Origin of the sequence: Streptomyces sp. NPDC048606 (assembly GCF_040650855.1) — a bacterium.
Taxonomy (GTDB): Bacteria; Actinomycetota; Actinomycetes; order Streptomycetales; family Streptomycetaceae; genus Streptomyces.
Genome location: NZ_JBEZIB010000006.1, coordinates 114188 through 170194, shown reverse-complemented (window position 1 = coordinate 170194; position 56007 = coordinate 114188). Strand labels below are relative to the sequence as shown.

Annotated in this window: 49 protein-coding genes and 1 tRNA gene (2 of these 50 only partly in view); 18 read left to right on the top strand and 32 right to left on the bottom strand. The window is 73.6% G+C overall.

All coding sequences use genetic code 11. The features are described from left to right. From AB0D01_RS09120 to AB0D01_RS09105, 4 genes are all read right to left on the bottom strand, one after another. Positions 1–157, bottom strand: the 5' end (the start) of a protein-coding gene (locus AB0D01_RS09120; RefSeq protein WP_363054435.1) for a DoxX family protein. Its footprint begins 392 nt before the window's first position; 157 of the gene's 549 nt are visible here — the first part of the coding sequence; its start codon is at positions 155–157; its stop codon lies beyond the left edge, outside the window. Positions 158–278: 121 nt separating this feature from the next. After that, positions 279–1658: an AAA domain-containing protein gene (locus AB0D01_RS09115; RefSeq protein WP_363054434.1), complete on the bottom strand. Its 1380-nt coding sequence runs from the start codon at positions 1656–1658 to the stop codon at positions 279–281. Continuing rightward, positions 1655–3238 (bottom strand): hypothetical protein, encoded by a 1584-nt coding sequence (locus tag AB0D01_RS09110; RefSeq protein WP_363054433.1) that lies wholly within the window; start codon positions 3236–3238, stop codon positions 1655–1657. The genes AB0D01_RS09115 and AB0D01_RS09110 overlap by 4 nt, the downstream gene beginning before the upstream one ends. Next, positions 3229–4428 carry a hypothetical protein gene (locus AB0D01_RS09105; RefSeq protein ID WP_363054432.1) on the bottom strand — a complete coding sequence of 400 codons (1200 nt, stop codon included), beginning with the start codon at positions 4426–4428 and terminating at the stop codon, positions 3229–3231. Before AB0D01_RS09105 ends, AB0D01_RS09110 begins: the two co-directional genes overlap by 10 nt. A gap of 445 nt (positions 4429–4873) precedes the next feature. Here AB0D01_RS09105 and AB0D01_RS09100 point away from each other — a divergent pair, with 445 nt between their 5' ends. Then, a complete protein-coding gene (locus AB0D01_RS09100) occupies positions 4874–5470 on the top strand; it encodes a histidine phosphatase family protein (RefSeq protein ID WP_363054430.1) in 597 nt (198 codons plus the stop codon). Between the two features lie 57 nt (positions 5471–5527). Here AB0D01_RS09100 and AB0D01_RS09095 read toward each other — a convergent pair whose 3' ends face one another. Then, the gene (locus AB0D01_RS09095; protein ID WP_363054429.1) at positions 5528–6877 is read right to left on the bottom strand and encodes a tetratricopeptide repeat protein; all 1350 of its coding nucleotides are present in this window, start codon (positions 6875–6877) and stop codon (positions 5528–5530) included. Between the two features lie 272 nt (positions 6878–7149). Between AB0D01_RS09095 and AB0D01_RS09090 the strand changes: the two genes are divergently transcribed. Together AB0D01_RS09090 and AB0D01_RS09085 are read left to right on the top strand one after the other, a co-directional pair. After that, positions 7150–7566 (top strand): hypothetical protein, encoded by a 417-nt coding sequence (locus AB0D01_RS09090; protein ID WP_363054428.1) that lies wholly within the window; start codon positions 7150–7152, stop codon positions 7564–7566. 105 nt (positions 7567–7671) lie between these two features. Next, on the top strand, positions 7672–8481 hold the full coding sequence (locus AB0D01_RS09085; protein WP_363054538.1) for a fused MFS/spermidine synthase: 810 nt from the start codon (positions 7672–7674) through the stop codon (positions 8479–8481). A gap of 45 nt (positions 8482–8526) precedes the next feature. Here AB0D01_RS09085 and AB0D01_RS09080 read toward each other — a convergent pair whose 3' ends face one another. After that, a complete protein-coding gene (locus AB0D01_RS09080; RefSeq protein WP_363054427.1) occupies positions 8527–9102 on the bottom strand; it encodes a hypothetical protein in 576 nt (191 codons plus the stop codon). Positions 9103–9180: 78 nt separating this feature from the next. Between AB0D01_RS09080 and AB0D01_RS09075 the strand changes: the two genes are divergently transcribed. The 4 genes from AB0D01_RS09075 (at position 9181) to AB0D01_RS09060 (ending at position 12342) form a co-directional block, all read left to right on the top strand. After that, positions 9181–9867, top strand: a complete 687-nt coding sequence (locus tag AB0D01_RS09075) for a response regulator transcription factor (protein ID WP_363054426.1) — start codon at positions 9181–9183, stop codon at positions 9865–9867. A 37-nt stretch (positions 9868–9904) separates the two neighbouring features. Then, positions 9905–11305: a HAMP domain-containing sensor histidine kinase gene (locus AB0D01_RS09070; RefSeq protein WP_363054425.1), complete on the top strand. Its 1401-nt coding sequence runs from the start codon at positions 9905–9907 to the stop codon at positions 11303–11305. 177 nt (positions 11306–11482) lie between these two features. Further along, positions 11483–11647, top strand: coding sequence for a DUF5993 family protein (locus AB0D01_RS09065; protein WP_363054424.1), 165 nt, complete (start codon positions 11483–11485; stop codon positions 11645–11647). A gap of 11 nt (positions 11648–11658) precedes the next feature. Continuing rightward, positions 11659–12342, top strand: a complete 684-nt coding sequence (locus tag AB0D01_RS09060) for a disulfide bond formation protein B (RefSeq protein ID WP_363054423.1) — start codon at positions 11659–11661, stop codon at positions 12340–12342. Between the two features lie 22 nt (positions 12343–12364). Here the strand turns inward: AB0D01_RS09060 and AB0D01_RS09055 are convergent, their stop codons facing one another. Together AB0D01_RS09055 and AB0D01_RS09050 are read right to left on the bottom strand one after the other, a co-directional pair. Next, entirely contained in the window at positions 12365–13618 is a 1254-nt protein-coding gene (locus AB0D01_RS09055; RefSeq protein ID WP_363054422.1) for an MFS transporter, read from the bottom strand. Between the two features lie 101 nt (positions 13619–13719). Continuing rightward, positions 13720–14217 (bottom strand): MarR family transcriptional regulator, encoded by a 498-nt coding sequence (locus AB0D01_RS09050; protein ID WP_363054421.1) that lies wholly within the window; start codon positions 14215–14217, stop codon positions 13720–13722. A gap of 137 nt (positions 14218–14354) precedes the next feature. Here AB0D01_RS09050 and AB0D01_RS09045 point away from each other — a divergent pair, with 137 nt between their 5' ends. Then, positions 14355–15416 carry a LacI family DNA-binding transcriptional regulator gene (locus tag AB0D01_RS09045; protein ID WP_363054420.1) on the top strand — a complete coding sequence of 354 codons (1062 nt, stop codon included), beginning with the start codon at positions 14355–14357 and terminating at the stop codon, positions 15414–15416. Between the two features lie 104 nt (positions 15417–15520). Here the strand turns inward: AB0D01_RS09045 and AB0D01_RS09040 are convergent. The 4 genes from AB0D01_RS09040 to AB0D01_RS09025 all read right to left on the bottom strand — a co-directional run bounded on the left by AB0D01_RS09040 (position 15521) and on the right by AB0D01_RS09025 (position 18203). Continuing rightward, a tRNA-His gene (locus AB0D01_RS09040) sits at positions 15521–15593 on the bottom strand. Between the two features lie 95 nt (positions 15594–15688). After that, the gene (gene orn / locus AB0D01_RS09035; RefSeq protein ID WP_363054419.1) at positions 15689–16291 is read right to left on the bottom strand and encodes an oligoribonuclease; all 603 of its coding nucleotides are present in this window, start codon (positions 16289–16291) and stop codon (positions 15689–15691) included. 84 nt (positions 16292–16375) lie between these two features. After that, positions 16376–17548 (bottom strand): helix-turn-helix domain-containing protein, encoded by a 1173-nt coding sequence (locus tag AB0D01_RS09030; protein WP_363054418.1) that lies wholly within the window; start codon positions 17546–17548, stop codon positions 16376–16378. 376 nt (positions 17549–17924) lie between these two features. Then, positions 17925–18203, bottom strand: a complete 279-nt coding sequence (locus tag AB0D01_RS09025; RefSeq protein WP_363054417.1) for a hypothetical protein — start codon at positions 18201–18203, stop codon at positions 17925–17927. Between the two features lie 555 nt (positions 18204–18758). Here AB0D01_RS09025 and AB0D01_RS09020 point away from each other — a divergent pair. Together AB0D01_RS09020 and AB0D01_RS09015 are read left to right on the top strand one after the other, a co-directional pair. Beyond that, the gene (locus AB0D01_RS09020) at positions 18759–19289 is read left to right on the top strand and encodes a universal stress protein (protein WP_363054416.1); all 531 of its coding nucleotides are present in this window, start codon (positions 18759–18761) and stop codon (positions 19287–19289) included. Between the two features lie 97 nt (positions 19290–19386). After that, complete coding sequence (locus AB0D01_RS09015) at positions 19387–19956, top strand: acetate uptake transporter (protein ID WP_363054415.1); 570 nt, start codon at positions 19387–19389, stop codon at positions 19954–19956. Between the two features lie 123 nt (positions 19957–20079). Here the strand turns inward: AB0D01_RS09015 and glmS are convergent, their stop codons facing one another. The 3 genes from glmS to AB0D01_RS09000 all read right to left on the bottom strand — a co-directional run bounded on the left by glmS (position 20080) and on the right by AB0D01_RS09000 (position 23242). Beyond that, positions 20080–21897 (bottom strand): glutamine--fructose-6-phosphate transaminase (isomerizing), encoded by a 1818-nt coding sequence (glmS, locus tag AB0D01_RS09010; protein ID WP_363054414.1) that lies wholly within the window; start codon positions 21895–21897, stop codon positions 20080–20082. A gap of 53 nt (positions 21898–21950) precedes the next feature. Then, positions 21951–22226, bottom strand: a complete 276-nt coding sequence (locus tag AB0D01_RS09005; RefSeq protein WP_030008735.1) for a hypothetical protein — start codon at positions 22224–22226, stop codon at positions 21951–21953. Between the two features lie 107 nt (positions 22227–22333). Next, positions 22334–23242, bottom strand: coding sequence for a DUF4429 domain-containing protein (locus AB0D01_RS09000; protein ID WP_363054413.1), 909 nt, complete (start codon positions 23240–23242; stop codon positions 22334–22336). Between the two features lie 64 nt (positions 23243–23306). On the opposite strand from AB0D01_RS09000, the gene AB0D01_RS08995 reads away from it, so the two are divergent. Further along, on the top strand, positions 23307–24896 hold the full coding sequence (locus AB0D01_RS08995; protein WP_363054412.1) for a beta-N-acetylhexosaminidase: 1590 nt from the start codon (positions 23307–23309) through the stop codon (positions 24894–24896). A 147-nt stretch (positions 24897–25043) separates the two neighbouring features. Here the strand turns inward: AB0D01_RS08995 and AB0D01_RS08990 are convergent, their stop codons facing one another. The 10 genes from AB0D01_RS08990 to AB0D01_RS08945 all read right to left on the bottom strand — a co-directional run bounded on the left by AB0D01_RS08990 (position 25044) and on the right by AB0D01_RS08945 (position 38268). Continuing rightward, positions 25044–26825: an IucA/IucC family siderophore biosynthesis protein gene (locus AB0D01_RS08990; protein WP_363054411.1), complete on the bottom strand. Its 1782-nt coding sequence runs from the start codon at positions 26823–26825 to the stop codon at positions 25044–25046. Then, complete coding sequence (locus AB0D01_RS08985) at positions 26822–27400, bottom strand: GNAT family N-acetyltransferase (protein WP_363054409.1); 579 nt, start codon at positions 27398–27400, stop codon at positions 26822–26824. Before AB0D01_RS08985 ends, AB0D01_RS08990 begins: the two co-directional genes overlap by 4 nt. Continuing rightward, positions 27397–28698: a SidA/IucD/PvdA family monooxygenase gene (locus AB0D01_RS08980; protein WP_363054408.1), complete on the bottom strand. Its 1302-nt coding sequence runs from the start codon at positions 28696–28698 to the stop codon at positions 27397–27399. Before AB0D01_RS08980 ends, AB0D01_RS08985 begins: the two co-directional genes overlap by 4 nt. After that, positions 28682–30172: an aspartate aminotransferase family protein gene (locus AB0D01_RS08975; RefSeq protein ID WP_363054407.1), complete on the bottom strand. Its 1491-nt coding sequence runs from the start codon at positions 30170–30172 to the stop codon at positions 28682–28684. Before AB0D01_RS08975 ends, AB0D01_RS08980 begins: the two co-directional genes overlap by 17 nt. Positions 30173–30334: 162 nt before the next feature. Continuing rightward, on the bottom strand, positions 30335–31237 hold the full coding sequence (locus AB0D01_RS08970; protein WP_363054406.1) for a siderophore-interacting protein: 903 nt from the start codon (positions 31235–31237) through the stop codon (positions 30335–30337). A gap of 61 nt (positions 31238–31298) precedes the next feature. Next, positions 31299–32345, bottom strand: coding sequence for an ABC transporter substrate-binding protein (locus AB0D01_RS08965; protein WP_363054405.1), 1047 nt, complete (start codon positions 32343–32345; stop codon positions 31299–31301). Between the two features lie 148 nt (positions 32346–32493). Then, on the bottom strand, positions 32494–33654 hold the full coding sequence (locus AB0D01_RS08960; protein WP_363054404.1) for an acyl-CoA dehydrogenase family protein: 1161 nt from the start codon (positions 33652–33654) through the stop codon (positions 32494–32496). Between the two features lie 8 nt (positions 33655–33662). After that, positions 33663–34580 (bottom strand): hydroxymethylglutaryl-CoA lyase, encoded by a 918-nt coding sequence (locus AB0D01_RS08955; RefSeq protein ID WP_363054537.1) that lies wholly within the window; start codon positions 34578–34580, stop codon positions 33663–33665. Between the two features lie 11 nt (positions 34581–34591). Beyond that, on the bottom strand, positions 34592–36628 hold the full coding sequence (locus AB0D01_RS08950) for a biotin carboxylase N-terminal domain-containing protein (protein WP_363054403.1): 2037 nt from the start codon (positions 36626–36628) through the stop codon (positions 34592–34594). Positions 36629–36651: 23 nt separating this feature from the next. Further along, positions 36652–38268 carry a carboxyl transferase domain-containing protein gene (locus AB0D01_RS08945; protein WP_363054402.1) on the bottom strand — a complete coding sequence of 539 codons (1617 nt, stop codon included), beginning with the start codon at positions 38266–38268 and terminating at the stop codon, positions 36652–36654. Between the two features lie 101 nt (positions 38269–38369). Here AB0D01_RS08945 and AB0D01_RS08940 point away from each other — a divergent pair, with 101 nt between their 5' ends. Both AB0D01_RS08940 and AB0D01_RS08935 read left to right on the top strand, forming a co-directional pair. Further along, positions 38370–38948 carry a TetR/AcrR family transcriptional regulator gene (locus AB0D01_RS08940; protein ID WP_363054401.1) on the top strand — a complete coding sequence of 193 codons (579 nt, stop codon included), beginning with the start codon at positions 38370–38372 and terminating at the stop codon, positions 38946–38948. Positions 38949–39181: 233 nt separating this feature from the next. Further along, the gene (locus AB0D01_RS08935) at positions 39182–39979 is read left to right on the top strand and encodes a phosphatase (protein WP_363054400.1); all 798 of its coding nucleotides are present in this window, start codon (positions 39182–39184) and stop codon (positions 39977–39979) included. 59 nt (positions 39980–40038) lie between these two features. Here AB0D01_RS08935 and AB0D01_RS08930 read toward each other — a convergent pair whose 3' ends face one another. Continuing rightward, positions 40039–40887, bottom strand: coding sequence for an SDR family NAD(P)-dependent oxidoreductase (locus AB0D01_RS08930; RefSeq protein WP_363054399.1), 849 nt, complete (start codon positions 40885–40887; stop codon positions 40039–40041). Between the two features lie 114 nt (positions 40888–41001). Here AB0D01_RS08930 and AB0D01_RS08925 point away from each other — a divergent pair, with 114 nt between their 5' ends. Continuing rightward, complete coding sequence (locus AB0D01_RS08925) at positions 41002–41463, top strand: MarR family transcriptional regulator (RefSeq protein WP_363054398.1); 462 nt, start codon at positions 41002–41004, stop codon at positions 41461–41463. A 66-nt stretch (positions 41464–41529) separates the two neighbouring features. Then, positions 41530–42375 carry a DUF4253 domain-containing protein gene (locus AB0D01_RS08920; RefSeq protein WP_363054397.1) on the top strand — a complete coding sequence of 282 codons (846 nt, stop codon included), beginning with the start codon at positions 41530–41532 and terminating at the stop codon, positions 42373–42375. 16 nt (positions 42376–42391) lie between these two features. Here the strand turns inward: AB0D01_RS08920 and AB0D01_RS08915 are convergent, their stop codons facing one another. The 6 genes from AB0D01_RS08915 to AB0D01_RS08890 form a co-directional block, all read right to left on the bottom strand. After that, complete coding sequence (locus AB0D01_RS08915) at positions 42392–43840, bottom strand: serine hydrolase domain-containing protein (RefSeq protein WP_363054396.1); 1449 nt, start codon at positions 43838–43840, stop codon at positions 42392–42394. A gap of 149 nt (positions 43841–43989) precedes the next feature. Continuing rightward, complete coding sequence (locus tag AB0D01_RS08910; RefSeq protein ID WP_363054395.1) at positions 43990–45054, bottom strand: cation diffusion facilitator family transporter; 1065 nt, start codon at positions 45052–45054, stop codon at positions 43990–43992. A gap of 52 nt (positions 45055–45106) precedes the next feature. Further along, complete coding sequence (gene tesB, locus AB0D01_RS08905; RefSeq protein WP_363054394.1) at positions 45107–45985, bottom strand: acyl-CoA thioesterase II; 879 nt, start codon at positions 45983–45985, stop codon at positions 45107–45109. A gap of 28 nt (positions 45986–46013) precedes the next feature. Continuing rightward, positions 46014–47171 carry an acyl-CoA dehydrogenase family protein gene (locus tag AB0D01_RS08900; protein ID WP_363054393.1) on the bottom strand — a complete coding sequence of 386 codons (1158 nt, stop codon included), beginning with the start codon at positions 47169–47171 and terminating at the stop codon, positions 46014–46016. Positions 47172–47300: 129 nt separating this feature from the next. After that, positions 47301–48431 (bottom strand): FUSC family protein, encoded by a 1131-nt coding sequence (locus AB0D01_RS08895; protein WP_363054392.1) that lies wholly within the window; start codon positions 48429–48431, stop codon positions 47301–47303. A gap of 40 nt (positions 48432–48471) precedes the next feature. Beyond that, on the bottom strand, positions 48472–50163 hold the full coding sequence (locus AB0D01_RS08890; RefSeq protein WP_363054391.1) for a helix-turn-helix domain-containing protein: 1692 nt from the start codon (positions 50161–50163) through the stop codon (positions 48472–48474). 113 nt (positions 50164–50276) lie between these two features. Between AB0D01_RS08890 and speB the strand changes: the two genes are divergently transcribed. The 3 genes from speB to AB0D01_RS08875 all read left to right on the top strand — a co-directional run. Next, the gene (gene speB / locus AB0D01_RS08885) at positions 50277–51239 is read left to right on the top strand and encodes an agmatinase (protein WP_363054390.1); all 963 of its coding nucleotides are present in this window, start codon (positions 50277–50279) and stop codon (positions 51237–51239) included. A 49-nt stretch (positions 51240–51288) separates the two neighbouring features. Then, the gene (locus AB0D01_RS08880; protein WP_363054389.1) at positions 51289–52977 is read left to right on the top strand and encodes a thiamine pyrophosphate-binding protein; all 1689 of its coding nucleotides are present in this window, start codon (positions 51289–51291) and stop codon (positions 52975–52977) included. A gap of 207 nt (positions 52978–53184) precedes the next feature. After that, on the top strand, positions 53185–56007 hold the 5' portion of the coding sequence (locus tag AB0D01_RS08875; RefSeq protein ID WP_363054388.1) for an ABC transporter ATP-binding protein. Its footprint extends 963 nt past the window's final position; 2823 of the gene's 3786 nt are visible here — the first part of the coding sequence; the start codon lies at positions 53185–53187; its stop codon lies beyond the right edge, outside the window.

The following is a 56007-nucleotide window of genomic DNA, read 5'->3' as shown; positions in this document are numbered from 1 at the left end:
CGAACCAGCCGAAGAGCTTCATCGACCCGTGGCCGGCCATCGTGAGGCCGATGACGATCCGCAGCAGCAGCAGTCCGACGTCGTGCGTGACGGTGCCGGTGGGGACCGCTCCGGCGGGATACCCGTACCCCACGCGGCCTTGCCGTTCGTACGCCATGGACGTCCGTCCTTCCGTCACCGGTGAGCGACGGCCACCCTATGACGCCCGCCCGGAATGTCCGTCTCGCGACATCGCGGGACCGTGCCGTCGACCCGTTCGGCCGCAGCGGCACCACCCCTCAGGGCCGCCACGCCACACGGTGCTCGGACAGGTGTGCCAGCACGGAATGGTTCGCCTCCCAGCCGTCCGGGAACTTGACCGTCACCCCCAGCTGCACCGGGTCCGTCGAGGGGTGGTCGTCCAGGAGCTCCGCTATGCCCGCCCGGGCCACCACCACGCAGGCGTGGCGGTGCCGCGAGGCCAGGACGCACAACCGGCCCGTCTCCAGGTGGAACGCCGTCGCGTCCGGTCGCCCGGACAGGGGGTGCAGCACCACCGTGAGGTCGTACTCGCGGCCCTGGAGGCGGTTCGCGGTGTCCACGGTCACCCCCGCCACGCCCAGCGCCGCCAACGCGGCCCGGACGGCGGCGGCCTGGTCGCGGTGGGCCGTGCCGACCGCGATCCGGTCCGCCGTCAGCGGGACCGGACCCGGAGCCTGCTCGTCGGAGGTCACCGCGCCCCGGTCCAGCGCCCGCCGCACGACCAGCGCCACCGCCCGCACCGCCTCCGGATCCGTGCGCGGGGTGTGCCGGGCCGGCAGCTCCAGCAGGCCCCAACCCGACTCGGCGGCCTCGTCCAGCACCCGGTCCGGGCCCGAGCCGTCCCCCGCGACCCCGTACGAGAGCCGTCGCTCGCCCGGGCCCGTACCGCTGCGGAAACGGCTGTACGGGTAGAACGCCCGCGACACCAGCGGCGCCGCGCTGGCCGGGAGCCGCCACGACACCGGCAGCCGGTGCTGCGGCAGCTGCGGGTTGTGCGCCAGCAGGGTGGACACCGCCGACGCCGAAGGGTCGTAGGACAGCCCCGCCCACTGCTCCGCGCCGACCACGCTGAAGGGGTCCAACTGCCCCGGATCGCCCACGAACAGCGCCCGGTCGAACAGCCCGGCCACCGCCAACAGCGCGTCGGAGCGCATCTGGTACGCCTCGTCGACGATCGCGTGCTCCCAGGGCTCGACGTCCTTGACGTAGGCCCACTTCGCGGCGGTGGAGATGGTGATCGGCAGCTCCGCCAGGTCCGCGGGCTTCGCGGACAGCGTCACCGAGGGCAACTCCCGCAGCGCCGGATCGTAGGCCTCGCCGTCACTGCTGTGCAGCCGTCCGACCTTCAGCTCCGGATCCTTGTCGGCGAGCCGCAGCACCAGGTCGTCGACCTGGGCGTTCGTCTGCGCGACCACCATCAGCCGGCGCCCGGCGGCGGCCAGCTCCCGGGCCGCGCGCACCACCAGCGTGGACTTCCCGGCCCCGGGCGGGGAGTCCACGACCACACCCCGCTCGGTGCCGTGCAGGGTGTCGCGCAGGATGGCGGCGGTCGCCCGGGCGGCGGCCGCGCCCGGGTCGAAGCCGGCGTCGGGGGCGGGATCGGAACCGGGGCCCAGGGCCCGGACGGAGACGGTCACAGGAGGTCCTCGTCGGTGACGGAATCGGGCAGCGCGGCCGAGCCCGGCAGCCCGGGCGGGCCGCCGTGCGTCCAGGGGGTGTTCTCCGGGTCGGGCAGCTTCGGGCCGCCCCGCGCGTCGTGCTCGAACAGGGTCCAGCACACCCGGTCGCCCTTCTCCGGGACCGAACCCGGCACGGGCTCGCGGCCCGCGCCCATCTTGTCGAGGACGCGCAGCACCAGCCGTCCGTCCTCCTCGACGCCCACGAACGCGAACGCCTGCTGCCGGCCGTCCAGCGAGCGGTAGACCTTCCCGCCACCGCCCTCCGCGAGCTGCGGCCGGTCCTCGGTGGCCACCGTGACCAGCGGGCGCGGACGGGGCCGCTTGCCCTCGGTCCACTCCATGACCACCTCCGTCACCTCGCCGGCGAAGGCCTCGCCCGCCAGCCGCCGCCCCGCCATGACCAACGGGTCGTCCAGCGCCTCCTGGGCGTCGAGACGGACCTGTTCGGTCTCGCGGGTGGAGAGCTTCTGGGCCGCCGTCACCGCGTCGTCGCGGCGCGGCTGCGGCGGCTCGCCCGCGCGCACCCGGTCGCGGTGGCCGGTGAACGACCAGCGGTCGCGGGTCCAGCGCTCCTCGGTGCGCTCGCCGGCCGGCAGACCGCGCAGCAGCGCGACGGCCTCCCAGGTCTGCCGCCAGGTGTTCTCCATCTGGCCCCGGACCAGCTCCCGGACCTCCCGCTCGGCGGCCCCGACCGCGGCGCCCGCCTGTTCGGCGCCGCCCTGGGCCGCGGCGCGGGCCGCGTCGAAGCGGGCGATGGCCGGGGCCAGCAGCCGGTTGTCGAAGGCGGGATCGGTGGCGGGGCCGGCCGGCGGGACCAGCAGTTGGCCGTCCGGACCCCGCTCCAGTTCGGCGCGCAGCGCCCACCGCGCCCCCGACACCCCCTCGGGCGGGGCTATCCAGCCCAGCAGGGCGCCGAGGTGCTGGTCCTCCAGGTTGCTCTGGCCGGTGGCCCAGTGCCGGCCGAGGAGTTCGGTCGCGGCCACCAGCATCGAGGAGCCGGGCACGCGGGCGCGTTCGCCGAGGTGCGTGAACCAGCGCCCCAGCAGCGGGACCCGGGTCGGCACCGGGTAGGGGTTCTCCGGGTCCTCCTCGGCGGTCCGCCGGAAGCGCATCGAGCGGCCGAGGAGGCGTACGTACTCCACGCCCGCGCGGCTCGGCACGACGATCTGCGGCGCGTCCACGCACAGTTCGGCCTCGACCTTGACCTTCCGGCCGGTCTCCGGATCGGTCTCGGTGCGCTCGGCGGGCTCGACGACGTCCGCGTACGCCTCGACGTACGGCATCACGTGCTCCGCCAGGGCGGCCAGGAACTGCCAGCGCAGGTCGCGGTCGCGCGGCTGCGGGACGACCAGCACGGCGGGGTCGTGCGGATCGGTGCCCACCATCACGCCGAGCGGGGCGCCTGCCTCACCGGCCGTGGTCAGGGGCACGAGGACCAGCGGGTTCTCGCCCAGGTGGCGGTGGCGGACGGTCGCCAGCGGCCGGGCGCGCCCCGCGCGGACCGCCTCCAGCCGGGCCAGGGTGCTCATCAGGGGCATGCGGGGGGCTCCGGGACGTGCTGCGGGGACCGCGCGGCGGCCTGCTCCAGGGCCTCGGCGCGCAGCCGTGCGGCCCGGCGCAGCGCTTCGGCGGCGGGATCGTCGGGGTCGTGGACTTCGGGGGAGTGGGGGTCGTGGGCGTCGGGCGGGGTCCCGCAGGCCGCGGCGAGGGCCGCCTCGACGGTGGTCAGTCCGCCCAGCTCGCCCCGTACGGACCGGCCCAGCGCGGTCGGCTCCCCGGCGGCGCGGGCCCGTTCGCGGCAGTGGAAGGCCAGCTCGCAGGCGGCCAGGCACTCGGGGGCGTAGGAGGCGGAGACGGCGGAGACGGCCGCGGTCAGTTCCTCGGCGGGGCGGGCCGGATCGAAGGTCAGTCCGGCCGGCAGGGCGGCGGCCAGGTCCTCGACCCGGGTCAGCCGCTCCAACTGGCGCAGGGTGACGGCGCGTTCCCGGCGGATGTCGACGAGCGCGGCGGTGGGCAGGTTGGAGAAGTCCTTCGGGCACACGAGCAGCACCCGGTGGCCGACCTCCGCCCGCTCCAGCTTCGCGGCGGTCCGCTCCAGGGCCAGCGCGTACACGGCGGCCTGCCGGGCGGCGGCCCCCACCTTCGCGGCGTCGGCGGCGCCGTCGATCATCGGGAACGACTTGATCTCCACCACGGTCCAGCGGCCGTCGGGGTGCACGACGACGGCGTCCGGCTCCAGGTAGGCGGGGGTGCCCGCCACCTCCAGGGCGAGCATGGGGTGGTCGAGCAGGGTCCACGTGCCGGCGGCGGTGGCCTCCCGCAGGGCCAGGGCCGTCCGCGCGGCGCGGCCCTCGGGGCCGGCGGCGGTGAGGTCGGGCACCCGGTCCGCGGCGCCGGGCGGTTCGGCTTCCGGGTCGAGGCGGGAGTGGACCAGCCGCAGCAGTTCGGCCCCGCCGTCGGCCTTGACCTTCGCCTCGAAGGAGTTCCCGCGCACGATGGCGAACTGGGACTGTCCGAAGGAGGCGGGCGAGCCCAGGGCGGTGGCGAGCGCCGTCTTGTCCACGCCGGCGCCGTCGAGCAGGGCGCGTCTGCCGCATCCGGGGTTGGCGGCGAGCGCGGCGAGCGCCCGCGCGTCGAGGGGACGGGGCGGAACGGCGGGGCCGCGCAGGTCGGCGAGCCGCTGCCGCAGGGTCGTGTGGGGCGGGCCGCCGGTCGGGTAGGAGCTCACGGGCGGAAGTGTCCCATCCGCCACTGACAATCGTGGTCGTAAGGCCGAAACGCACGCGCTGTTCGCCCGCCGGTCCGGGTCCGGACACGTCGGGGTCCGTCCCGTCGTGGGCGCTCGCGTCCCCGCGTGGGCGGTCCGTCCCGCACAGGCGGGGCCGGTGGGGTGGGCGGGCCTGGTGGGTCCGGTGGGGCCGGTGGGTCCGGTCGTCGTCGAGCGGGCCGCTGCCGGGGCCCCGTACGGTGTGGATCTTCGTCGGGTGGTCGGGCGGTCGGGCGGTCAGGCCACCGGGCTGTCGGGTCACCGGGGTGGCGGGTCGCCGGATCGTCGGGCGTCGCCTCGTCGGGGCGTCCGTCCGACGATGGTGTCCGGCCACGTCGTGGATGATGGTCTGACGAGCCGATCGCCCGATAGTCGCGCGAACCCCTACGGACCGGGAGAAACATCCATGGCCCCCCGCATCCTCCTCGCCCGCCACGGTCAGACGGCCTGGTCGAAGCTCGGCAAGCACACCGGACGCACGGACGTGCCGCTGCTGGAGGAGGGCAGGCTCGGCGCCAAGCAGCTCGGCGAGCGCCTCGCCCGGGACCCGTGGGCGAGCCTGCGCGGCCTGGAGGTGCGCACCAGCCCCCTGGTCCGCGCGAGCGAGAGCTGCGACCTCGCCGGCTTCGGCGCCCAGGCCGACGCCTGGGACACGCTCATGGAGTGGGACTACGGCGACTACGAGGGCATGACCCCCGCCGAGATCCAGGCCGTCCGACCCGGCTGGCTGATCTGGCGCGACGGCGTCCCCGGCGGCGAGTCCGTCGCCGACGTCGCGGCGCGCGCGGACGAGGTGGTCGCCTGGGCGCGCTCGGCCGAGCGGGACGTGCTGGTCTTCGCGCACGGTCACATCCTGCGCACCCTCGCCGCGCGCTGGCTCGGCTTCGAGGCCTCCTTCGGCGCGCGCATCCGCCTCGACCCCACCTCCCTGTCGGTCCTCGGATGGGCCTACGGCGCCCCCGCGCTGGAGCGCTGGAACGACACGGGCCACCTGGAGGGCTGAACCCCGGCCGCCCGGCCGCCCGCCCCGTCGCCCGGGCCCGCGCGCCGCGGCGCCGGGTCAGGCCTGCGCGTGCCGGGTCAGGAAGGCGCCCACGCGCGGGGAACGCTGGTGCGGGACCAGGACGCGGGCCGTCTCGTTCAGCATCGACCGGATCCGCGTCGAGCGGACCTCGGTGAGCAGGTCCAGCACCCGGCCCCCCGCCCAGGCGGCCTCGTCGGGCGCCCCCGCCCGGGCCAGGTCGTCGGCCAGCTCGGCGGTGTAGAGCGCCACGTTCCGCGCGAAGTGCGGTTCCTGGAGGTCGGCCGCGCGGCGGGCGTGCCGGGCCGCGCGGGCGTGTTCCCCGAGGGCCGCCCAGCAGCGGGACTCCAGCGACTCCAGTTCGGCCTCGCCGAAGAAGGACATCCACTCCGGGTCGGCGGTCGAGGGGCCCCGCGAGAACTCGGTGTGCGCCCGCGCCAGCGCCTCCTCGCAGGCCTTGCGGTCGCCCAGCCCCGCCCAGCCGCCCGCCTCCCGCAGCGCCAGCAGCGCCAGCAGCCGGGGCGAGCCCAGCGCGCGCGCCGCCCGCCGGCCCGCCTGGGCCGCCCGTACCGACTCGCGCGGACGCCCGCAGTCCCGGGCCAGGAAGGCCATGTTGCTGAAGGCGTGCGCCTCCAGGCCCGCGTCGCCCGCCACCCGGGCGGTGGCCAGGGCCTCGGAGTAGTGGGAGCGGGCGTCCTCGTACCGGCCCGAATCGTGCGCGAGCCAGCCCACCGAGACGGCCAGCTCGCCGGCCCCCGCGTGCAGCCGGTCCTCCGTCGACTGTCGGGTGGCTCCCGCGTCGAGCAGCGCGTAGGCGGTGCGCAGCGGTTGGGCCGCCCGCCGGTAGAGGGCGTCGGCGCCGTGCCGGTCGTCCAGCAGCCGGATCTGGCGGACGGCGTCCTCGACGGCGGCGGCCTCGGCCTCGCCGGCCCGGGACGGAAGCCGGCGGGCGTCGCCGAGCAGGGTGAGGCTGAGCGTCGCGGCCGCCACGGTCGCGGATCCGCCCGCCATGAACGCGCGACGCAGCACGTCGCTCTCCTTGGAACGGTGGGGGGAGGGGAGGGAGCGGACGTACGGGGCGGGGGCGTCGGCCGCGGGCGGCGCGGACACCGCCCGCCGGCCGGAGCGGCCGCGTACGGCCTCGCGCGGGGCGAAGCCGAGGTCGGTCAGGGTGCGGCCGGGGAACATGTGGAGGAAGACCCGCTCGTAGGCGTAGTTGGGGCAGCGGATCTCGCCCGACTCGACCCGGCCGATGTAGCGGGCGTCGCAGGAAACCGTTTCGCCGATCTCCCGGGCCGCCCTGCGCACCAGGGCCGCGAACTCGGCCGGCGAGTGCCGACCGCGCAGTCGCCGGAAGGAGGAGTTGGGTGAGTGGGGGGACGCCGCCATGGACGTGGCCTCTCTGGGCGATCTCTGGGCGATCTCGGGTTGCCCCGGCCGTACTCGGCTTCGCTTCCGGCGCGGGGCGCCGGCGCGCACGAAACGTACCGCCGCCGGAGAGGGCTCCACACGGTGTTTGGCTACAAAACGGATATCTCACCCGCGATCCGCCATGAACTGCCATCCTTTGCGGCGTCTTGCCGCCGCACCTGTTGACGCCCCCGTGCGTTGAACCCATGCGGATACGGATCGAGGAGGGGTTCCCCTTGGTGGAGGCCGGCATGGACAGCATTGGAACGAACACCGCGCCCGAGCCCGGCGTGACCCCGGTCCCGGCTCAGGCCCCCGACCTGGTCACCGTCCCCGCCCGGCAGGGGCTGGAGGCCGTCGACATCATCCGGCGGGGCGCCGGCCACACCGCCCCCGGCGTCGGCCCGGTGCTCCACGACGGTTCCGGCGCCACCCTCGGCTTCCTCGTCCCGCCCGGCACCGCCGACGCCTGGGACCTGCCCGGCAGTGCCTGTACGCAGACCAACGGACGCGGCATGCGCTTCGGCGACCTCGCCTCCCCCACCGCCGGCTGTACGGGCTGGCTGCTGCCGCCCGAGGCGGTGGGACCGGTCACCGATCCGGAGGTGCTGCGCGCGGCGCTCGGCGAGGCGGCCCGCCTGATCGAGGCGGCCGACAACTGCCGCTGAGGGGCGCCGGCCGATAATGGGGGCGTGGCAGGGAAGAACAAGGGCGGCAGAGTCGGCGGCGAGGGGCGGGGGGCGCGCGGTGGCGCGGAACCCGTCGGCGGGCAGGTGGGCGGTGGTCTGGCGGAGTTGACCCCGGACCGCGAGCGGCCCCGGGCCTGGACCCTGTCGATCGACGGGGCCCCGCAGTCGCACGTGGACCTCGACGACCCCGGCCGGCTGGACTTCGCCTACCAGCGGCGCATCGGCCACCTCATCGACCTCGTCGCACCCGCCCGGCAGCCCCTGAACGTGGTGCACCTCGGCGGCGGCGCCTTCACCCTGGCCCGCTACACGGCCGCCGCACGGCCCCGCTCCACGCAGCAGGTCGTGGAGATCGACGGCGCCCTGGTGGCCTTCGTGCGCGAGCACCTGCCGCTGGACCCCCAGGCGCGGATCCGGGTCCGGGCCGTGGACGCGCGGGCCGGGCTGGCCAAGGTGCCCGACGGCTGGGCCGACCTGATCATCGCCGACGTGTTCAGCGGGGCCCGTACGCCCGCCCACCTGACCAGCGCCGAGTTCCTGGACGACGTACGCCGGGCCCTGGCGCCCACCGGCTGGTACGTCGCGAACCTCGCGGACGGTCCGCCGCTGGCGCACCTGCGCGGCCAGATCGCCACCGCCGCCTCCCGCTTCGCCGAACTGGCCGTCGCCGCCGACCCGGTGGTGTGGCGGGGCAAACGTTTCGGCAACGCGGTGCTGGTCGCCGCCGACCGGGAGCTCCCGGTGGCGGAGTTCACCCGCCGCGTGGCGAGCGACCCGCACCCGGGCCGGGTGGAACACGGCCGGGCGCTGGCGGACTTCACGGGCGGGGCGACCCCCGTCGCGGACGCCTCCGCCGTGGCCTCCCCGGAGCCGCCGCCGTCGGTGTTCCGCTGACGGTGTTCCGCTGACGGTGCTCCGCCGGCGCTCGGGGTGCGGGTTTCAGCCCTCGTAGGTCTCCACCAGCGGCGGGTGGCCGTTCCAGGTGCAGAAGACCGACATCTCCCGGCCCGCCCTGGAGAAGGTCACCCGGATCCAGTACGGCTGTTTCCACACCTGCATCTGCCAGCCGGCGTCCGGCGTCGCCGACACCAGCTCGGCCGAGGAGGCCCCCAGGTCGAAGACCACCCGGCCGCCCGTGACCGGGTAGGCCTTCACCTCCCCCTGGGCGCCGCCCTCCGGCCGCGACCCGGGGCCCGGACCCGGCGGGGCCTGCTTCGGGGACGGCTTCGCGGCGGAGGCGCCGGCGGACGGCGCCGCCTGCGACGGGCCGGACGCGGAAGCGGAGGGGGAACCGGACGGGGAGGCGGACGCGGACGGCGGGGCGGGGGAAGGCACGGGCGACGGAGCCCGCGAGCCCAGCGTCGAGGAGGACAGCGGCGGGTTCGCGAGCGGAACCGCGAGCGGAGGATCGTAGGCCGTTCCCGACATGACGGTGTGCACGCCCCACCAGGACAGGGCCATGGCGGCACCGGTCGCCAGCACCCAGGCCGTGGCATGTACAAGTCCTCGTCGCATCAGGGGACATACTGCACCACCCGGAACGGACCCGGCCCGACACCCCGCCCGGTCGCCCGAATGGACTACCGTGCGGCCATGCCCAGTGTGCTCGTGGTCGAGGACGACCAGTTCGTACGTTCCGCCCTGATCCGGCACCTGACCGAGGCCTCCCACACCGTGCGGAGCGTCGGCACGGCCCTGGAGGCCCTGCGCGAGGTCGCCCACCACCGCTTCGACGTGGTCATCCTGGACCTCGGCCTGCCCGACCTCGACGGCTCCGAGGCGCTCAAGATGCTGCGCGGCATCACCGACGTGCCCGTCATCATCGCGACCGCGCGCGACGACGAGGCCGAGATCGTCCGCCTCCTCAACGACGGCGCCGACGACTACCTGACCAAACCCTTCTCCGTGGAGCACCTCTCCGCCCGCATGGCCGCCGTACTGCGCCGCTCCCAGGCGGCTGCCGCCGAACCCCCCTCGCGGGTGCTGCGCGTCGGCGGGCTCGCCATCGACCCCCTGCGCCGGCAGGCCGAGCTGGACGGGGCCGTCCTCGACCTGACCCGCCGGGAGTTCGACCTGCTGACCTTCCTCGCCGGCCGGCCCGGGGTGGTCGTCGCCCGGCGCGAACTGCTCGCCGAGGTCTGGCAGCAGTCGTACGGGGACGACCAGACCATCGACGTGCACCTGTCCTGGCTGCGCCGCAAGCTCGGCGAGACCGCCGCCAACCCCCGCTACCTGCACACCCTGCGCGGGGTCGGGGTCAAGCTGGAGCCGCCGCTGTGACGCGCGGCCCGGGGAGGGGGACGGGGAGGGGGACGCCGTGAGGTGGGCGCTGGTCAAGGTGTGCCTGGCGGTCACGACCATGGTGGTCCTGGCGTTCGCGGTACCACTGGGGCTGGTGGTGCAGGAGATGGCCCGGGACCGGGCCTTCTCCAACGCCGAACGACAGGCCGCCACCATGAGCCCGACGCTCTCCATCACCACCGACCCGGTCCAACTGCGCAAGGCCGTGGAATCCACGCAGACGGGCGCCGCCCGCCGGATGGCCGTCCACGTACCGGCCATCGGCGACGCCCCGCCCGTGGACATCGGCGGCGGCTGGGCCGGCGCGCACGCGGTGCAGGAGACCCGCCGCCTGGGCCGGGCCGGCACCGCGAAGGTGGCCGGCGGGGGATCGGCCCTGCTCCAACCCACCGCCCTCGGCTCCGGGGACATCGCCGTGATCGAGATCCTGGTCCCGGAGAGCGAGGTGAGCAACGGCGTCACCACCGCCTGGCTGGTCCTGGCCGGGGTCGGGATCGCCCTCGTCGTCGGCTCCGTCGCCGTCGCCGACCGGCTCGGTGCCCGCCTGGTGCGGCCCGCCGAACGGCTCGCGGACGCCGCGCACCAGCTGGGGGAGGGCCGGCTCGGCGCACGGGTGCCGGAGGCCGGGCCGAAGGAACTCCGCTCGGCGGCCGTCGCGTTCAACTCCATGGCCGACCAGGTCGTGGAACTCCTCGCCAACGAGCGGGAACTCGCCGCCGACCTCTCGCACCGCCTCCGCACGCCCCTGACCGTGCTCCGGCTCAACGCCGCCTCCCTCGGGGACGGCCCGGCCGCCGAACACACCCGGGCGGCGGTCGAACAACTGGAGCGGGAGGTCGACACGATCATCCGCACCGCCCGGGAACAGCGCGCCCCCGCCGCCACGGCGGCCGGCGCGGGCTGCGACGCCTCCGAGGTGATCCGCGACCGGATGGGCTTCTGGTCCGCGCTGGCGGAGGACGAGGGCCGCGAGGTGCGCCTGGCCGGCGTGGACCGCACCGTACGCGTCCCCGTGGCCCGCCCCGAGCTGGCCGCCGCCCTCGACGCGCTCCTCGGCAACGTCTTCCGGCACACTCCCGAGGCCACGCCCTTCGCGGTGGACGTGCACGACGCCGGGGACGCCGTCATCGTCCTGGTCTCCGACGCGGGTCCGGGCATCGCCGACCCCGACGCGGCCCTGCGGCGCGGCAACGACGGGGCCCGGGACGGCTCCACGGGGCTCGGCCTGGACATCGTCCGGCGGGTCGCTGAGTCCACGGGCGGCGACGTCCGCCTGGGGCGCTCCGTACTCGGCGGCACCGAGGTGCGGCTGTGGATCGCCCTCGACGACCGGGCCCGCACCGGCGGCCGGGGCGCGGCCGGGCGGCGGACCCGGCGCGGGCGGCGGCGTACGGACCGGGCCGCGTCCGAGGGATGAGGGCAGGTCGGCGGGGCGAACGGCGCGCGGCGACGGGGGCTCGGCAGGCGCGCGGCGGGCGCTCGACGGGCCGGCGGCGCGTGGGCGGCATGTGGGCGGCGCGTGGGCGGCGCAACCGACGTACCCGTGGGGCGTGCCGCGCGGGGTGGGGGAGCGCGGGTCGGTACGGTCCGCCTCATGGACACCCTGATCTTCGGCGGGCTCCTCGCCACGCTGATCGCCATGTACCGGGAGACCTCCCGGACGGTGGTGCTCGGCGCGTGGTGGGCCGTGCTGATCGCCGTCATCCTGCTGATGGCGCACCACATCACCGGCGGCCTCGCCCTGACCCTGAGCTACTGACCGTGGCGGCGATGAGCACCCTCGTCCCCGAGACCCCGCTGGAGGGCGGGCTGTCGGGGCGGGTCCAGTACTGGTTCGCGTGCCTGTTCGTCATCGGCTGGACGGGCGTCGTCTGCGGCGGCCTGTACTACCAGTTCGGCCTGGGGGAGTACCCCTGCCCGCTGTGCGTCGTGCAGCGCATGTTCATGCTGCTGGCGGCGATCGGGGCGGCCCACGTCATCCGCTCCGCGCTCGTCGTGGGCGTGGTGACGGGCCGGGACTACATGATGGGCTGGGGCCTGGCCCTGGTCGCCGTGACGGCGGGCTCCTTCGCGGCGTGGCGGCAGACGACGCTGCACGTCCTGCCCGGGAGCAAGGGGTACGGCAGCGAGGTGTTCGGCCTGCACCTGTACGTGTGGGCGTGGATCCTCTTCACCGCCTCGGTCGTCGCGATCGGGATCGCCCTGGCCTTCGCCCACACGACCGCCGACCGGGTCGTCCCGGCCCGTACCCCGGGCCCGCACCGGGCGGTCGGGACCTTCGCCCTCGGCTTCCTCGGGCTGGTCATCGCCGTCAACCTGGTGGCCGTCTTCCTCCAGGAGGGCTTCCACTGGTTCCTGCCCGACGATCCCACGCGCTATCGGTTCTTCTACGACGTCGGGATCCTCGACGAGCCCCCGGCCCCCCGCCCGGGCGGCGGCGCTCCGCGCGGCTGACGCGGACGGTCGCGCGGCGCCGTCACTTCGACGACGGGACCCGGTCCCGCAGGGGCTCGAAGCGGCCCTCTCGGGCCGCCACCGCGGCCGTCACCGCCGACGCCACGGCCGCGGCGCAGGCGAGGGCGAACGCGGCCCGGTGGCCGTGGGCGGCCGCGAGCGGCCCGGCGACGGCCGCCGCCAGCGCCTGGCCGATGATCAGCCCGCTGCCCACGACGGTCATGGCCTCCGCCACCCGCTCGGCCGGACCGGTGCGTTCCACCAGGGCGAACAGGGCGATCAGGTGCGGGGCCACGGCCAGTCCGATCGCGGCGACGGCGGCGGCCGCCCCCCACAGCCCGCCCACGGCGAGCAGCGACAACGCCAGCAGCGCCTGGATCCCGATGCTCAGGCGCAACCGTACGACCGGACCCGCGCGACCCGGCCGGGCCACCGTCACGAGCCCGGCGACCGAGCTGGTCACCGCCATGGCCGCCCACACCGGTCCGGCCGCGCCGGGCTCGCCCACGGACTCCGCCAGCGCGTTGACCCCCGTGTTGGCGCCGCTCCACGCCGCGCCCTGGAGCACGGCCAGCGCGCACAGCAGGGCCAGCCCCGGAGACCACAGCCGTACGCCGCCCCGCGCACCCCCGCGCGCGAGCGGCCCGGGCGCGCTCGGGTGGAGGGCGAACAGGGTGCCCGCCACCAGGATCAGCACCGCCGCCAGCACCAGCGCCGAGGCGGGGTGGACGGTCACGGCGAGGATCCCGGCCAGCGCGGGCCCCACCACGAACCCGACCTCGTCGAGGGTGGTGTCCAGGGAGAGCGCCGAGCCCAGCAGGGCCTTGTCCTCCCCGGCCAACCGCGCCCAGCGGGCCCGCGCCAGCGGTCCCACCTGCGGCACGGTCAGCCCGGCCACCACGGCGAGCCCGACCGGGGCGGCGGGCTCCAGCCCGGCCAGGATCACGGCGAGGAGGCCGGCCAGGGCGGCGGCGTTCGCCCCGCAGGCGGTCAGGAGCACGGGCCGGTGTCCGCGCCGGTCCGCGAGCCGGCCGATGACCGGGCCGCCGAGGGCCTGGCCGAGCCAGAGGGCGGCGGCTACGGCTCCCGCCCGGCCGATGCCCTCGCGGGAGTTGACGAGCAGCAGGGTGCCGATGGGGCACAGGGCGGCGGGCAGGCGCGCGAGGAACCCGAGCAGGGGCAGCGAGGGGCCGCCGAGCGCGAGGACGCCGCGCAGGCCCGCGGGGGCGGGAGCGGTACGGGAGCCCGCGGCGGCGCGGGCGGTGGGTCGGGGCATGGGGGCAACCTCCAGCCGCACGCCGACCCTCCCGTGTCTCCGGCGCGCGTCGTTGCCCGTTGCCCGGGAGGGTAGTGGCGGAACCCCTCCCTCGGCAGTGCTCAGGCGTCCTCGCCGGCGCGGAGTCGTCGCGCCTGCTCCCGGCCGACCTCGGCGCTGCGGTGGAGGTAGTCGGCGATGACGGCGAGTTCCGCGTCGCCGTAGCGCTCCAGCACGGCCCCGAAGGCCCGGCCGGGGGCCTCCCAGGCGGCGGTGAACCGCTCGCGCGCGGCGGGCGCGAGGACGACGAGGGAACGGCGCCGGTCGTCGGGGTCGGCCTGCCGCGTGACGACGCCGGCCTTGACGAGCCGGTCCACGAGGCGGGTGGCGGAGCCGGACGTCAGGCCGGTCAGGCGGGCGACGTCACCGGTGGAGACCGGGCCGGGCTCCAGGTCGAGGAGGGCCACGCACTGGAGGTCGGTGGGGTGCAGCCCGACGTGGTCGGCCATGGCCTCGTCGAGACGCCCCTGGTCGGCGTGGCGGCGGCGGTCCTCGATGAGGATGCGCGCGAGGAGTTCGGCGCGGCTCCATTCACCCGCACGGGTGGAATCCTTTGACATCGGCTTCTCCCTGCCAGAGATTTGTCTGTGTGGCGCAGAGGTTGCGTGGAGCGGAATCTGCGTCGTGGAGTCGCTCGGCACTGTAGCCGAGGGGCCCGGTCGATCCAGGAGTAGATTCACAGCCACGGGAGGAAGCCATGAAGGGTCAGGAGCGGGTTCGCACGCACGGCGGTAAGGCGCCGACCCTGGAAGAGGTCGCGCGACGGGCCGGGGTCGGGCGCGGCACCGTCTCCCGGGTGGTCAACGGCTCGGGCAAGGTCAGCTCCGGCACCCGCGCCGCCGTCGAGGCCGCGGTCGCCGAGTTGGGATACGTGCCCCATCGGGCGGCCCGTGCGCTGGCCGGTGGCCGGGCGGACGCGATAGCGCTGGTCGTCCCCCGCTCCGCGCCCCACCTGGACCCGGACGTCGACCTCGCCCTCTCCGCCCTCGTGCACGGGGTCGGTGCGACCCTCGCCGAGCGGGACCTCCAGCTCGTGCTGACCTTCGCGGGCGAGGAGCGGGAGCGCGCCCGGCTGCTGCGGTACCTGTCCGCGCGCCGGGTCGACGGGGTGTTGCTGCTGTCGGCGCGCGCGGGCGACCCGTTGCCGGAGCTGGTGGCGGAGCTGGGGGTGCCGGTGGTGTTGGCCGGGCGCCGCCAGGAGCGGGAGACCCTGCCGAGCGTGGGGTTTGACGAGCGCGGGGGCGCGGCCGCGGCGGTGGGCCACCTCCTGCGGCGGGGCCGGCGGGCGATAGCCGCGCTGACGGGGGCGCCCGAGGCGTACGCCCCCCGGTGCCGGCTCGGAGGCTACCGGCAGGCCCTGGAGGGCGCGGGGCGCGGAGTGGACGAGCGGTTGATCGCCGTCGCGGAGTGTTCCGAGGCGGGGGGCCGCCGGGCCATGCGCGAGCTGTTGGAGCGCAGACCCGGGCTGGACGCCGTCTTCGCCGCGTCCGACCTGATGGCGGCCGGCGCCGGGCGGGAGCTGCGCGCGGCCGGTCGTCGAATACCGGGTGACGTGGCACTCGTCGGCTTCGGGGATTCGCCCGTGGCTCCCTTCCTGGAGCCCCCGCTGACCAGCGTCCGGCGTCCCGCGGCGGAGCTGGGCCGGGCCGTGACGCGGATGCTGCTGGAGCTGATCTCCGCCGAGCCGGCGGGGGAGGACCGCCGCCCGGAGCGGACACTGCTCCTGCCGACGCGACTGATCGTTCGGGAGTCCTCGTAGCCCGAGGCGGTCGCGGGTGGGCACGGTGCGGGTGCGGTGCGGGAAGGGACGCACGAAACGCGGAAGGCCCCGATCCGCCTTCGCGTATCGGGGCCTTCCCACAGGGTGAGTGACGGGACTTGAACCCGCGGCCACCTGGACCACAACCAGGTGCTCTACCAGCTGAGCTACACCCACCATGTCCGGTCGCTGAACGACCGGCCGAAGAAAAGGGTACAGGGTCCGGAGGGGTGCTCGCTCCCTCCTTTTCCGGCACCCCTCTCCGGTGGGTGCTACTCGCCGGCCACGACGTGCTTGGCGGCGATGGCGCGCGCGGTGTCCGAGTCCGGTCCGGGCTGCGGGACGAAGACCGCCTCGCGGTAGTAGCGCAGCTCGGCGATGGACTCCTTGATGTCCGCGAGCGCCCGGTGGTTGCCGTTCTTGGGCGGGCTGTTGAAGTACGCGCGGGGGTACCAGCGGCGCGCGAGCTCCTTCACCGAGGACACGTCCACGATCCGGTAGTGCAGGTAGCTCTCCAGCGCGCCCATGTCCCGCAGCAGGAAGCCGCGATCGGTGCCGACGGAGTTGCCGCACAGCGGCGCCTTCCGGGGCTCCTTCACGTGCTCCCGCACGTACGCCAGGACCTGCGCCTCGGCGTCGGCCAGGGTGGTGCCGCCAGCCAGTTCGTCCAGCAGCCCGGAGGAGGTGTGCATCTCGCGCACCACGTCCGGCATGTTCTCCAGGGCCGCGTCCGGCGGGCGGATCACGATGTCCACGCCTTCGCCGAGCACGTTGAGCTCCGAGTCGGTGACCAGTGCGGCCACCTCGATAAGTGCGTCGTCCGTCAACGAGAGCCCGGTCATCTCGCAGTCGATCCACACCATGCGATCGTTCATGCGCCCCACCTTATGCCGAAGGTCCCCCACATCGGTGCTCGGCCGATGTGGGGGACCCGGTCGGGACAGTGCCCGCGGGGGTGGCTACGCGTGCTCGCGCAGCACCCGGTTGGGGGCGTACAGCTCCGTCACGCTCGGACCGGAGGCGGCCAGGGCCGCCGCCGCGCGCTGGGGCTGCGGGGTGCGCTGGTGCGGAAGCGGCGTACCCGAGAGCTCCGACACCGGGGAGACGTCGGCCTGCGGCCGGCGCGCCCGGTAGGCGGAGCGGTAGGCGGCCGGGGAGGACCCCAGCTGCCGCCGGAAGTGTCCGCGCAGTGCGACGGGCGAACGGAACCCGCAGCGCCCGGCGACCTCGTCGACCGAGTAGTCGGAGGTCTCCAGCAGCCGCTGCGCCTGGAGCACCCGCTGGGTGATCAGCCACTGGAGCGGCGCGCTGCCGGTGAGCGAGCGGAACCTCCGGTCGAAGGTGCGTCGGCTCATGTAGGCGCGGGCGGCCAGCGTCTCCACGTCGAACTGCTCGTGGAGGTGCTCCAGCGCCCAGGCGACGACCTCGGCCAGCGGGTCGGCGCCGATCTCCTCGGGCAGCGACCGGTCGAGGTAGCGTTCCTGGCCACCCGTGCGGCGCGGCGGGACGACGAGTCGGCGGGCCAGTGCCCCTGCCGCCTCGCTGCCGTGGTCCGTGCGCACGATGTGCAGGCACAGGTCGATTCCGGCCGCGGTGCCCGCGGACGTCAGGACGTCACCGTCGTCGACGAACAGCTCGCGCGGGTCGACGTGGACGGACGGGTACCGCTTGGCCAGCGTCGGCGCGTACATCCAGTGCGTCGTCGCGGGCCGGCCGTCGAGCAGCCCGGCGGCGGCGAGCACGAAGGCTCCCGTGCACAGGCCGACGATCCGGGCCCCCTCCTCGTGCGCCAGACGCAGTGCGTCGAGCGCCTCCGGCGGCGGCGGTGAAGTGATGGAGCGCCAGGCCGGCACGACGACCGTGCCTGCCCGGGCGATCGCCTCCAACCCGTATGGCGCGGTCAGTTCGAGTCCGCCGGTGGTCCGCAGCGGACCGTCCTCCCCGGCGCACACGAGCAGTCGATAGCGCGGAACGCCCGCGTCCTGCCGGTCGATGCCGAACACGGACAACGGAATGGAACTCTCGAAGATCGGCCCGCCGCTGAACAGCAGCACGGCGACGATCTCCCTGCGGCGACGCCCCGCGAGCTTCCGGCCCGCGTCCGCGACGACGGCGGTGGAATCCTGGCTCATGGCGCTAAGCCCCCCTTGGGTGTCGCGACTCCTTGGTCTGGTCGCACCTGCACGTTTCCCCTCGGCCTTGCACGTGGATCCCCCGCCGTAAATACATGATCGAATCTACTGCGTCCCGTGGTGTCGGCGTGACAAGTTCAGCACGCAGCGCTATGTCGACTTGGCAACTTGGCGAAAAGCATTCGATCAGGAAGCGTTCCACTCCGCTACCCGAGTGGGAAGCGTGCGCTCCGGCCATGGCCTGTACCCATGGGGTCGCGGCACCCCCCTGACCCTGTCGTCGCTGATGGTAGGGGGGTTGGGGGGACATTCCGGCAAGGGGGGCACCCGGTCCGGAAGTTGGCTGAAAACAACCGGGTGTGTACGTGCGAACCGGTCAGTCGTGCGGGGAGAGCCCGCCGGGGCCGTGGCAGCCGCGGTGCGAACCGGAACCGCTGCGCGAGTGTCGGCCACGGTGTCCGGTCGGCGGGGAGTCCTCCGCGAACACCCGGGCCGCGGCCCGCTGCGTCTTCTCGGAGTGGCGCAGCAGGATCCGGCAGGCGGCCGTCACGGCGGCGAGCCCGAGGGTGGCGACGGCGGCGCCGCCGTAGGAGGTCCCGTAGACGACCAGGACCACCGGGACCAGCAGGCAGCTGAAGGCGGCCCAACGGACCACGTCATCCGCGGCGTCGTCCTGGGGGCGTCCCGGGTGCTGCCCGGACGGGTGAACCGATGGGTGGCGCGAGGAGGTGAAGGAGGAGGGGAAAGCGGAGGGGTGGGGAGGGCGGGGGGAGGGGCGGGACTGCGTCGGCGGAACGGGCTGGACGGGTTGGACGGGGTGAACCGGATGGCCGGGCACGGCGTACTCCCTGCGGGCTCTTCCTGGACGGTCGGACGCATGTCCAACGCCCCGGCGCGGGGCTCGGTCACTGCGCGCACGGGTGGCGCCGGGTCCTCTCGTCACTGGCTGTAGGGGACAGTCGTCATTGCCAAGGAGCCCTCGCTCCGGCATGCTCCCTGGGACGCTCTCCTAGGGCGACATGCCCTGTGCAGGACAGGAGTGTCGCCGTACCCTGGTGGGTAAAGGCTTGGGAAGATGTTTCCCGGACAGAGCTTGGTCACGCTGCGTCGCCAAAGTCGGCGTCGTCGCCCACCCGCAGCACCCGCCCGCACCGCCCCGCACCGCCGAAATCGCCCGTCGCTTCCCCGAGGATCCTTCGCCGAGACACCCATGGCCGGTCACGAATTCTCCGAACCCGCGGACCGCAAGCGCAAACCCCTCGCCGATTCCGCATCGAGCGACCTGCGCGCGGTGGAACAGACACGCCTCCCCTGCGACCCGGCCTTCCGGCACGGTGTGGTGGTGGGCTTCGACGGCTCCACGTCCAGTGAGAGAGCCCTCGCGTATGCCATCGGGATGGCCCGGCGCTCCGGTTCCGGTCTGATCATCGTGCATGTCGCCAACCGGCTCCCCACCACGGTCTGGGCCGGCTGCGAGCCGCCCGTCTTCGTCGACGTCCCCGACCACCGCACCGAGGTGCTGGGGCTGGAGCTGGCGTGCGCGGACTACCTCTCCGAGGTGCCGTGGATCCTCGTCGAGCGGGGCGGGGACATCTGCCACGAGCTGGAGGAGGTCGGCCGGGAGTATTCGGCGGACGCCATCGTGGTCGGTTCCACGCACGGGATCGTGGGCCGGATCTTCGGGTCGGTCGCGGGTCGGCTCGCCAAGCGGGCGCAGCGACCCGTTGTTGTCATTCCGTGACCCTCTGTAGGTCGGTTGTGCGGTTGTGAACCCATGTAAAGGGTAAATAAGTGCTGCTGGGACGCAGCAAACAACTGCAGATCGAAGGGAGCCCGCCGTGGACAATGGTGTCTCTGCGGGAAGCACGGCCTCGACTTCGACCCTCGGGAACATCGCCCTGGGTCTCACCCTTCTCGCGTTCGGTATCGGCCACACCGGCATCCTGAACGGTGTCACCGCCGCCGACTCCGTGTCACTCGCCATGTACGTCGGCGGCGCGGCCCTCTTCCTCCTCGGACTCGTCGAGTACCGCGGCGGCAACGGATTCAACGGCACCGCCTTCGCGGGCCTGGGCGTCTTCTGGTTCACCTGGGCCAAGGGCGCGGGCGGGGCGGCCTCCGCTGACGCCGCCGGAACGTTTCTGGTCCTCTTCGCGATGCTCGCGCTGACCCTCACGGTCGCCGCCGCGAGCGGTCTGTTCGGCCAGGGCGTCTACGCCCTGCTCACCCTCTCCCTGGTGCTGCTGGCGATAGCCGCGTTCGCGGACAGCTCCGCGCTGGCCAAGGTCGGCGGCTGGGTCGCGGCCGTGTCCGGCCTGCTCGCCTGGTACGGGGCCACCGCGGCCCTGGCCCACTGGCCGATGGCGCTCGGCAAGGCCTCGGGTCGCGGCGCGGTCGCCGCGGGGTGAGGCGTCACGGCGAAGGCCCCCGGGGAATCCTCCCCGGGGGCCTTCGTCACGTTCGGGTGCGCGTACCGGCGTCGGAGCGCGAGACGCGCTCGAACCGTGCGACCCGCTCGGCGGTGACGCGACCTACTCGACGGTCACGGACTTCGCCAGGTTGCGCGGCTTGTCGATGTCCCGGCCCAGGGCCAGGGCGGTGTGGTAGGCCAGCAGCTGGAGCGGGATGCCCATCAGGATCGGGTCCAGCTCGTCCTCGTTCTTGGGCACGAGGATGGTGTGGTCGGCCTTCTCCTGCTCCCGGTGGGCGACGGCGAGGATCCGGCCGCTGCGGGCCTTGATCTCCTCCAGCGCGGCGCGGTTCTTCTCCAGCAGGTCGTCGTCCGGGACGATCGCGACCGTCGGCATCGCCGGCTCGATGAGGGCCAGCGGGCCGTGCTTGAGCTCGGAGGCCGGGTAGGCCTCGGCGTGGATGTAGGAGATCTCCTTCAGCTTGAGGGAGGCCTCCAGGGCCACGGGGTAGCCGCGCACCCGGCCGATGAACATCATCGACTTGGCCTCGGCGTACTCGGCCGCGAGCCGCTTGATCTCGTCCTCGCCCTCCAGGATCTCCTGGATCTGCGACGGCAGTCGGCGCAGGCCCTCGATGATCCGCTTGCCGTCGGTGACCGACAGGTCGCGGATGCGGCCGAGGTGTACGGCGAGGAGGGCGAAGGCCACCACCGTGTTGGTGAAGCACTTGGTGGACACGACGCAGACCTCGGGGCCGGCGTGCACGTACACGCCGCCGTCGGCCTCGCGGGCGATGGCGGAGCCGACCACGTTGACCACGCCGAGGACGCGGGCGCCCTTGCGCTTGAGCTCCTGGACCGCCGCGAGCACGTCGTAGGTCTCACCGGACTGGGAGACCGCGATGTAGAGGGTGTCCGGGTCCACGACCGGGTTGCGGTAGCGGAACTCGGAGGCCGGCTCGGCGTCGGCGGGGATGCGGGCCATGCTCTCGATGAGCCCGGCGCCGATCAGGCCCGCGTGGTAGGAGGTGCCGCAGCCCAGGATCTTGACCCGGCGGATGCCGCGGGCCTCGCGCGGGTCGAGGTTCAGGCCGCCCAGGTGGACGGTGTTGAAGCGGTCGTCGATCCGGCCGCGCAGCACGCGGTCGACCGCGTCGGGCTGCTCGGAGATCTCCTTGTGCATGTACGTGTCGTGACCGCCCATGTCGTAGGAGGCGGCCTCCCACTCCACGGTCTCCGGGGTGGCGGTGGTCGTCGTACCGCTGGTGGTGTAGGTGCGGAAGTCGTCGGCCTTGAGGGTGGCCATCTCGCCGTCGTTGAGGGTCACGACCTGGCGGGTGTGGGCGATCAGCGCGGCGACGTCGGAGGCGACGAGCATCTCCTTCTCGCCGATGCCGAGGATGACCGGGGAGCCGTTGCGGGCGACGACGATGCGGTCGGCGAAGTCGGCGTGCATGACGGCGATGCCGTAGGTGCCCTCGATGACCTTGAGCGCCTCGCGGACCTTCTCCTCCAGGCTGTCGGCCTGCGAGCGGGCGATCAGGTGGGTGATCACCTCGGTGTCGGTCTCGGACGCGAAGACGACGCCCTCGGCCTCCAGCTTGGCGCGCAGCTCGGAGGCGTTGTCGACGATGCCGTTGTGGACGACGGCGACCTTGTTGTCGGGGTCCAGGTGCGGGTGCGAGTTGACGTCGCTCGGGGCGCCGTGGGTGGCCCAGCGGGTGTGGGCGATGCCGGTGGTGCCGGCGAAGCGCTTGGGGACGCGGGCCTCCAGGTCGCGGACGCGACCCTTCGCCTTGACCATCTTCAGCGCGGCGGCCTTCGGGCTGTTGACGACGATGCCCGCGGAGTCGTAGCCGCGGTATTCCAGTCGTGCCAGGCCTTCGAGCAGCAGCGGTGCCACGTCACGCTTGCCGATGTAACCGACGATTCCGCACATACGGTTGAGCCCCTCCTGAAGTTCGGTTCGTGTGCCCGGTTCCCGCGACCGGCTCAGCCGTAGACGATGCGGCGCAGCTGGCGGAGCGAGAGTTCCGGGGGTGCCACGGCGCGGTGCGGCAGTTCGGCCGCGATCCGTTCGAAGATCTCCGCGTTGACGGCGCCACCGGACTGGAGCTCGCGGTGGCGACGGCGGACGAACTCCTCGGTCGTCTCGTCGAAGTACGCCAGCACGTCGAGCACCACCCGGGCGGCCTCCCCGCGCTGGAGCGCGGTGCTGCGCACCAGGTGGTCGACGAGGTCGTCATGCGACGGGCGGCGATCGAGCACCTGTAGATAGTGACGGCCGAAGGGGAGGAACGCAAAGATCCTGCCCGATTTCGGGCAGGATCTCGCTGGTCTGGACCAGAGGAATGGGAAATTCCGGACGGGGAGGGTCAGAAACGACCCAGAATCGCCGCCTTCGCCGCGCTGAACTCCGCCTCGGTGAGGATGCCGCCCTGACGCAGCTCGCCCAGCTCCCGCAGCCGCCGCAGCAGCGTGTCGTGGTCCGCCGCCTCGCCGGCGAGGGCCGGACCCGACCGCTCCAGGGGGGTCGGGGCGGACGCGGGGAGGGGCGCGGCGGGCGTCGGGTGGGGCGTGGCGGGCGTCGGGTGGGGCATCCGTACGGCCACGGCCGCCGCGACCAGCGCCATCACCGGGTCCTTGCGCAGCCCGAAGAGCTCCACCGTGTACGGGTCGTACTTGGGCGGACCGGGCTGCGGGGCCCCCGCCAGGCTGAAGCGCAGCCAACCGTTCTCCAGACCCCGCGCGGGGAACCACTGCACCCCGCCCAGCTCGGCCACCCGGAAGGAACGCGGACCGGAGGCGGTCTTGGCCTCCTCCGCCGTCCAGCTCCAGTTCAGCGTGATCCGGTCCCCGTCGAACTCCGCCGTGCCATCCCCCGCGCTCACCGTCAGCGGCACCGACGGGCCGGGCAGCAGGTAGCCGTGCGCCGGCCCCGGGTCGATCCGGTCGAGCAGCAGGGCGTTGCGGACCTCGTCCACGAAGTACTCCGCCACCCCCGTGCGGTCGTTGTCCACCGTCAACCGGTACGGGTCCGAGGCCTCCGGCAACCGCCCGGCGGTCACCTGGAGGAGCGGGCACGCGCCGTCGCGCAGCCTCAGCCGCAACCGGCCCGCCTTGCGCCCCGGTTCATGGCTGATGCCCCCGATCGCCCGCAGCGGAACGGCCACTTCACCGAGCGTCTGCCGCAGCGCTCCGACCCCCTTGTCGCGACCGGGCACGATGCGCACCGTGTCCCCGTCGAAGGTCCACGTACCGTCCTTCTGGATGATTTCCGCCATTGAGGGATTCTCCCATCGGCCCACCCGTCGCGGCAGGAGGGCCGGTTGGCCTATACCTGAGCGCATGAGAGTCCTGCGACGCGCGCTCGGCACCCTCCTCGCCCTCGGAGCCCTCGGCACCTCCGTCTCCTGCGCCCCCGCCCGCGGCGACGACGCCAGACCGGGCGACCGGCGGCCCGCGGCCCTCGCCCCCTACGAACGGATCCTGCCCGCGCCCGCCTCCGCGCGGGCCGAGGGCGCCGGCTGGGACTTCGGCGCGGGCACGGTGATCCGTACCGGCCGGCGCGCCCCGGAGGAGGTGCGCCAGGTCGGCGAACTGCTCGCGGAACAGCTGCGCGGACCGAGCGGACTGCCGCTGCCCGTGGTCGACGGCGAGGACGGGGACGGGATCCGGCTCCTGATCGACCAGGGGGCGCGGGAGCTGGGCGAGGAGGGCTACCGCCTGCGGACCACCGCCTCCGGGGTCACCCTCACCGCCCGCACCCCGGCCGGCCTCTTCCGCGGGGGCCAGACGCTGCGCCAGCTGCTGCCGGTGCGGGGGACGGGGCAGGTGCCCGGCGGTACCGTCACGGACGTGCCGCGCTTCGCGTACCGGGGCGCGATGATCGACGTGGCCCGGCACTTCTTCCCGGTCGAGCAGGTCAAGCGGTACGTGGACCAGCTCGCCCAGTACAAGATCAACAAGCTGCACCTGCACCTGACCGACGACCAGGGCTGGCGGCTGTGGATCGACTCCTGGCCGCGGCTCGCCGAACACGGCGGCGGGAGCGAGGTCGGCGGCGGCCCCGGGGGGCACTGGACCAAGGAGGAGTACCGGGAGCTGGTCGCGTACGCGGCGCAGCGCTACGTGGAGGTGATCCCGGAGATCGACATGCCGGGCCACGTGAACGCCGCCCAGGCCTCCTACGCGGAACTGAACTGCGACGGCAAGGCGCGCGAGCGCTACACCGGCATCAAGGTCGGCTTCAGCTCGCTGTGCGTGGGCAAGGAGCGGACGTACGAGTTCGTCGACGAGGTCCTCGGCGAACTCGCCGAGCTCACCCCGGGCAGGTACCTGCACATCGGGGGCGACGAGGCGCACTCCACCCCGGAGGCGGACTACCGGGCCTTCATGGACCGGGCCCAGGCGATCGTCGCCCGGCACGGCAAGACGGTGGTGGCCTGGCACCAGCTCGCGAACGCCTCCCCGGCGCCGGGCGCCGTGCTCCAGTACTGGGGCCACGACAAGACGGGCGCCGCCGAGAAGGCGGCCGTGGCGACGGCGGCGAAGGCGGGCCACCTGGTGATCCTGTCCCCGGCCGACCGGGCCTACCTCGACATGAAGTACGACGCGACCACCAAGCCGGGCCTGGCCTGGGCGGGATACGTACCGGTGCGGCGCGGCTACTCCTGGGACCCGGGCCGCCACCTGCCCGACGTCCCCGAATCGGCGGTGCTCGGCGTGGAGGCCCCGCTGTGGACGGAGACGATCGCCACGCGCGCCGACTGGGAACTGATGGCCTTCCCCCGCGTCCTGGGCCTGGCCGAACTGGGCTGGTCCCCGCCCGCCGCCCTGGGCTGGGACACCTACCGCGCCCGTCTGGCCGCCCAGGGCCCCCGCCTGGACGCGCAGGACATCGCCTACTTCCGCGCCCCGGACGTGCCCTGGGAGTGAGAAGGGCCCCGACCGGTGGGGTCGGGGCCGAACGCACGCGGCGCGTCCGCGAAGAGGGCCGTCAGGGCTTCGCGGACGCGCCGGCGCGCGGTGGGGACGGGCGCGGTCCCGAGGGACCGTATTCGAGGATCCGCGCCCGTCCCGCGGTCACCGTCGGGCGAAGGCCGCGACGGGGTTCTTGAGGGTGCCGATCAGCTGGAGGGCCGCCGCCGGGTCGGCGAGGTCGACCATCTGCTTGTTGTTGCGCAGCTGGAGCCGGTTGAGGCAGGACAGCTGGAACTCCTGCGCGAAGAGGTCGTAGCGGGCGAAGCGCTCCTCCAGGGCCGGCATGGAGTCCTGGTACTCGTGGGCGCAGTCGGCGACCGCGCGCCAGAAGGTCTCCTCCTCGCAGATGCCCTCCGTCGCCAGGATCGAGCCCAGGAAGCGGAAGAAGCAGTCGAAGACGTCCGTGAAGACGGACAGGAGCTTCATGTCCTCCGGGATGTCGGCCCGCACGCGCTCCACGGCCGGCGGCAGGACCGCGTCCGGGTCCATGACCACGATCTCCTCGGCGATGTCCTTGAAGATCGCCCGCTGCACGACGCCGTCCTTGATGACCAGGATGGTGTTCTCGCCGTGCGGCATGTACGCGAGGTCGTACTGGTAGAAGCAGTGCAGCAGCGGCAGGAGGTACGCCCGCAGGTACGGCTTCAGCCACTGCTCCGGCGTCAGGCCGGACTCCTCGATCAGCGCGCCCACGAAGGACCGGCCCTCGGAGTCCACGTGCAGGAAGGAGGCCATCGTGGCGAGGCGCTCGCCCTCCGCGAGCCCGTTGACCGGGGACTCGCGCCACAGGGCGGCCAGCATCTTGCGGTACGGCGAGTAGCGGTCCGTGGCCCGCTCGTACTGACGGTGGTGGTAGCCGATCGCCGCGCGCTCGCGGATGATCGAGAAGTCCACCGACTTCAGGACCTCGTCCGACTCGATCAGCTGGTGCAGCCAGTCGTTGATCGCCGGGGTGGCCTCCATGTACGCCGCCGACAGGCCGCGCATGAAGCCCATGTTGAGGACCGAGATGGCGGTCTTCACGTAGTGCTTCGTCGGCGTCGTGGTGTTGAAGAAGGTACGGATCGACTGCTGGGCCAGGTACGCGTCCTCGCCCTCGCCGAGCAGCACCAGGCGGCGATTGGCGATCTCGGCCGCGAAGGTGACCGTGGTCTTGTTCCACCACTGCCAGGGGTGGATCGGCAGGAAGTGGTACTCGGCCGGGTCCAGGCCCAGGCCGGACAGCTTGGCGCCGAAGCCCGCGACGGCGGCCTCGCCCAGCTCGTCGCGCATGAACGAGTCGTGGTCCAGGCCGGCGCCGGCCGTGAAGGTGGAGACGTCCTTGTGGGCCGCGACCCACACCAGGTGCACCGGGCTCGCCGTCTCGGGGGCGTACGAGAGGTACTCGTGCACGCCGAAGCCGAGCCGGCCGTTGTTGGCGACGAAGCAGGGGTGGCCCTCGGTCATGCCCGTCTCGATGTCCTGGAAGGAGGACTTCGCGAGGACCGCGGAGGAGACCTGCGGCTTCGTGTACTTGTAGCCCGAGCCCGCCAGGGTGGAGGAGATCTCCTCCAGGTAGACGGGCAGGACCTCCGCGCTCAGGCCCAGGGCGCGCTGGAGCTCGATGTGGAAGTCGATGGCGTCCAGCGGCAGCTCCTCGCCGGCGCGCAGCCGGGTGATCGAGGACTCCTCGACCGCCCAGTGGTCCAGGGAGTGCAGGACGGCCGTGAAGCGGTACTCGACGTCGCCGTCGTCGGTCGGGACGCGGTAGCGGTCCCCGCCGAGGGGCTCGGGGGTCAGCAGGCGCTCGTGGGAGAACTCCGCGAGGGCCTTGCGGACCAGGGCGCGGTTGGCGCGGTCCCACAGCTCGGGGGAGAGGTGGGAGATGGCGTCGGACAGGCTCATATCGACTCCCGCTGGGTGGCCTCGAACTGCTCGCGGGTGCAGAAGCTGAGGAGGGCGACCTTCTCGGGCTTCTGGACCTCGCGCTCGGGGACGAAGCCGACGGCCTCGTTCAGGGCGTGGACGGCCTTGTTGCCGACGTCGGGCTCGACGACGACGCGCCGGTTGGCGGGGTCGGCGAAGAGGGCGGCCATCACCGTCGTGATCACGGCGCGGGTGAAGCCGCTGATGGGGTTCTCGGTGGGGGCGACGAGGAAGTGCATGCCGACGTCGCCGGGCTGGGCGTCGTAGAGGCCCACCAGCTCCAGGTGCGCCGGGTCGTAGCTCTCCATCAGGAAGGCCGGGCGGCCCTCGTGCAGGCCGATGAAGGCCTGGTGGTGCTCGTGCGTGGTGATGCGCACGTACTCGCGTTCCACCTCGGTGAGCGAGGCGTCCTGCATCATCCAGAACGAGGCCTTGGGATGGGTGACCCAGCCGTGGAGGAGCTCCGCGTCGGAGAAGGGGTCCAGCGGGCGGATCTCGAAGCTGCCCAGGACCGCGTCGACGCGGGTGAAGAGGACTTCGGCGGTGGTGCTCATACGTGCGTGCCTTCCGGGGCGGAGAACTGCTGGAACGCGATGGACTTCTCGACCTTGTAGTACTCGCGGCCGAGCAGCTCTCCGACGATGTACGCGTTGCGGTACGCGGCCATGCCCAGGTCGGGGGAGGTCAGGGAGTGGTTGTGGGTCGTGCCGTTCTGGAGGTAGACCCCGCGGCCGGTGGTGTCCACGCTGTAGTTGCGGGCGGCGTCGAGGCGGCCGCGGCCGTCGAAGTTGAGCCGCTCGCGCACCGGGGCCAGGAAGTCCGGGACGACGTACTTGTAGCCGGTGGCCAGGACCAGGCCCTCGGTGGTGAGGGAGAAGTCCCGCTCCTGCTCCTCCTGGCGCAGCCCCAGGGTGTAGGTGCCCGTGGTGGTGTCGTACGCCGTGCTGTTCAGCGAGGTGTTGGTCAGCAGGGTGGTCGGGACGGGGCCCGGCATGTCGATCTTCTTCTGGTAGAGCAGGTCGAAGATGGCGTTGATCAGGTCGCCGTCGATGCCCTTGAAGAGGTTCTTCTGCTGGGTCTCCAGCCGGTAGCGGGTGTCCTCGGGGAGGGCGTGGAAGTAGTCCACGTACTCCGGGGAGGTCATCTCCAGCGTCAGCTTGGTGTACTCCAGCGGGAAGAAGCGCGGGGAGCGGGTGACCCAGTTCAGCTGGTAGCCGTGGACGTCGATCTCGGCGAGGAGGTCGTAGTAGATCTCCGCCGCGCTCTGACCGGAGCCGATCAGGGTGATCGACTTCTTCTTCTGGAGCTCCGCCTTGTTGGGTACGTAGGCCGAGTTGTGCAGGAAGTCGCCGCCCAGGCCCGCGCAGGCCCCCGGGACGTGGGGCGAGGTGCCGGTGCCCAGGACCAGGCGGCGGGCGCGGTGGGTGTCGCCCTTGTCGGTGTGGACCTCGTACAGGCCGGCGGCCTCGTCGTAGGTGACCTCGGTGACGGAGGTCGAGTACAGGACGTTGTCGAGGCGGTCGGCGGCCCAGCGGCAGTAGTCGTTGTACTCGGCGCGCAGCGGGTAGAAGTTCTCGCGGATGTAGAACGAGTACAGCCGGTCCTTGTCCTTCAGGTAGTTCAGGAAGGAGAAGGGCGAGGTCGGGTCCGCGAGGGTGACCAGGTCCGACATGAACGGCGTCTGGAGGTGCGCGCCGTCCAGGAACATCCCCGCGTGCCACTCGAAGTGCGGCTTCGACTCGATGAACAGACCGCTCAGCTCGTCGATCGGCGCGGTGAGGCAGGCGAGTCCCAGGTTGAAGGGACCGAGGCCGATACCGATGAAGTCGTGGGGCTCAGTGGTGGACGGCAAGGGATTCTCCCAGGAACTGCTCGGCGTGTGCGGCGAGGAGGTCGAGGACGGCAGCGATGTCGGCCGTCGTGGTCTGCGGGTTGAGGAGGGTGAACTTCAGGTACTGCCTGCCGTCCACCTTGGTGCCGGCGACGACGGCCTCACCGGAGGCGAACAGCGCCTTGCGGGCGTGCAGCTGGGCCTCGTCGAGGTGGTCGGCGGGGACCTCCTCGCCGGGCAGGTAGCGGAAGACGAGGGTGGAGATCTGCGGCTTGACGACGACCTCGAAGCGCGGGTCGGCGTCGATGACCTCCCAGCCGGCGGCGGCCAGGTCGACGACCTGGTCGAAGAGGGAGCCGAGGCCGTCGGCGCCCATGACGCGCAGGGTCATCCAGAGCTTGAGGGCGTCGAAGCGGCGCGTGGTCTGGATGGACTTGTCGACCTGGTTGGGGATGCGCTCCTCGGCCATGCGACGCGGGTTGAGGTAATCCGCGTGGTACGTGGCGTGCTTGAGGGTGTCGCGGTCGCGGACCAGCATGGCGCTGGAGCTGACGGGCTGGAAGAACGACTTGTGGTAGTCGACCGTGACCGAGTTCGCCTGCTCGATGCCGTCGAGGAGGTGCCGGCGGGTGGGGGAGATCAGCAGGCCGCAGCCGTAGGCGGCGTCCACGTGCATCCACGCGGAGTGCTCGGCCGTCAGGCGGGCGATCTCGGGGAGCGGGTCGATGGACCCGAAGTCGGTGGTGCCGGCGGTGGCGACGACGGCCATCGGGAAGAGGCCCTCGGAGGCGCAGTTCTCCAGCTCCAGCGCGAGGACGGAGGTGTCCATGCGGCGGTTGCGGTCGACGGGCACGGAGATGACGGCCTCGTACCCCAGGCCCAGCATGGCGGCCGACTTCTTCACGCTGAAGTGGCTGGCCTCGGAGGTGAAGATGCGCAGCTTCGGCAGCAGTTCGGCCTTGGTCAGGCCGATGCCGACCTCCTGGGCCCGCTGCATGACGATGCGGCAGGCCTCGTCGCGGGCCAGCAGCAGCGCGTGGAAGTTGGACTGGCTGCCACCGGAGGTGAAGATGCCGTCCGCGCCCTCGCCGAAGCCGATGCGGCCGGCGGTCCACTCGATCAGGCGGCGCTCGATGAGCGTGCCGCCGATGGACTGGTCCCAGGTGTCGAGGGAGGAGTTGACGGCCGACAGGACGGCCTCGCCGACCACCGCGGGGATGACCACCGGGCAGTTGAGGTGGCCCAGGTAGCGCGGGTGGTGGAAGTAGACGGCGTCGCGCAGGTAGACGTCCTCCAGCTCGGCGAGCGCGGCGGAGGCGTCGCCCAGCGGGGCGTCGAGGTCGATCCCGTTGATGACCGGAGCGAGCTCGTCGACGGATATCCCGGTGTGGGGCCGTTCCGTGGTGGCGAGTTTGGCGGCGACGCGGTCGACGCCCTCGGTGACAGAACGACGGTAGAGATCCGCGGTCGTCTCGTTCAGCAGATGCTGGCGCATCAACTTTCCTCCGGGCAGGGGCAGAAGGGGTGTGGGGTGCGACGATTAGGTTAGCCTAACCTAATCGTCAAACCAAATGCAGAAGGGCCCCGACCGAAGTCGGGGCCCTTCTGTGAACTTCCCTGATGGGGCGTCGAGTTGTGCGATGACGATCCGGCGCGGCTACAGCTCGGCCGTCGGGTCCTCGCTGGCCGCCTGGCCCGCGTACGCCTCGGCGAGGAGCTGCTCCTCGCTGGCGCCGAGCCTCCAGTAACCGGTGAAGCGCACCGCGCGCCGGTCGACGGAACGTTCCTGCACCAGGTGGCGGCGTACCGCGCGGATGGTGCCGGCCTCGCCCGCGAGCCAGGCGTACGGGGTCGCGCCGGCCGGCAGGTCCGCGGAGCGGATCTCCTCGACCACGCGCTCGGCCCGCTCCCGGCCCGTGTCCGCCGCGCGCACGATCCACGTGACGTCCAGGTCGGCGGGGGTGTGCAGGTCGATCCGGTCGTCCTCGTGCGGGACCTCGAACCAGGCCTTCACCGGGGTGCCCGCCTCCAGCCGCTCCAGGATGGCCGCGGCGGCCGGCAGGGCGGTCTCGTCCGCGTACATCAGGAGGGAGTCGGTGGCGGCCGGCGGCTGGAAGCGCACCGACTTGTTCTGCGCGACGGCCGGGCCGATCGCCATGATCCGGCGGCCGGTGACCGCCCCGCCCGCCCAGCGGGAGGCCGGGGAGGAGTCCCCGTGCAGGACGAAGTCGATGTCGACCTCGTCCACGCCCGCGTCCGTACGCCGCTGCTCGCGCACCGTGTACGAGCGCATCACCGGGCGCTCCTCGTCCGGCATCTCGCGCCAGGCGCCGAACCAGGTGTCCGCGTCGGTGGACGGCAGTTCGGTGTGCTCCCGGTCCGCGGGCGGCAGGAAGAGCGACAGGCTCTGGTCAAAGCCGCCCGAGCGGAAGTCCGCGAGGGACTCCCCGCCGAACGTGACGCGCAGGAACGAGTGCCCGATCCGGCGGGTGCGCAGCACTTCGAAGGTGAAGAAGCGGAAGTGCAGGGCGGCCGGGATGTCGGACGCGGTGGCGGTCATGCGGAGAGTCCCCCCAGGGATTGCGGTGTGGCGCGGCCGGCGCCGTGGATCAGGCCGAGGGTCAGCCGACCTTCTTGGCGTTCTGGATGGTCTTCGCGAGGTCCTCCAGGATCTGGGCGCACTTCTCGTACGAGAAGATCGGCTCGGTCACGCGCGGCGCGACCTGACCGGCCTTGACGGCGGGGAGCTCGGCCCAGGTGGGCTTGGACTTCAGGGCCTCGGGCTGGAGGGTGGCGCTGCGGTTGTCCAGGAGGACGACGTCGGCCTTGTACTTGCCGGCGTTCTCCCAGCTGAGGCTCTCGAAGAAGCCGCCCGCGTCCAGCTTGTCCTGCTCGGGGGCGACGAACTCGACGCCGAGGGACTCGAAGTACTTCAGGTCCGCGGAGGTCTTCGGGGTGGAGACGTAGAACATCTGGTCCGCGCCGGAGCCGACGAGCACCTTGATGCCCGGGTTGGCCTTGGTGGCCTCGCGCAGCTTGGCGGAGGCGGCCTCGAAGCGGGCCTTGGCGTCGGCGGTCTTCTTGGCGTTCAGGTCCGCGCCCAGGGACTTGGCGAGCTCCGCGGTGCGGGCCAGGGCGGTGTCCATGGACACGTTGCCGCCCACGCCGACGGCGGCGGCCGGGGCCAGCTTCAGGATCTTGTCCTTGGAGGCCTCGGGGACGTACCAGTACGTGCCGTCCCAGGTGTTGGTGACGAGCAGGTCGGGCTGGAGGGCCGCGTACTTCTCGACGTTGAACTCGTCGTAGACGTTGCCGAGGATCTCCACCTTGGAGATGTCCATCGTGCCCGCCTGCGGGTCCGGCTTGCCGTCGGCCAGCTTGGTCGGGCCGAAGACGCCCTTGACCTGGACGCCGTAGTCGGAGAGCGCGGCGGCGGTGCCGGTGAAGGCGACGATGTTCTTCGGCGTGGACTTCGCGGTGACGTCCTTGCCCAGGTCGTCCTTGAAGGTCCAGGGGCCCGACGCCGCGGCGGTGGCGCCCTTGTCGCCCGAGGCGTCCTTCGCCTTGTCGGTGCCGCCGCAGGCCGCGAGGGCCGCGACGAGCCCGAGGGCGCCGCCGGTCGCGATGAGGCCGCGGCGGGTGAGGAAGGAGCTTCTGGGCTTGGGCATGTCGAATTCCGCTTTCGTGCGTGCAGGGGCGACCACGGGACACGAGGCCGTTCGTGGGGAAGGTTAGCCTAACCTTGTCCCAAAACAGTAAGGGGACCCTAATAATTTTCGGGTCCCCTCGCCGTCAGCGTGTTCCGCGGCCCATCGATCAGCCGGTGAAGCCCAGCTCACGGGCGATCAGCATGCGCTGGACCTCGCTCGTGCCCTCGCCGATCTCCAGGATCTTCGAGTCCCGCCACATGCGGGCCACCGGGTACTCGTTCATGAACCCGTAGCCGCCGTGGATCTGCGTGGCGTCACGGGCGTTGTCCACGGCCACCGTGGAGGAGTACAGCTTCGCGATGGCCGCCTCCTTCTTGAACGGCTCGCCGGCCACCAGCCGCGAGGCGGCGTCGCGCCACCCGATGCGCGCCATGTGGGCGCGCGTCTCCATGTCGGCCAGCTTGAACTGGATGGCCTGGTTGTCGCCGATCGGCCGGCCGAACGCCCTGCGCTCCTTCGCGTACTTCACCGACTCGTCGACGCAGCCCTGCGCGAGACCGGTGGCCAGCGCCGAGATCGCGATCCGGCCCTCGTCCAGGATCCGCAGGAACTGCGCGTAGCCGCGCCCCTCCTGACCCACCAGGTTCGACAGCGGCACGCGCACGTCGGAGAAGGACAGCTCGCGGGTGTCGGAGGAGTTCCAGCCGACCTTCGAGTACGGCGCGGCCACCGTGAAGCCCGGCGTGCCGGACGGGACGATGATCGAGGAGATCTCCGGACGGCCGTCCGCCTTGCGGCCCGTGACGGCCGTGACGGTGACCAGCCCGGTGATGTCGGTGCCGGAGTTGGTGATGAAGCACTTCGAGCCGTTGATCACCCACTCGTCGCCGTCCTTGACGGCCGTGGTGCGGGTGCCGCCCGCGTCGGAGCCGCCGTCCGGCTCGGTGAGCCCGAAGGCGCCGAGGACCTCGCCGGAGCACATCTTCGGCAGCCACTCCCGCTTCTGCTCCTCGGTGCCGAACAGGTGGATCGGCATGGCGCCGAGCGAGACGCCCGCCTCCAGGGTGATGGCGACCGAGGAGTCGACGCGGGCCAGCTCCTCCAGGGCGATGCCGAGCGCGAGGTAGTCGCCGCCCATGCCGCCGTACTCCTCGGGGAAGGGCAGGCCGAACAGGCCCATGCGGCCCATCTCGCGGACGATCTCGTACGGGAACTCGTGGCGCTCGTACAGGTCGCCGATCTTCGGCGCGACGACGTCGTGCGCGAACGCCTCGACGGTGCGGCGGAGTTCCTCGTGCTCGGGGGTGAGCCGGTGGTCGAGGGCCATGGTGTTCGTTACTCCTTGTGGGAGAGGGCGCGGACGGTACGGGAGGGGCTGGGGCGTCCCAGCCGTTCGGCCATCCACACGCTCGTGGCGGTGAGGGCGGCCAGGTCGACCCCGGTCTCGATGCCGAGGCCGTCGAGCATCCACACCAGGTCCTCGGTCGCGAGGTTGCCGGTGGCGCTCTTGGCGTACGGGCAGCCGCCGAGGCCGCCCGCGGAGGCGTCGACGGTGGTCACGCCGTGCTGGAGCGCGGCGAGGGTGTTGGAGAGGGCCTGGCCGTAGGTGTCGTGGAAGTGGACGCCGACCCGGTCGGTGCCCACGCCCGCGCCGTTCAGGGCCGAGAGCAGCTCCCGCACGTGGCCGGGCGTGGCGACGCCGATGGTGTCGCCGAGGCTCAGCTCGTCACAGCCGAGGTCGAGGAGGGCCTTGGCCACGCGGACGACCTGCCCGACGGGAACCGCGCCCTCCCAGGGGTCGCCGAAGCACATCGAGAGGTAGCCGCGGACGTGGGCCCCCTCCTGACGGGCGCGGGCCACGACGGGCTCGAACATGGCGAGGGACTCGTCGACGGTGCGGTTCAGGTTGCGCGCGGCGAAGGTCTCCGTGGCCGAGCCGAAGACGGCGATCCGGGTGGCGCCCAGGGCGAGCGCGCGGTCCAGGCCGCGCTCGTTGGGCACCAGCACGGGCAGGTCGGCCGGCACGTCGGCCAGGAGCGGGAAGAGCCGCTCGGCGTCGGCCAGCTGCGGCACCCACTTGGGGTGCACGAAGCTGGTGGCCTCGACGGTCGTCAGCCCGGCGGCGGCCAGGCGGTGGACGAACTCCGCCTTCACCTCGGTCGGCACCGCCGTCTTCTCGTTCTGCAGTCCGTCGCGGGCGCCGACCTCGTGGATCCGCACCCGGGCGGGCAGTCCGGCGGCGGGCACCGTCATGGGCAGGCCGTTCACGCGCCCTCCTCGCTCGCCTCGGGGGTGACCACGGCCAGGATCTGGTCCATGGCCACGGTGGTGCCGGGGGTGACGTCGAGTTCGGTGACCGTGCCGGCGTGCGGGGCGGCGATGACGTGCTCCATCTTCATCGCCTCGACGACCAGCAGGCTCTGCCCGGCGGCCACGGCGTCCCCGACGGCCACCTTGACGACGGTCACGGTGCCCGGCATCGGGGCGGCCAGCGTGTCGGCGCCGGAGCGGCCCGCGCCGCCCAGGCTCGCGGTGACCGGGTCGTGGCCCTGGACGTGCCAGGAGTCGCCCTCGCGGCCCAGCCAGGTCCCCTCGGGGGAGGCGGCGTGGGCGAAGGTGTGGGTGACCCCGTCGAGTTCGACGGTGACGCGGTCGGCGGAGCGGGCCACGATCCGGCCACGGGCCCCGTACGCCGGCGACGCCGGATCCGTGCCGGCCTCGGTGAGCAGGAGCTCCGTCAGCCCGTCCGAGGGGCGGGTGCGGACCTCGACCGGGTCCTGGCCCGGGAGGCGGAAGTGGCGGACCGTCCAGGCCGGGGTGCCGCCCAGGCGCCAGCCGCTCGGCGCGTCGAAGGGGTCGAGCCACCCGCGCGGCCCCTCGGGCGTCCGCGCGGCGGGTACGGACAGCAGCGCGGCCGCCGCGTACACCTCCGGCGGGACCCCCGCGGGCAGGAGCGTCGGCAGGTCGCGCTCGACCAGACCGGTGTCGAGGTCGCCCGAGACCACCTCGGGGTGGGCCAGCAGCCGGCGCAGGAAGCCCGCGTTGGTCTGCACGCCCAGGATCACGGTGTCCGCCAGCGCGGCCCGCAGCGTGCGCAGCGCGCTCGCCCGGTCGGGACCGTAGGCGATCACCTTCGACAGCATCGGGTCGTACGTGCTGCCGACCGGTACGCCGGCCAGCAGCCCGGAGTCGGTCCGCACGCCCCCGGAGGAGGGCTCGGACAGGGCCAGCACCGTGCCCCCGGAGGGCAGGAACCCGCGCGCCGGGTCCTCCGCGCACACGCGGGCCTCGATCGCGTGGCCGGTCAGGGTGACCTCGGCCTGCCCGAAGCCGAGGCGCTCGCCGGCGGCGACCCGCAGCTGCTGCTCGACCAGGTCCAGGCCGGTGATCAGCTCCGTGACGGGGTGCTCGACCTGGAGGCGGGTGTTCATCTCCATGAAGTAGTACGCGGAGGGGTCCTCGCCCGGGACGATGAACTCGACCGTGCCCGCGCCCACGTACCCGCAGGAACGCGCGGCGTTCACCGCGGCCTCGCCCATCGCCGCCCGGGTCTTCTCGTCCAGCAGGACCGAGGGCGCCTCCTCGATGATCTTCTGGTGGCGGCGCTGGAGCGAGCACTCGCGCTCGCCCAGGTGCACCACGTTGCCGTGGCCGTCCGCCAGGACCTGGATCTCGATGTGGCGCGGCCGGTCGATCCACCGCTCCACGAGCAGGGTGTCGTCGCCGAAGGAGGACCGGGCCTCGCGGCGGGCCGCCGCGATCTCCTCGCCGAGCAGGGCCTCGTCGCGGACCAGGCGCATGCCCTTGCCGCCGCCGCCCGCGGAGGGCTTCAGCAGCACGGGCATGCCGATCTCCCGCGCCGCGGCCGTCAGTTCGCCGTCGCTCAGGCCGCTGCCGGAGGAGCCGGGGACCACCGGGACACCGGCCGCCCGGACCGTCTCCTTGGCCCGGATCTTGTCGCCCATCAGGGAGATCGCCGGGGCCGGCGGACCGATGAAGGCCAGTCCGGCCTCCGCGCAGGCCGCCGCGAAGACGGCGTTCTCGGCGAGGAAGCCGTAGCCCGGGTGGACGGCCTGCGCGCCCGTGCGCCGGGCGGCGTCGATCAACTTCTCCACCGACAGGTAGCTCTCCGCCGCGGCCGCCGGGCCGATCCGGACGGCCGTGTCGGCCTCCCGTACGTGGCGGGCGTCGGCGTCGGCGTCGCTGAAGACGGCCACGGAGCGGATCCCGAGCTCCCGCAGGGTGCGGATGACCCGGACCGCGATCTCGCCCCGGTTCGCGACCAGAACAGTGCTGAACATCAGTGAGGTCCTCACGTCACACGTCACATACGGAAGATGCCGAAGCCCGACTCGCCCAACGGGGCGTTCGCGCACGCGGTCAGGGCCAGTCCCAGCACCTGCCGGGTCTCCATGGGGTCGATGACCCCGTCGTCCCACAGCCGCGCGGTCGCGTAGTAGGCGTTGCCCTGCTCCTCGTACTGCGCCCGGACCGGGGCCTTGAAGGCCTCCTCGTCCTCGGCGGGCCACTCCTGGCCCGCGCCCTCGATCTGGTCCCGCTTGACCGTGGCCAGCACCGAGGCCGCCTGCTCGCCGCCCATGACGGAGATCTTGGCGTTGGGCCACATCCACAGGAAGCGGGGCGAGTAGGCCCGGCCGCACATCGAGTAGTTGCCCGCGCCGTAGCTGCCGCCGACCACCACGGTCAGCTTCGGGACCCGGGCGCAGGCCACGGCCGTGACCATCTTGGCGCCGTGCTTGGCGATGCCGCCCGCCTCGTAGTCGCGGCCGACCATGAAGCCGGAGATGTTCTGGAGGAACAGGAGCGGGATGCCGCGCTGGTCGCACAGCTCGATGAAGTGGGCGCCCTTCTGCGCGGACTCCGAGAAGAGGATGCCGTTGTTGGCGATGATCCCGACCGGGTGGCCGTGGATCCGGGCGAAGCCGGTGACCAGGGTCTGCCCGAACTCCGCCTTGAACTCCTGGAAGCGGGAGCCGTCCACGATCCGGGAGATGATCTCGCGGGCGTCGTAGGGGGTGCGGGAGTCGACCGGGACCGCGCCGTACAGGCCGTACGGGTCCACCTTCGGCTCCTCGGGAGCCTCCACCGACCACGGCAGGGCCGCGCGCTCGGGCAGGGTCGCCACGATGTTGCGCACGATGCGCAGCGCGTGGGCGTCGTCCTCCGCGAGGTGGTCGGTCACCCCGGAGGTACGGGAGTGGACCTCGCCGCCGCCCAGCTCCTCGGCCGTGACCACCTCGCCGGTGGCGGCCTTCACCAGCGGCGGGCCGCCCAGGAAGATCGTGCCCTGGCCGCGCACGATGACGGCCTCGTCGCTCATCGCCGGGACGTACGCGCCGCCCGCCGTGCAGGAGCCGAGGACGGCGGCGATCTGCGGGATCCCGGCGCCCGACATGCGGGCCTGGTTGTAGAAGATGCGGCCGAAGTGCTCCCGGTCGGGGAAGACCTCGTCCTGCATGGGCAGGAAGGCGCCGCCGGAGTCGACCAGGTAGAGGCAGGGGAGACGGTTCTCCAGGGCCACCTCCTGCGCCCGCAGGTGCTTCTTGACCGTCATCGGGTAGTACGTGCCGCCCTTGACGGTGGCGTCGTTGGCGACGATCACGCACTCGCGGCCGCTGACCCGGCCGATCCCCGCGATCACCCCGGCGGCGGGGGCCGCGCCCCCGTACATGCCCTCGGCGGCCAGCGGGGCCAGCTCCAGGAAGGGCGAGCCCGGGTCCAGGAGGGCGTCCACCCGGTCGCGGGGAAGCAGCTTCCCCCGGGCGGTGTGGCGGGCGCGGGCCTTCTCGCCGCCGCCGAGCCGGGCCGCGTCCAGCCGGGCGCGCAGGCCCTCGGCGAGCTCGCGGTGGGCGGCCTCATTGGTCCGCCAGGCCTCGGACGCCGGGTCCGCGGCGCTCGTCAGCACTGGTGCCTGCTGCATCGGTCGAGCTCCCTTGCTCGGTGCATGCTTTGTTAATGAGCGTTAACGCGTGCGGGTCTTAGGTTAACGAGCGCTAACCGCCCTGTCTAGAATGGATTCCCATGAGCACCAGAGCGGCCGCCCCGACCCGTCGCGAGCAGATCCTCAGTGAGGCCGCTCGTCTCTTCGCGGAGCGCGGATTCCACGGCGTCGGCGTGGACGAGATAGGCGCCGCGGTCGGCATCAGCGGCCCCGGCCTGTACCGGCACTTCGCGGGCAAGGACGCGATGCTCGCCGAGCTGCTCGTCGGGATCAGCGAGCGGCTGCTGACCGGCGGTCGACGACGGGTGGAGGAGGCGGCCGGCGGGCCGGAGGAGGTGCTGGCCTCGCTCGTCGAGGGCCACGTCGACTTCGCGCTGGACGACCGGGCGCTGATCATCCTCCACGACCGCGAGCTCGACCGGCTGCGCGAGGCCGACCGCAAGCTCGTGCGCCAGCTCCAGCGGCAGTACGTGGAGCTGTGGGTGGACGTCGTGCGGCAGCTGCACCCCCGGGTGGGCGAAGCGGAGGTGCGGGTCTGCGTGCACGCCGTCTTCGGGCTGCTGAACTCCACCCCGCACCTGGCCTCCCTCGGCCGGGAGGCGACGGAATCGCTGCTGCGCCGCCTCGCGGACGGGGCCTTCGCGGCGCTCTCGCGCTGACGCGCCGGACGATCGACCCAAGGTCCCTCGGGGGGCCTCGGGGGCCCTCGGGGGGTCCTCGGTGGTTCCTCGCGGTCGCGGTCGCCGCCGCCCGGTCCCTCGCCGGTTCTCCGCCCGGTCCGCCGCTCGGTCCGCCGCTCGGTCCGCCGCCCGGTCCGCCGCTCGGTCCGCCGCCCGGTCCGCCGCTCGGGACGGAGCGGACGATTCCGGCTGGACGGCGGCAGAATGGCCGCATGCCAAAGCCGATAGAGACGCCCGTACCCAGCCGCGCCGAGCTCATCGACCACCTGGTCCGCACGCGCATCGCGGGACAGGTCGCCACCCCGCGCGAGAACAACCTGAGCCACTACCGCAAGCTCGCCAACGGAGACCGGCACTACTGGCTGGGCCTGGAGCTCGGCGACCGCTGGGCCGACGAGCAGGACGTCCTGGCCGTGATGGCCGAGCGTTGCGGGGTCGTCGACGACGCCGCCTACCGCTTCGGGCAGGACACCATCGACCCCGAGCTGACCGTGGACGCCCTCGACCGGCTCGCGGCCCGGCTCCACAAGGCGGCCCTCGACCGCCACAGCGTGCTGTTCGCCACCGGCCACCCCGGGGGCCTGCTCGACGTCCACCGGGCCACGGCCGCCGCCCTGCGCGCCACGGGCTGCGAGATCGTGGTCATCCCGCAGGGGCTCGTCGCCGACGAGGGCTCGGTGTGGCAGTTCGCCGACGTGGCCGTGCTGGAGCGGGGCGCGACCCTGTGGCACACCCACTCGCCGGCGCCGATGGCGGCGATCCTGGACGCGCTCGCCGCGCAGGGCCGACCGCAGCCGGACCTCGTCGTCGCCGACCACGGCTGGGCGGGCTGCGCCGCGCAGCGCGGGGTGGACGCGGTGGGGTACGCCGACTGCAACGACCCGGCGCTGTTCCTCGCCGAGGCGGAGGGCACCCTCCAGGTGGCGGTCCCGCTGGACGACCACGTGCGCGACCCGCGCTTCTACGACCCGATGGTCGCCTACCTGCTCTCGGCGGCCGGCCTGCTGTAGGACGGCGCTGCGGGGCGGCCCGCTGTGGGCGGGCCCGGCCCGCCCCCCCCGGCGAACGGTCAGGCGAGCCAGCCGCGGGTGATCCCCTGGACGGCCGAACCGTCGAGGTCGGCCAGCTTGGGCGCGAGGAAGCCCCGCGCCCAGTCGGAGGTCTGGATCCGGAAGGGCACCGTCTCGGCGGTGAGCGCCTCGACGACCGGCGCCGCCGCCTCCCGCGGGGTCTGGGGGCGGCTGCCGAAGGCCTCCATGGCGTGGTCGATGTACCCCCGCAGGGCGGGCGCGTACGGACCGGCCTCGGCGAGCAGGGTCGGCACGTCGAGGCCCACGTTGGCCACGAACTCGCTGGAGACGGCCCCCGGTTCGACGACGGCGACCTGTACGCCGGTGCTCGCGGCGACCGGGGCGAGGGACTCCATGAACCCCTCGACGGCGAACTTGGCCGCGCAGTAGGCCTCGTTGAACGGCTGGCCGACGACGCCGCCGACGCTGGTCACGGTGACGACCCGGCCGCCCGAGGCGCGCAGGTGCGGCAGGGCCGCCCGGGTCAGTTCGACGACGCCGAAGAAGTTGACCTCCATCACCTCGCGGACCCGCTCCATGTCGTGCCGCTCGATGGTGCCGACGAAGCCCGCGCCCGCGTTGTTCACGACGGCGTCGAGGTGCCCGTGTTCGGCGACGACCTCGGCGACGCACGTGGCCACGGACCGCGCGTCGGTCACGTCCAGGCGCTTGACCTGTACGAGGTCGGTGACCCCGGCCTCGGCGGCGGCCGCGCGCAGGGCGTCGGCCCGGCCGGTGTCGCGCATGGTGGCGATGACGTGCAGCCCGGCCTCGGCGGCGGCGACGGCCGCGGCGAGGCCGATGCCCGTGGAGGTACCGGTGACGAGGACGGTCTTGGCGGAGGTCATGTGGGGTCTCCCGACGGGGTGGTTCATGGGGGCGGGCCCTGGGGGCATGTCTGTGCGTGCACACACACATTAGGAGGTGTGTGCGTGTGCACGCAACCCCGGTATCCTGTGACCATGGCGAACAACGAGCTGACCTCGGCGGGTCTCACCCCGCGCGACCACGCCTTCTACGGTCTCGTCTGGGCCGGTACGACCCTGACCGCCCGGGTCGACCAGGCCCTCACCCGGCGGCACGACCTGCCGCTGTCCTGGTTCGAGGTCATGCTGTGGCTGCACGCCCACGACGAGCCGATCGCCTCCTCCGAACTGGGCGCCAAGACGCTGCTCAGCCGCAGCCAGGTCTCCCGCGTCGCCGACTCCCTCCAGGCCCGCGGCCTGGTCGAGCGCGTCCCCTCGCCGACCGACGCCCGGTCCGTGCGCATCGCCCTCACCGAAGCCGGCCGCCGGGCCTACGCGGAGGCCGACGCCACCCGCCGCGAAGCCCTCGCCGAGGTCTTCGACGACCGGCTCGACGACGCCGACATAGCCGCCCTGCGCACCGTGTGGACCAAGCTGAAGGACAAGCCGGCCGTGTGACCGCCCGTCGGGCACGCCCGACGCGGACCCGGCCCGGTGTCGGTGGCGGCGGCTAGCGTCGCCGCCATGAGCGAAGCCGCCGATCCGCCCCGCCCGCCGGACCCCCGCCGCGCACTGCTCGCCCGCGCCGACGCCCCCGGCCTGCCGCCCGGCACCCTGATCACCCGCCCCGCGCGCCGCCGGCCGCTGCTGCGCCGTCGCCGCCCGGAGCCGCTGCTGTGGCTGTCCGACGGGCCGGTGGAGGACCCCGCGGGCGGACGGTCCGTGCCCCCCGGGCTCACCCCCGTCCTGCTCCACGACCGCCCGAACCTGGAGGAGTGGTGGCGCACGGGGGCCCTGGACCCGGGCCGGGCCTCCGACCCCGACGACCACGACGCCGAGGCGGTGCTGGGGGAGTACTGGGACGCGGTGGTCCCCGACCCCGAGGAGGGCGCCGAGGGCGAGGAGCTGATCGCCCCCTTCGGCCGCGCCCGCCCGCCCCTGGCCCCGCACGGGGCCCCCGATCCCGAGGGGAACCCCGAGGCCGGGGCGCGGGCGACGGCCCGCGCGCTGCTCGCCGAGGGCTGGTTCGGCCGGCCGCGCCTGGCGCTCGTACCCGCCGCCCGCCCCGCCGACGTACCGGCCGTCCTCGGTTGGTCCGGTCCGGTGAACCACGAGGGCGACACCGCCAGGATCAGCGCCGTCCTGCGCTCCTGGGAGGACCGCTTCGGCGCCCGGCTGCTCGCCCTCGGCTTCGACCGGCTCGACCTGTACGTGGCGGCCCCGCCCCGGACCCCCGCCGACGTCCTGGCCGTGGCCGCGGAGCACTTCGCGTTCTGCCCGGACAACGTGTGGCAGGGGTCCGGCACGGTCGCGGCCTACGCCGAGGAGGGCGTGGCGGGCAGCTCGCACTGGTCGTTCTGGTGGGACTGAGCCCGATCGTCCGGGCTCAGCGCAGCGGAGCCGCCAGGGGCGCGGGCAGCGCCGGTCCGGTCTTCGGGAGCGTCGGGCGCGTCGGCGCGGACGGTGCCGGAGCGGCCGGAGCGGGGGCCCGGCGCTCGGGGGACGCGGGCGCCGCCCCCTTCGGAGCGGGGGTCGGCGCGGTCTTGCCGCACAGGGCGAGGCCCATGTAGTCCACCACGGCCGCGTCGGCCGGGTGGGGCAGGAAGACGGTGCCGGTCTCGTCGACGCGCTGGTACTTCATCAGGTTGTAGCCGATGCTGAACTGGCGGGACCCGTCCGGGCTCGACAGGCTCCAGGTGCCGGCGCCCCACACGCCCCCGTCGTGCCCCCAGACCGGACCGCACGGCGTGTCCATGGTGTAGATGCCGAGACCGTAGTGCATGGCCACCTTGCCCGCCGGGTCCCTGACCTCGACGGTGGTGCGCATCTGATCCAGCTGTCGGCGCGGCAGCAGATCGCCCGTCAGCAGCGCCCGGTAGAAGGTGTTGAGGTCCTGCGTGGTGGAGACGAGCGCGCCGGCGGTGCCCGCCCAGGTCATGTTGTAGTCGCTGTAGTCGCGCGGCGGGTCGATCAGCCCGTAGAAGTTCTCGTACATCTTGGAGTGCGCGCCCCGGATCCGCGGGTCGGTGCCCGGGAAGTAGGTGTCGCGCAGGCCCGCCTTGCGGATGACGTCCTTGGTGATCAGCCGCTCGGGGTCCTGACCGGTCACCTCGCGCAGGATCTCGCCCAGCACGATGTAGTTGGTGTTGGAGTAGGACCACTTGGCGCCGGGCTCGTTGACCTGGGGCCGGGCCAGACCGAAGCGGATCAGCTCGGTCGGCGCGATCGTGCGGTGGCGGAACTCGTCCAGGCTCTCCGTGGTGTTCTTCTGCTCCAGGGAGGGGAAGGCGTCCAGGATGTAGTCGGAGATGCCGCTCGTGTGGTTCAGCAGCATGCGCACGGTGACCTTGCGGCCCCGCTCGCCCGGCACCAGCTCGGGCACGTAGTCGCCGACGGGCCGGTCGAGCCCGATGCGGCCCTTCGCCGACTGCTGGAGCACGGCGACGGAGGTGAAGGTCTTCGTGACGCTGCCGACGCGGTGGCGCATGTCGGCGCGGACCGGGCGGCGGGTGTCCACGTCGGCGACACCGGAGGCGCCGTCGAAGCGCTCGCGGCCGTCACGGACCGAGGAGTAGACGCCGAAGATGCCCGCCTCGTGGATCCTGTCCAGGCCGGTGCGCAGCCCGTCCCGGTCGAGCCGGCGTTCGGTGGCCGAGGCGCTGCGCCCGTCGGCGCGGTCGGCGGCCGTCGCGGCCGGCGCGAGACCCGCCAGCAGGGCGACGGTCACGGCGCCCGCCGCGACGGTGCGGCGCAGCCGGCGCGCGGGCCGGACCGCGGCCCGGTCGGCGGTCGGGGCGGTGGCGGAGGTGCGGTCGGCAGGACGGGTGGGACGCACGGCGGCTCCTCGTCGGTGGCCCCGTCGGGGCCCGGCGATCAGGGACACCACGAGTCTGGCCGGGGCACCTCGCCGTCCACCTCCTCCGCCAGGACGAACGGGGCGTCAACCGGCAGAAGGAGGAGCACCTTGATATGTCGTTACATTTGTCAGATGACGCAGGGTCGTTCCCGTGCGGCCCCGCCCGGATCCGGTCCGGGACGGGATCCGGGGCCCGGGCCCGAGCCGGGCCCCGGGCCCGGATGCGGCGTCGGGCCCGGCGTCGGGTCCAGGTAGACGCGGCGGATCGCCGGGAAGACCTCCCGCAGCTGGTCCTCCGCGTCCTCGCACGCCGCCTCCACCTGGCGGGCCGAGGCCAGGTCGTGGAAGTCGATCTTCGCGGCGATCAGCACCTCGTCGGGGCCCTGCACGAGGGTGGTCAGCTCCAGCACCCCCTCGATGTGCGGCACCGACAGCAGTTCCTCGCGGACCGCCGCCCGCATCCCGGGCGGCAGCGGACGCCCGATCAGGTACCCGGCGTTCGAGCGCCCCAGCTCCCAGGCCACCGCCACCAGCAGCAGCCCGATCAGCAGCGACGCCACCCCGTCGTAGACCCCCGAACCGGTCAGTTGGGCCCCCAGGAGTCCGCCCGCAGCCAGCGCGAGGCCGATCAGCGCGGCGACGTTCTCCAACAACACGGCCTTCACCGCCGTGTCCGGGGTGTGCTTCACGTACACGGCGAACGGCGCCCGCAGCCGCGCCGCCTCGGCGCGCATCTGCCGCCAGGCGACCAGCAGGGAGTAGCCCTCCAACACGGCGGCGACGGCCAGGACGACGTACGAGAGCGTCGGGTCGCCCGGCTCCTCCCCGTGCGTCAGGGTGTGGACGCCGTCGTAGACGGCGAAGACGGCGCCGCCCACGAACGTGGCGACCGCGGCCAGCAGCGCCCACACGTACCGCTCGGGTCCGTACCCCAGCGGGTGCGCCTCGTCCGCCGGTCTCGCGCCGCGTTTGAGGGAGGCGAGCAGCAGGACCTCCGTGACCGTGTCGGCCACCGAGTGCGCGGCCTCGGAGAGCATCGCGCTCGATCCGCTGACGACCCCGCCGAGCGCCTTGGCGGCGGCGATCCCGAGGTTGGTGATCACGGCGACGACCACCGTGCCCACGCTCTCGCCCGGGTCCGTGCCGGACGCCCGGGCGGCCGACCCCGTCTCCGGTGTTCCGCTGTCGGTCATGAAGTGACGGTATGTCCGATACGGGTGCCCGTGCGGGCGGCGCGGCGACGGGTCAGGCCCGCGGCACCCGCACGACGCCCTCCTGGATCACGGTGACGGCCAGCCGGCCGTCCTGCGTCCAGATCCGGGCCTGGCCGAGGCCCCGCCCGGCGGAGGCCGAGGGCGACTCCTGGTCGTAGAGGAGCCATTCGTCGGCGCGGAAGGGGCGGTGGAACCACATCGCGTGGTCCAGGGAGGCGCCCACCACGTCGCCGACGGCCCATCCGCCCCGGCCGTGCGCGAGCAGCACCGAGTCCAGCAGCGTCATGTCGGACACGTAGGTGGCCAGGCAGGTGTGCAGCAGCGGATCGTCGCTCTCCAGCTTGCCCGCCGTGCGGAACCACACCTGGGTGCGCGGCTCCACCGGCTCGCCCACGCTGCCCCACGGCGGGGTGGTGGCGTAGCGCAGGTCGACGGCGGCGCGCGCGTCGAGGAGGCGTTCGACCGTCCCCGCGTCCCGGAAGATCTCCCGGTAGGCGGGCAGGGACTCGGCGGCCGTCGGCAGGGTCTCGGGGTCCGGGGCGTCCGGCATGGCGCTCTGGTGGTCGAGGCCCTCCTCGTACGTCTGGAACGACGCCGAGAGGTGGAAGATCGGCTGGCCGTGCTGGACGGCGACGACCCGCCGGGTGGTGAAGGAGCGCCCGTCGCGGATCCGGTCCACCGAGTACACGATGGGCGCGCCGGCGTCCCCGGCGCGCAGGAAGTACGAGTGCAGCGAGTGCGCCGTGCGGTCCGCGGGGACCGTACGGCCGGCCGCGACCAGCGCCTGGGCCGCGACCTGACCGCCGAAGACCCGCGGTACCAGCGCCGAACGGCTGGTACCGCGGAAGATGTTCTCCTCGATCTGCTCCAGGTCGAGCAGGTCGAGGAGCGTCGTCAAAGCCTCGTTCATGGAGGTGGAGTAAGCGCCCCGGGGGGACTTACAGACCCATGGACTTCGCGATGATGGACTTCATGACCTCGCTGGTGCCGCCGTAGATGCGGTTCACGCGGTTGTCGGCGTACAGGCGGGCGATCGGGTACTCGTTCATGTAGCCGTAGCCGCCGTGCAGCTGGAGGCACTTGTCGATGACGCGGTGGGCGACCTCGGTGCAGAACAGCTTCGCGGAGGCGGCCTCGGCGGCGGTCAGCTCGCCGGCGTCCAGGGCTTCCAGGGCGCGGTCGGCGACGGCCTCGGCGGCGTCCACCTCGGCCTGGCAGGAGGCCAGTTCGAACTTGGTGTTCTGGAAGTGGGCGACCGGCTTGCCGAAGACGGTGCGGTCGGTCACGTACTGCTGGGCGAAGCGGATGGCGGCCTTGGCCTGCGCGTAGGCGCCGAAGGCGATGCCCCAGCGCTCGGAGGGCAGGTTCGCGCCGAGGTAGTAGAAGCCCTTGTTCTCCTCGCCGAGGAGGTCCTCGACCGGCACCTTCACGTCGACGAACGCCAGCTCGGCGGTGTCCGAGGTGCGCAGGCCCAGCTTGTCCAGCTTGCGGCCGATGGAGTAGCCCTCGGACTTGGTGTCCACGGCGAACAGGGAGATGCCGAAGCGGCGGTCCTGCTCGCTCGGGGCGGAGGTGCGGGCGCAGACGATCACGCGGTCGGCGTGGACGCCACCGGTGATGAAGGTCTTGGAGCCGTTGAGGACGTAGTGGGTGCCGTCCTCGGAGAGCCTGGCGGTGGTCTTCATGCCCGCGACGTCGGAGCCGGTGCCCGGCTCGGTCATCGCCAGGGCCCACATCTCCTCGCCGGAGACGAAGTTCGGCAGGTAGCGCTTCTTCTGCTCGTCGGTGGCGAGCATCTTGATGTAGGGCAGGGCGAGCAGCACGTGGACGCCGGAGCCGCCGAAGTTGACGCCCGCGCGGGAGGTCTCCTCGTAGAGGACGGCCTCGAACTTGTGGGTGTCCAGGCCCGCGCCGCCGAACTCCTCGGGGACGTTGATGCCGAAGATGCCCAGCTCGCCGAGCTTGTAGTAGAAGTCGCGGGGCGCCTGGCCGGCCTGGAACCAGTCGTCGTAGACGGGGACGACCTCGGACTCGATGAAGTCGCGGATCGTCTCGCGGAACGCCTCGTGGTCCTCGTTGAAAACGGTACGGCGCACGGCCGGGCTCCCTTCGGTCGCGGCGGTCCGCCGCCTTGGCTAAGCGCTTGCTCAGATTAAGTTACCGGCGGGTTGTGGATCCTGTCCAGATGTCCGGAACGCGAGCCCCGCCACATCGGGGTACGGACCTCAGCCGGTCGGCGGCGCCGGTTCCTCGGGCGGGTGGCCGGGCGGGCCTTGGGGCGGATGCCCGGGCGGGCCTTCGGGCCGGCACCCGGACGGCGCCGCGACCGGGTGCTCGGCCAACACCGCGTGGGTCAGCCCGAGTCCGGCGCGCAGGACGACGTCGCGGCGCGCCGGGTGGGCCGCCCGGTGCTCCGCCTCCAGGGCCAGGGCCCGTTCCAGCGCGGCCGTGTGCTCCTCGCCGCGCAGCGCCAGGTCCACCGCCCGCGCGCTCGCCCCGATCGCCGGGGCCAGCGCCCGGACGGCCGGGTCCGGCGTACGGGCCTCCAGCTCCCGGGCGAGGAACAGCAGGGCGGGCGCCGTCCGGGCCGCCAGGCGCAGCCGGGCGCGCAGCGTGGCGGAGCGGCCGGGAGCGGGCCGTCGCGGGGGCAGCAGCAGGGTGCGGCCCGTCCTGCGGTCCAGGACGGCGGACACCTCGTGCGCCCGGTGCCACAGCGGCGACGGGTTCACGAGCCCTGCGGGCCCGGGCGCCGCGGACCCGGCGGCGGCGTGCGCCGCGAGCCGCTCCAACCGGGCCCCGAGCGCCAGGCGGTACGCCTCCAGCCCGGCGGCCGCCTCTCGGAACGGGTCGGGGGGCCACAGCAGCGGCCCCAGCAGCGCCACCACGGCGATGCCGACCGCGCTCTCCTCCAGGCGGGCCAGCGGGTAGCCGGCCACGGGGGTGGAGTAGATCACCAGGGCGCTGACCAGCACCTGCTGGTTGGGGGAGCCGCCGCGGCGCAACAGGTACATCCCGGCCGTGGCGCACACCATCAGGACCGGGAACGACAGCGGCCGCCCCGCCGGCAGCCAGTGCAGGACGGCCACGCTCACCAGCACGCCCACCACCACCCCCACCAGGCGGTCCAGCGCCATGCGGGGCGCCGCGAACACGTCGTCGCGCAGGATCAGCACCGCGGGCAGGGCGGCGGGCACGGGCGCGGTGCTCGTGCCGAGCCACACGCACAGGTACCAGGGGAGGACGGCGCACACCAGCAACCGGGCCGCCGGTGCGAGGCGCCCGCCGAGGGCCCGTCCCTCGGGCGCGCGCCGCGCGCGGGAGCCCCGCCCCCACGCCGATACGGACATGCCGGACATGCGGCACATCGTAGGGGCGCGGCCCGCCTCCGCCCCGCCGTCAGCCGGTCGGGGGCCCCGCGTGGCGCAGGGCGAACCACAGCTCCATCCGGGTGTCGGGGTCGTCCAGGTCGAGGTCCAGGAGGCCGGCGCAGCGGGCGATCCGTTGGCGCACGGTGTTGCGGTGCAACTCCAGGGCGGCGGCCGCGCGGTCCCAGCCGCCGTGGTGGGCCAGCCAGGCGCGCAGGGTCGCGCGCAGGGCGGGGGAGAGGGGCGCGAGCAGGGCCTCGGCGTGCGCGCGGGCCTCGGCCTCGCCGACCAGCCCCGCGAGGCCGGGCTCGGTGTGGCGGGCGAGCGGGGTGCGGGCCGCCTCGGCGCGCTCCAGGGCCCGCCGTGCCTGCGCGTCGGCCCCGGGCAGTTCCCCGGGCGCCGCCGGGGCGCTCACCCCGAGGCGCCAGCCGGGCCGGGCGGCCGGCTCCCGGTCGGTGAGCAGGCGTACGCCGTCCCCGCGCGGGTCCAGCAGTACGGTGCCCAGCGCCGCGGCGAGCTCCCGCGGATCGGCGCCGCCCCGGGCGTGGACGGCGTACCAGGGGCCCGGGCCCAGGGCCGTCGCCGGGTCGCCGTCGAGCAGCAGCCGGGTCAGGGCGGCGGCCTCGTCCCCGGCCGGGCGGTCCGCGGTCAGCAGGGTCAGCAGCACCGACCCGGCCGAGGCGATGGTGTGGTCCCCCGGCGCCCGGGTCGGCGCGGCCAGCGCCAGCACTCGGCCGCCGCCGACGGCGTACGCCGACAGGTGCGCCCCGCCCAGCACGTCGGTGGCGGTGGCCGCGCCCCCCGAGGCCACCCGGGCCGCCAACGCCTCCACCGCCCGCCGGGCCTCCGCCCCCGGCGCCACCCCGGCGCAGGGCGCAGCGGAGGCGGCGGTGCGCGGGGCCCCCGGGCCGGGCGACGAGCCCCCGGCGGCGTTCGCCCCCGCCGCCCCGCTCCGGGGCGCGGCGGTGGCTCCGGCCGGTCCCGCGACTCCGGTCGGGCGCGCGGGCCCGGCGCCGGGCGTCGCGAAGGCCGCGGTGGTGCGCGGGGCCCCCGGGCCGGGCGACGTGGCCCCGGCGGCGTCCGCGAAGCCGCGGCCGGGCCCGCCGCCGGGTTCCGTCGGCGCCGTCGTCTCCCGGGGGGACGGGGTCGCGCCGGGGGGTGCGGGGGTCGGGCCCGGGCCGGGGGTGATCAGCGCCGCCCAGCCGCCCAGGGCCGCCGCCAGGCGGGACAGGACCGCCGCCACCGGGTCCGGGCGCGCGGCCGCCGCCGCCAGGGCCTGCTGCGCCTCGGCCACCCGGCGCAGCTCACCGGTCCGGGCCTCCGCCATCAGCCGCCACACCGCCCGGCCCACCGCGGCGAACGGCGTCCGCGGCGGCACCTCGACGAGCGGCAGCCCGTGCCGGGCGCAGGCCTCGGCCAGCGCCCGCGGCACCGTCGCGTGCACCGGCGTGACCCCGAACCCGACCGCCGCCACCCCGGCCCGCGCCAGCCGCGCCACGTACGCCTCCGCCTCGGCCGCGTCCCCGCCCGCCCCGGCCGGTTCGGCGCCCGCGGTCAGCAGCAGCTCGCCGCCCAGCACGTACGGCGAGGGGTCCGCCATCTCCGAGGCGTGCACCCCGTGCACGTCCGCCTCGGCGGGGCCGGCGAGCCGGAGCAGCCCCAGCTCCCGGTCGCGCAGCAGGGCCCCGAGGGCGACCGGCGGCGTGGGGGGCGCGGCTTCCATGGATACTCCGTACACAAAAGAGGGGGCTGATGGATGAAACGTACACTTCGTATGCCCGAGGTGTCCGCTTACGCTCGAAGGACCGCACCGTAGGACCACCAGAAGGGCACCCCATGAGCACGCAGCCGCGCGGCCCCGTCGACTCCTCCCGCATCCCGCGCTACGCGGGCCCGGCGACCTTCGCCCGGCTGCCCCGCCTGGACGAGGTCGGCTCCGCCGACGTCGCCGTCGTCGGCGTGCCCTTCGACTCCGGCGTCTCCTACCGCCCCGGCGCCCGCTTCGGCGGCAACGCCATCCGCGAGGCCTCCCGCCTGCTGCGCCCGTACAACCCGGCGCAGGACGCCTCCCCGTTCGCCCTCGCGCAGGTCGCGGACGCCGGTGACATCGCCGTGAACCCCTTCAACATCAACGAGGCCGTCGAGACGGTCGAGGCCGCCGCCGACGAGCTGCTGTCCTCCGGCTCCCGCCTGATGACCCTCGGCGGCGACCACACCATCGCCCTGCCCCTGCTGCGCTCCGTCGCCAAGAAGCACGGCCCCGTCGCCCTGCTCCACTTCGACGCGCACCTCGACACCTGGGACACCTACTTCGGCGCCGAGTACACCCACGGCACGCCGTTCCGCCGCGCCGTCGAGGAGGGCATCCTCGACACCGAGGCCCTCTCCCACGTCGGCACGCGCGGCCCGCTGTACGGCAAGCAGGACCTCGACGACGACGCCAAGATGGGCTTCGGCATCGTGACCTCCGCCGACGTCTACCGGCGCGGCGCCGACGAGGTCGCCGACCAGCTGCGCCAGCGCATCGGGGACCGCCCGCTCTACATCTCCATCGACATCGACGTGCTCGACCCGGCACACGCGCCCGGCACCGGCACCCCCGAGGCGGGCGGCATGACCTCCCGCGAGCTGCTGGAGATCATCCGGGGCCTGTCCTCCTGCAACCTGGTTTCGGCCGACGTCGTCGAGGTCGCCCCGGCGTACGATCACGCCGAGATCACCTCGGTCGCGGCCTCGCACACCGCGTACGAGCTCACCACGATCATGAGCCGTCAGATCGCGGCGGCGAAGGCGAAGTAGCGAACGCGCGAGGGCGCGAGCGCGCAGCAGGAAGGGCGAACGAGCTCCCGTGACGCACGACCACGACCTGGTACTCCGTCCCACCGAGGCCCAGACGGCGGCCGCCCTGGCGCCGCCACCGGGCCGCACGGGCGGGGACCTGGTCGTGGAGACGCTGCGCGGCCTCGGCGCGACCACCGCCTTCGGTCTGCCGGGGCAGCACGCCCTCGCCCTCTTCGACGCGGTCGGCCGCTCCGACCTGCGCCTGGTCACCCTCCGGGTGGAGAACAACGCCGGCTTCGCGGCCGACGCGTACGGCCGCCTCACCGGCGAGGCCGTGCCGCTGCTGCTGTCCACCGGGCCGGGCGCGCTGACGGCGCTGCCCGCGCTCGCCGAGGCGGCGGCCGGCTCCGCGCCGGTCCTCGCGATCTCCTCCCAGGTCCCGACCCCGGGACTGGGCGGGGGCCGTCGGGGCCACCTGCACGAGCTGCGCGACCAGGCGGCCTCCTTCCGGGACGTGGTGAAGTCCGTCCACCTCGCCCGCACCCCCTCGCAGATCCCCTCGGTGATCGCCGAGGCCTGGGAATCGGCGCTGACGGCGCCCTTCGGCCCGGTCTGGGTGGAGATCCCCGAGGACGTACTGCGTGCGGAAACGGTCCTGCCGCAGGTCACGGGCATGGACGCGACCCCCCACGAGCTCGCCCCGCGCCCCGAGCTGACGGCGCTGGCCGCGCACTGGCTCTCGAACGCCTCCCGCCCGGTCATCATCGCCGGCGGCGGCGTCGTACGCGCCGACGCGGCGGGCAAGCTGAAGCAGCTCGCGGAACGCCTGGACGCCCCCGTCGTCACCACCTTCGGCGGCAAGGGCGCCTTCCCCTGGAACCACCCGCTGTCCCTCCAGTCCTGGCTGGAGGACCGGCACACCACCGACTTCCTGGAGGACGCCGACGTCCTGCTGGTCGTCGGCTCGGGGCTCGGCGAGCTGTCCTCGAACTACCACACGTTCTTCCCCACGGGTCGGGTCGTCCAGATCGAGGCCGACCTCGGCAAGCTGGAGTCCAACCACGCGGCCCTCGGCATCCACGCCGACGCCCGCCTCGCCCTCCAGGCCCTCCTGGAGACCGTCGAACCCCGCACCGACGAGCAGGCCCCCGAGCGGGTGCGCGCGCTCCTCGCCGCCGTCGCCGAGCGACTCGCCGGCCAGGACCTGAAGCGCGAACAGGACCTCCTCGCCGCCATCCGCAAGGCCCTGCCGCCCCGCTCCCCCTCCTTCTGGGACATGACGATCCTGTCCTACTGGGCGTGGTCGGCCTTCGACCCGAAGCACCCCAACACGATGCACTCCGCGCAGGGCGCGGGCGGCCTCGGCTACGCCTTCCCGGCGGCCCTCGGCGCGGCCGTCGCCGAACCGGACACCCCGGTCCTCGCCGTCTCGGGCGACGGCGGGGCCATGTACTCGATCGCCGAACTGGCCACGGCCCGCCAGCACGACCTGGACGTCACCTGGCTGATCGTGGACGACGGCGGCTACGGCATCCTGCGCGAGTACATGACCGACGCCTTCGACGGCCGCACCGCCGGGACGGAACTGACCCGGCCCGACTTCGTCGCCCTGGCGGCCTCCTTCGGCGTCCCGGCCGCCGCCACCACCCCCGAGACGCTCGGCACGGACCTCGCCCGCGCCCTGAAGACCCCGGGCCCCTCCGTCCTGGTCCTCCCGACCACCCTCGCCATGTTCGCCCCCACCCACCTGGCCTGACCCGGCGGCACACGTACCCGCCCCCCTGCGCCCCCGCGCCCCGAAGGGCCGGGGGCGCCGGCACGTGGTCGAGCGGGGCTCGACACCCGGTCGGGGGAAGCTCGCGTGCCTTGCCCGGACGGCAGTGCGATTGTTGCGGGGGGATGAAATCCGCCGGTCGGGGCGTTGGGGGAGGCGGCAGAGCAGGACCTACGGGGAGGCGATCACGTGACGGCGGCCGGCGGGAAACAGGGCTGGGGCAGGCGGCTGACCGCCTACACCTGGCGGTACAAGGTCAACGTGCTGCTCGCGCTCGGGTCCTCGCTGGCGGGCATGGCCGTCATGGCGCTCGTACCGCTGGTCACCAAGGTGATCATCGACGACGTCATCGGGGACAAGACCCGGAGCATGACCCCTTGGGCGGGCCTGCTCATAGGCGCGGCCGTGCTCGTCTACGTGCTGACGTACGTACGCCGCTACTACGGCGGCCGGCTCGCCCTCGACGTGCAGCACGACCTGCGCACCGACATGTACGACACCATCGCCCGCCTCGACGGGCGCCGGCAGGACGAGCTGTCGACCGGTCAGGTCATCGGGCGGGCCACCACCGACCTCCAGCTGATCCAGGGCCTGCTGTTCATGCTGCCCATGACCATCGGCAACTTCCTCCTCTTCGGGATATCCCTCGGCGTCATGCTGTGGCTCTCGCCGCTGCTGACGCTGATCGCCCTGCTGATGGCCCCTGCCCTGTGGTTCATCGCCCAGCGCAGCCGCCGCAGGCTCTTCCCCGCCACCTGGTACTCCCAGGGCCAGGCGGCCGCCGTCGCCGGCGTCGTCGACGGGGCCGTGACGGGCGTCCGCGTCGTCAAGGGCTTCGGGCAGGAGGAGCAGGAGACCGGCAAGCTCCGCGAGGCCGGCCGCCGCCTGTTCGGCGGGCGGATGCGCGGCATCCGGATGAACTCCCGCTACACCCCCGCCCTCCAGGCCGTCCCCGCCCTCGCCCAGGTGGCGATGCTCGGCCTCGGCGGCTGGATGGCCACCCGCGGCCAGGTCACCCTCGGCACCTTCGTGGCCTTCTCCACCTACCTCGCCCAGCTCGTCGGCCCCGTCCGCCTGCTCGCCATGGTCCTGACCGTCGCCCAGCAGGCCCGCGCCGGCGTCGAGCGGGTCTTCGACCTCATCGACACCGAACCCGCGATCCGCGAGGGCGAACGGGAACTGCCCGCGGACGCGCCCGCCACCGTCGAGTTCGAGGACGTCCGCTTCGGCTACGACCCCGAGCGCCCCGTCCTCGACGGGTTCTCGCTGACCATCGCCGAGGGCGAGACCGTCGCCGTCGTCGGCGCCTCCGGCAGCGGCAAGTCCACCGTCTCCCTGCTCCTGCCCCGGTTCTACGACGCGGACGCCGGTACCGTCCGCGTCGGCGGCCACGACGTGCGCGAGCTGACGTACGACTCCCTGCGCGCCGCGATCGGACTCGTCCCCGAGGACTCCTTCCTCTTCTCCGACACCATCCGCGCCAACATCGCCTACGGGCGTCCGGACGCCGGCGACGAGGAGGTCCGGGCCGCCGCCCGCGCCGCCCAGGCCGAGGCCTTCATCGATGCCCTGCCCGCCGGCTGGGACACCAAGGTCGGGGAACAGGGCCTGACCCTCTCCGGCGGCCAGCGCCAGCGCATCGCGCTCGCCCGCGCCATCCTCACCGACCCCCGGCTGCTCCTCCTCGACGACGCCACCTCCGCGGTCGACGCCCGGGTCGAGCACGAGATCCACGAGGCGCTGCGGTCCGTCATGGCGGGCCGCACCACCCTGCTGATCGCCCACCGCCGTTCCACGCTCGCGCTGGCCGACCGGATCGCCGTGCTCGACCGCGGCCGCCTCGCCGACATCGGCACCCACGAGGAACTGGAACGCCGCTCCCCGCTCTACCGGCGGCTGCTCACCGATCCCGAGGCCCTCGCGGCCGGCTCCCCGCGCACCCCCGACGTACCGGCCATGGCCGAGTTCGAGCGGGAGATGAAGCGGGACGCCGAGTGCGCCATCGAGCGGGACATCGAGGTCGAGGCAGAGATCGACGCCGAACCGGTCAACGCCAAGCGGCGCGTCGCCGACGGGGTCACCCCCGAGCTGTGGCGGCGCCGGGACCGCGTCGAGAGCTCCCCCCTGCCCGGGGCCACCCCCGAACTCCTCGCGCAGGTCGCGGCCCTGCCGCCGACCGACGACGAACCGCGCGTCGACGAGCGGCGGGCGGCCTCCGCCGAGGACAGCTACAACCTCCGCCGCCTGCTGCGCGGCTTCTGGGCCCCGCTCGCGATCAGCCTGGGCCTGGTCGCCCTCGACGCCGGATCCGGGCTGCTGCTGCCCATCCTGATCCGCAACGGCATCGACGAGGGCGTCGAACAGGCCGCCCTCGGGGCCGTCTGGGTCGCCACCGGGCTGGCGCTGGCCGTGGTCCTGTCCCAGTGGGTGGCGCAGTTCGCCGAGACCCGGATGACCGGCCGCACCGGCGAACGCGTGCTGTACTCCCTGCGCGTCAAGATCTTCGCCCAGCTCCAGCGCCTGGGCCTGGACTTCTACGAGCGCGAGCTCACCGGCAAGATCATGACGCGGATGACCACCGACGTCGACGCCCTGTCCACCTTCCTCCAGACCGGCCTGGTCACCGCCGTCGTCTCCGTCCTGACCTTCTTCGGCATCCTCGTCGCCCTCCTCGTCCTCGACCTCGAACTCGCGCTGATCGTCTTCGCGACCCTGCCCGTCCTGGTGATCGGCACGATCGTCTTCCGCCGCAGGTCGGTGGTGGCCTACGAGCTCGCCCGCGACCGGGTCGGCCTGGTCAACGCCGACCTCCAGGAGTCCGTCGCGGGCCTGCGCCTGGTGCAGGCCTTCCGCCGGCAGGGCGCGGGCCGCGCCCGCTTCGCCGAGCGCAGCGACTCCTACCGCGAGGCGCGGGTCCGGGGCCAGTGGCTGATATCCGTCTACTTCCCCTTCGTGCAGCTGCTGTCCTCCGGGGCGGCGGCGGCCGTGCTGATCGTCGGCGCGGGACGGGTG

What these genes read in the sequence shown, in the direction of transcription:
- AB0D01_RS09095 (WP_363054429.1), bottom strand. Translation starts at nt 6,877, where the DNA reads ATGGCGGCGTCCCCCCACTCACCCAACTCCTCCTTCCGGCGACTGCGC.
- AB0D01_RS09060 (WP_363054423.1), top strand. Translation starts at nt 11,659, where the DNA reads ATGAGCACCCTCGTCCCCGAGACCCCGCTGGAGGGCGGGCTGTCGGGG.
- AB0D01_RS09045 (WP_363054420.1), top strand. Translation starts at nt 14,355, where the DNA reads ATGAAGGGTCAGGAGCGGGTTCGCACGCACGGCGGTAAGGCGCCGACC.
- speB (WP_363054390.1), top strand. Translation starts at nt 50,277, where the DNA reads ATGAGCACGCAGCCGCGCGGCCCCGTCGACTCCTCCCGCATCCCGCGC.
- AB0D01_RS09100 (WP_363054430.1), top strand. Translation starts at nt 4,874, where the DNA reads ATGGCCCCCCGCATCCTCCTCGCCCGCCACGGTCAGACGGCCTGGTCG.
- orn (WP_363054419.1), bottom strand. Translation starts at nt 16,291, where the DNA reads ATGAACGATCGCATGGTGTGGATCGACTGCGAGATGACCGGGCTCTCG.
- AB0D01_RS08960 (WP_363054404.1), bottom strand. Translation starts at nt 33,654, where the DNA reads ATGGCCCTCGACCACCGGCTCACCCCCGAGCACGAGGAACTCCGCCGC.
- AB0D01_RS08930 (WP_363054399.1), bottom strand. Translation starts at nt 40,887, where the DNA reads ATGACCTCCGCCAAGACCGTCCTCGTCACCGGTACCTCCACGGGCATC.
- AB0D01_RS08945 (WP_363054402.1), bottom strand. Translation starts at nt 38,268, where the DNA reads ATGCAGCAGGCACCAGTGCTGACGAGCGCCGCGGACCCGGCGTCCGAG.
- AB0D01_RS09030 (WP_363054418.1), bottom strand. Translation starts at nt 17,548, where the DNA reads ATGAGCCAGGATTCCACCGCCGTCGTCGCGGACGCGGGCCGGAAGCTC.
- AB0D01_RS09080 (WP_363054427.1), bottom strand. Translation starts at nt 9,102, where the DNA reads ATGCGACGAGGACTTGTACATGCCACGGCCTGGGTGCTGGCGACCGGT.
- AB0D01_RS08970 (WP_363054406.1), bottom strand. Translation starts at nt 31,237, where the DNA reads ATGACCGCCACCGCGTCCGACATCCCGGCCGCCCTGCACTTCCGCTTC.
- AB0D01_RS09000 (WP_363054413.1), bottom strand. Translation starts at nt 23,242, where the DNA reads ATGGCGGAAATCATCCAGAAGGACGGTACGTGGACCTTCGACGGGGAC.
- AB0D01_RS09020 (WP_363054416.1), top strand. Translation starts at nt 18,759, where the DNA reads ATGGCCGGTCACGAATTCTCCGAACCCGCGGACCGCAAGCGCAAACCC.
- AB0D01_RS08910 (WP_363054395.1), bottom strand. Translation starts at nt 45,054, where the DNA reads ATGACCGACAGCGGAACACCGGAGACGGGGTCGGCCGCCCGGGCGTCC.
- AB0D01_RS09050 (WP_363054421.1), bottom strand. Translation starts at nt 14,217, where the DNA reads ATGTCAAAGGATTCCACCCGTGCGGGTGAATGGAGCCGCGCCGAACTC.
- AB0D01_RS09065 (WP_363054424.1), top strand. Translation starts at nt 11,483, where the DNA reads ATGGACACCCTGATCTTCGGCGGGCTCCTCGCCACGCTGATCGCCATG.
- AB0D01_RS09090 (WP_363054428.1), top strand. Translation starts at nt 7,150, where the DNA reads ATGGACAGCATTGGAACGAACACCGCGCCCGAGCCCGGCGTGACCCCG.
- AB0D01_RS09075 (WP_363054426.1), top strand. Translation starts at nt 9,181, where the DNA reads ATGCCCAGTGTGCTCGTGGTCGAGGACGACCAGTTCGTACGTTCCGCC.
- AB0D01_RS09110 (WP_363054433.1), bottom strand. Translation starts at nt 3,238, where the DNA reads ATGCCCCTGATGAGCACCCTGGCCCGGCTGGAGGCGGTCCGCGCGGGG.
- AB0D01_RS08935 (WP_363054400.1), top strand. Translation starts at nt 39,182, where the DNA reads ATGCCAAAGCCGATAGAGACGCCCGTACCCAGCCGCGCCGAGCTCATC.
- glmS (WP_363054414.1), bottom strand. Translation starts at nt 21,897, where the DNA reads ATGTGCGGAATCGTCGGTTACATCGGCAAGCGTGACGTGGCACCGCTG.
- tesB (WP_363054394.1), bottom strand. Translation starts at nt 45,985, where the DNA reads ATGAACGAGGCTTTGACGACGCTCCTCGACCTGCTCGACCTGGAGCAG.
- AB0D01_RS08975 (WP_363054407.1), bottom strand. Translation starts at nt 30,172, where the DNA reads ATGCGCCAGCATCTGCTGAACGAGACGACCGCGGATCTCTACCGTCGT.
- AB0D01_RS09055 (WP_363054422.1), bottom strand. Translation starts at nt 13,618, where the DNA reads ATGCCCCGACCCACCGCCCGCGCCGCCGCGGGCTCCCGTACCGCTCCC.
- AB0D01_RS08990 (WP_363054411.1), bottom strand. Translation starts at nt 26,825, where the DNA reads ATGAGCCTGTCCGACGCCATCTCCCACCTCTCCCCCGAGCTGTGGGAC.
- AB0D01_RS08895 (WP_363054392.1), bottom strand. Translation starts at nt 48,431, where the DNA reads ATGTCCGGCATGTCCGTATCGGCGTGGGGGCGGGGCTCCCGCGCGCGG.
- AB0D01_RS08925 (WP_363054398.1), top strand. Translation starts at nt 41,002, where the DNA reads ATGGCGAACAACGAGCTGACCTCGGCGGGTCTCACCCCGCGCGACCAC.
- AB0D01_RS08920 (WP_363054397.1), top strand. Translation starts at nt 41,530, where the DNA reads ATGAGCGAAGCCGCCGATCCGCCCCGCCCGCCGGACCCCCGCCGCGCA.
- AB0D01_RS08940 (WP_363054401.1), top strand. Translation starts at nt 38,370, where the DNA reads ATGAGCACCAGAGCGGCCGCCCCGACCCGTCGCGAGCAGATCCTCAGT.
- AB0D01_RS08950 (WP_363054403.1), bottom strand. Translation starts at nt 36,628, where the DNA reads ATGTTCAGCACTGTTCTGGTCGCGAACCGGGGCGAGATCGCGGTCCGG.
- AB0D01_RS08995 (WP_363054412.1), top strand. Translation starts at nt 23,307, where the DNA reads ATGAGAGTCCTGCGACGCGCGCTCGGCACCCTCCTCGCCCTCGGAGCC.
- AB0D01_RS08985 (WP_363054409.1), bottom strand. Translation starts at nt 27,400, where the DNA reads ATGAGCACCACCGCCGAAGTCCTCTTCACCCGCGTCGACGCGGTCCTG.
- AB0D01_RS08890 (WP_363054391.1), bottom strand. Translation starts at nt 50,163, where the DNA reads ATGGAAGCCGCGCCCCCCACGCCGCCGGTCGCCCTCGGGGCCCTGCTG.
- AB0D01_RS08965 (WP_363054405.1), bottom strand. Translation starts at nt 32,345, where the DNA reads ATGCCCAAGCCCAGAAGCTCCTTCCTCACCCGCCGCGGCCTCATCGCG.
- AB0D01_RS08955 (WP_363054537.1), bottom strand. Translation starts at nt 34,580, where the DNA reads ATGACGGTGCCCGCCGCCGGACTGCCCGCCCGGGTGCGGATCCACGAG.